General features: G+C 49.8%; 65 protein-coding genes (1 of these 65 cut by a window edge). 19 read left to right on the top strand and 46 right to left on the bottom strand.

Annotated elements, in window-relative coordinates:
* The 7 genes in view from ACW8F6_RS07325 to ACW8F6_RS07295 are tightly spaced (at most 38 nt apart) and all read left to right on the top strand, a layout consistent with a single transcriptional unit that may run on beyond the window.
* Nucleotides 1–179, top strand: partial view of a polysaccharide deacetylase family protein gene (locus ACW8F6_RS07325; RefSeq protein ID WP_491575197.1) — the 3' portion only. It extends 805 nt beyond the left edge of the window; only the last 179 of its 984 coding nucleotides appear in the window; its start codon lies off the left edge, out of view; the stop codon is at nt 177–179.
* Entirely contained in the window at nt 176–1267 is a 1092-nt protein-coding gene (locus ACW8F6_RS07320) for a glycosyltransferase family 4 protein (RefSeq protein WP_491575196.1), read from the top strand. Before ACW8F6_RS07325 ends, ACW8F6_RS07320 begins: the two co-directional genes overlap by 4 nt.
* Complete coding sequence (locus ACW8F6_RS07315) at nt 1264–2238, top strand: glycosyltransferase (RefSeq protein WP_491575195.1); 975 nt, start codon at nt 1264–1266, stop codon at nt 2236–2238. The genes ACW8F6_RS07320 and ACW8F6_RS07315 overlap by 4 nt, the downstream gene beginning before the upstream one ends.
* A gap of 2 nt (nt 2239–2240) precedes the next feature.
* Nucleotides 2241–3119, top strand: a complete 879-nt coding sequence (locus ACW8F6_RS07310; protein WP_491575194.1) for a glycosyltransferase — start codon at nt 2241–2243, stop codon at nt 3117–3119.
* Complete coding sequence (locus ACW8F6_RS07305) at nt 3119–4462, top strand: glycosyltransferase (RefSeq protein ID WP_491575193.1); 1344 nt, start codon at nt 3119–3121, stop codon at nt 4460–4462. Before ACW8F6_RS07310 ends, ACW8F6_RS07305 begins: the two co-directional genes overlap by 1 nt.
* Nucleotides 4463–4500: 38 nt before the next feature.
* Nucleotides 4501–5493, top strand: a complete 993-nt coding sequence (locus ACW8F6_RS07300; protein ID WP_491575192.1) for a glycosyltransferase — start codon at nt 4501–4503, stop codon at nt 5491–5493.
* Nucleotides 5453–6157 carry a phytanoyl-CoA dioxygenase family protein gene (locus ACW8F6_RS07295; protein WP_491575191.1) on the top strand — a complete coding sequence of 235 codons (705 nt, stop codon included), beginning with the start codon at nt 5453–5455 and terminating at the stop codon, nt 6155–6157. The genes ACW8F6_RS07300 and ACW8F6_RS07295 overlap by 41 nt, the downstream gene beginning before the upstream one ends.
* Here the strand turns inward: ACW8F6_RS07295 and ACW8F6_RS07290 are convergent.
* Nucleotides 6109–7443 (bottom strand): O-antigen ligase family protein, encoded by a 1335-nt coding sequence (locus tag ACW8F6_RS07290; RefSeq protein WP_491575190.1) that lies wholly within the window; start codon nt 7441–7443, stop codon nt 6109–6111. The genes ACW8F6_RS07295 and ACW8F6_RS07290 overlap by 49 nt on opposite strands.
* Before the next feature lie 73 nt (nt 7444–7516).
* Here ACW8F6_RS07290 and ACW8F6_RS07285 point away from each other — a divergent pair, with 73 nt between their 5' ends.
* The gene (locus ACW8F6_RS07285) at nt 7517–8464 is read left to right on the top strand and encodes a hypothetical protein (protein ID WP_491575189.1); all 948 of its coding nucleotides are present in this window, start codon (nt 7517–7519) and stop codon (nt 8462–8464) included.
* 54 nt (nt 8465–8518) lie between these two features.
* Here ACW8F6_RS07285 and ACW8F6_RS07280 read toward each other — a convergent pair whose 3' ends face one another.
* The 11 genes from ACW8F6_RS07280 to ACW8F6_RS07230 all read right to left on the bottom strand — a co-directional run bounded on the left by ACW8F6_RS07280 (nt 8519) and on the right by ACW8F6_RS07230 (nt 22355).
* Entirely contained in the window at nt 8519–9409 is an 891-nt protein-coding gene (locus tag ACW8F6_RS07280) for a glycosyltransferase family 2 protein (protein ID WP_491575188.1), read from the bottom strand.
* Nucleotides 9402–10925, bottom strand: coding sequence for a lipopolysaccharide biosynthesis protein (locus ACW8F6_RS07275; protein ID WP_491575187.1), 1524 nt, complete (start codon nt 10923–10925; stop codon nt 9402–9404). The genes ACW8F6_RS07280 and ACW8F6_RS07275 overlap by 8 nt, the downstream gene beginning before the upstream one ends.
* Before the next feature lie 7 nt (nt 10926–10932).
* Complete coding sequence (locus ACW8F6_RS07270; RefSeq protein ID WP_491575186.1) at nt 10933–11841, bottom strand: glycosyltransferase family 2 protein; 909 nt, start codon at nt 11839–11841, stop codon at nt 10933–10935.
* Complete coding sequence (locus ACW8F6_RS07265; protein ID WP_491575185.1) at nt 11838–12860, bottom strand: GNAT family N-acetyltransferase; 1023 nt, start codon at nt 12858–12860, stop codon at nt 11838–11840. Before ACW8F6_RS07265 ends, ACW8F6_RS07270 begins: the two co-directional genes overlap by 4 nt.
* Nucleotides 12857–13330, bottom strand: coding sequence for an acyltransferase family protein (locus ACW8F6_RS07260; RefSeq protein WP_491575184.1), 474 nt, complete (start codon nt 13328–13330; stop codon nt 12857–12859). Before ACW8F6_RS07260 ends, ACW8F6_RS07265 begins: the two co-directional genes overlap by 4 nt.
* Before the next feature lie 34 nt (nt 13331–13364).
* The gene (locus ACW8F6_RS07255; protein WP_491575183.1) at nt 13365–16010 is read right to left on the bottom strand and encodes a tetratricopeptide repeat protein; all 2646 of its coding nucleotides are present in this window, start codon (nt 16008–16010) and stop codon (nt 13365–13367) included.
* A gap of 27 nt (nt 16011–16037) precedes the next feature.
* Nucleotides 16038–17345, bottom strand: coding sequence for a porin family protein (locus tag ACW8F6_RS07250; protein WP_491575182.1), 1308 nt, complete (start codon nt 17343–17345; stop codon nt 16038–16040).
* Nucleotides 17346–17436: 91 nt separating this feature from the next.
* Nucleotides 17437–18726, bottom strand: a complete 1290-nt coding sequence (locus ACW8F6_RS07245) for a hypothetical protein (RefSeq protein ID WP_491575181.1) — start codon at nt 18724–18726, stop codon at nt 17437–17439.
* 1 nt (nt 18727) lies between these two features.
* Nucleotides 18728–20236, bottom strand: a complete 1509-nt coding sequence (locus ACW8F6_RS07240) for an XrtA system polysaccharide chain length determinant (protein WP_491575180.1) — start codon at nt 20234–20236, stop codon at nt 18728–18730.
* Between the two features lie 37 nt (nt 20237–20273).
* The gene (locus ACW8F6_RS07235) at nt 20274–20861 is read right to left on the bottom strand and encodes an XrtA/PEP-CTERM system exopolysaccharide export protein (protein ID WP_491575215.1); all 588 of its coding nucleotides are present in this window, start codon (nt 20859–20861) and stop codon (nt 20274–20276) included.
* A gap of 72 nt (nt 20862–20933) precedes the next feature.
* The gene (locus ACW8F6_RS07230) at nt 20934–22355 is read right to left on the bottom strand and encodes a TIGR03013 family XrtA/PEP-CTERM system glycosyltransferase (RefSeq protein ID WP_491575179.1); all 1422 of its coding nucleotides are present in this window, start codon (nt 22353–22355) and stop codon (nt 20934–20936) included.
* Nucleotides 22356–22594: 239 nt separating this feature from the next.
* On the opposite strand from ACW8F6_RS07230, the gene tviB reads away from it, so the two are divergent.
* Genes tviB through ACW8F6_RS07215 form a run of 3 tightly spaced genes read left to right on the top strand, consistent with a single transcriptional unit; the run spans nt 22595 to nt 25834 of the window.
* A complete protein-coding gene (gene tviB / locus ACW8F6_RS07225) occupies nt 22595–23869 on the top strand; it encodes a Vi polysaccharide biosynthesis UDP-N-acetylglucosamine C-6 dehydrogenase TviB (protein ID WP_491575178.1) in 1275 nt (424 codons plus the stop codon).
* Nucleotides 23870–23902: 33 nt separating this feature from the next.
* Nucleotides 23903–24910 (top strand): NAD-dependent epimerase, encoded by a 1008-nt coding sequence (locus ACW8F6_RS07220; RefSeq protein ID WP_491575177.1) that lies wholly within the window; start codon nt 23903–23905, stop codon nt 24908–24910.
* 15 nt (nt 24911–24925) lie between these two features.
* Nucleotides 24926–25834 carry an XrtA system polysaccharide deacetylase gene (locus tag ACW8F6_RS07215; protein ID WP_491575176.1) on the top strand — a complete coding sequence of 303 codons (909 nt, stop codon included), beginning with the start codon at nt 24926–24928 and terminating at the stop codon, nt 25832–25834.
* On the opposite strand, the gene ACW8F6_RS07210 is transcribed toward ACW8F6_RS07215, so the two are convergent.
* From ACW8F6_RS07210 to ACW8F6_RS07200, 3 genes are all read right to left on the bottom strand, one after another.
* A complete protein-coding gene (locus tag ACW8F6_RS07210) occupies nt 25831–27237 on the bottom strand; it encodes a mannose-1-phosphate guanylyltransferase/mannose-6-phosphate isomerase (RefSeq protein ID WP_491575175.1) in 1407 nt (468 codons plus the stop codon). The two genes, ACW8F6_RS07215 and ACW8F6_RS07210, sit on opposite strands and share 4 nt — an antisense overlap.
* A gap of 77 nt (nt 27238–27314) precedes the next feature.
* Complete coding sequence (gene ssb, locus ACW8F6_RS07205) at nt 27315–27842, bottom strand: single-stranded DNA-binding protein (RefSeq protein ID WP_491575174.1); 528 nt, start codon at nt 27840–27842, stop codon at nt 27315–27317.
* A gap of 121 nt (nt 27843–27963) precedes the next feature.
* Nucleotides 27964–29298, bottom strand: a complete 1335-nt coding sequence (locus ACW8F6_RS07200) for an MFS transporter (protein ID WP_491575173.1) — start codon at nt 29296–29298, stop codon at nt 27964–27966.
* Between the two features lie 279 nt (nt 29299–29577).
* Between ACW8F6_RS07200 and ACW8F6_RS07195 the strand changes: the two genes are divergently transcribed.
* The 8 genes from ACW8F6_RS07195 to uvrA all read left to right on the top strand — a co-directional run bounded on the left by ACW8F6_RS07195 (nt 29578) and on the right by uvrA (nt 37787).
* Nucleotides 29578–30129, top strand: a complete 552-nt coding sequence (locus ACW8F6_RS07195) for a hypothetical protein (RefSeq protein WP_491575172.1) — start codon at nt 29578–29580, stop codon at nt 30127–30129.
* 384 nt (nt 30130–30513) lie between these two features.
* A complete protein-coding gene (locus tag ACW8F6_RS07190; protein ID WP_491575171.1) occupies nt 30514–31170 on the top strand; it encodes a LuxR C-terminal-related transcriptional regulator in 657 nt (218 codons plus the stop codon).
* A gap of 4 nt (nt 31171–31174) precedes the next feature.
* Nucleotides 31175–31585, top strand: a complete 411-nt coding sequence (locus tag ACW8F6_RS07185; RefSeq protein WP_491575170.1) for a CsgE family curli-type amyloid fiber assembly protein — start codon at nt 31175–31177, stop codon at nt 31583–31585.
* Nucleotides 31586–31594: 9 nt separating this feature from the next.
* The gene (locus tag ACW8F6_RS07180) at nt 31595–32008 is read left to right on the top strand and encodes a curli assembly protein CsgF (protein WP_491575169.1); all 414 of its coding nucleotides are present in this window, start codon (nt 31595–31597) and stop codon (nt 32006–32008) included.
* 14 nt (nt 32009–32022) lie between these two features.
* Entirely contained in the window at nt 32023–32889 is an 867-nt protein-coding gene (locus ACW8F6_RS07175) for a CsgG/HfaB family protein (protein WP_491575168.1), read from the top strand.
* Between the two features lie 193 nt (nt 32890–33082).
* Nucleotides 33083–33661: a hypothetical protein gene (locus ACW8F6_RS07170; RefSeq protein WP_491575167.1), complete on the top strand. Its 579-nt coding sequence runs from the start codon at nt 33083–33085 to the stop codon at nt 33659–33661.
* 30 nt (nt 33662–33691) lie between these two features.
* Nucleotides 33692–34777, top strand: coding sequence for a hypothetical protein (locus tag ACW8F6_RS07165; RefSeq protein ID WP_491575166.1), 1086 nt, complete (start codon nt 33692–33694; stop codon nt 34775–34777).
* 112 nt (nt 34778–34889) lie between these two features.
* Nucleotides 34890–37787 carry an excinuclease ABC subunit UvrA gene (gene uvrA, locus ACW8F6_RS07160; protein WP_491575165.1) on the top strand — a complete coding sequence of 966 codons (2898 nt, stop codon included), beginning with the start codon at nt 34890–34892 and terminating at the stop codon, nt 37785–37787.
* A 16-nt stretch (nt 37788–37803) separates the two neighbouring features.
* Here uvrA and ACW8F6_RS07155 read toward each other — a convergent pair whose 3' ends face one another.
* The 31 genes from ACW8F6_RS07155 to ACW8F6_RS07005 all read right to left on the bottom strand — a co-directional run.
* Entirely contained in the window at nt 37804–39414 is a 1611-nt protein-coding gene (locus ACW8F6_RS07155) for a tetratricopeptide repeat-containing sulfotransferase family protein (protein ID WP_491575164.1), read from the bottom strand.
* A gap of 132 nt (nt 39415–39546) precedes the next feature.
* Nucleotides 39547–41790 carry a TonB-dependent receptor gene (locus ACW8F6_RS07150; RefSeq protein WP_491575163.1) on the bottom strand — a complete coding sequence of 748 codons (2244 nt, stop codon included), beginning with the start codon at nt 41788–41790 and terminating at the stop codon, nt 39547–39549.
* 253 nt (nt 41791–42043) lie between these two features.
* Nucleotides 42044–42427: a 50S ribosomal protein L17 gene (rplQ, locus tag ACW8F6_RS07145; RefSeq protein WP_491575162.1), complete on the bottom strand. Its 384-nt coding sequence runs from the start codon at nt 42425–42427 to the stop codon at nt 42044–42046.
* 78 nt (nt 42428–42505) lie between these two features.
* Nucleotides 42506–43498: a DNA-directed RNA polymerase subunit alpha gene (locus ACW8F6_RS07140; protein ID WP_491575161.1), complete on the bottom strand. Its 993-nt coding sequence runs from the start codon at nt 43496–43498 to the stop codon at nt 42506–42508.
* A 22-nt stretch (nt 43499–43520) separates the two neighbouring features.
* The gene (rpsD, locus tag ACW8F6_RS07135; RefSeq protein WP_491575160.1) at nt 43521–44141 is read right to left on the bottom strand and encodes a 30S ribosomal protein S4; all 621 of its coding nucleotides are present in this window, start codon (nt 44139–44141) and stop codon (nt 43521–43523) included.
* Between the two features lie 12 nt (nt 44142–44153).
* Nucleotides 44154–44546 carry a 30S ribosomal protein S11 gene (gene rpsK, locus ACW8F6_RS07130; RefSeq protein ID WP_183911551.1) on the bottom strand — a complete coding sequence of 131 codons (393 nt, stop codon included), beginning with the start codon at nt 44544–44546 and terminating at the stop codon, nt 44154–44156.
* Between the two features lie 39 nt (nt 44547–44585).
* Nucleotides 44586–44942, bottom strand: a complete 357-nt coding sequence (gene rpsM / locus ACW8F6_RS07125; RefSeq protein ID WP_183911550.1) for a 30S ribosomal protein S13 — start codon at nt 44940–44942, stop codon at nt 44586–44588.
* A 212-nt stretch (nt 44943–45154) separates the two neighbouring features.
* Nucleotides 45155–45271, bottom strand: coding sequence for a 50S ribosomal protein L36 (gene rpmJ / locus ACW8F6_RS07120; RefSeq protein ID WP_015047163.1), 117 nt, complete (start codon nt 45269–45271; stop codon nt 45155–45157).
* 29 nt (nt 45272–45300) lie between these two features.
* On the bottom strand, nt 45301–46617 hold the full coding sequence (gene secY / locus ACW8F6_RS07115) for a preprotein translocase subunit SecY (RefSeq protein WP_491575159.1): 1317 nt from the start codon (nt 46615–46617) through the stop codon (nt 45301–45303).
* Nucleotides 46618–46629: 12 nt separating this feature from the next.
* A complete protein-coding gene (gene rplO, locus ACW8F6_RS07110) occupies nt 46630–47064 on the bottom strand; it encodes a 50S ribosomal protein L15 (RefSeq protein ID WP_491575158.1) in 435 nt (144 codons plus the stop codon).
* Between the two features lie 2 nt (nt 47065–47066).
* Nucleotides 47067–47252 (bottom strand): 50S ribosomal protein L30, encoded by a 186-nt coding sequence (gene rpmD / locus ACW8F6_RS07105; protein ID WP_183911547.1) that lies wholly within the window; start codon nt 47250–47252, stop codon nt 47067–47069.
* Nucleotides 47253–47286: 34 nt separating this feature from the next.
* Complete coding sequence (gene rpsE / locus ACW8F6_RS07100) at nt 47287–47796, bottom strand: 30S ribosomal protein S5 (RefSeq protein WP_491575157.1); 510 nt, start codon at nt 47794–47796, stop codon at nt 47287–47289.
* 10 nt (nt 47797–47806) lie between these two features.
* Nucleotides 47807–48157 carry a 50S ribosomal protein L18 gene (gene rplR / locus ACW8F6_RS07095; protein ID WP_183911545.1) on the bottom strand — a complete coding sequence of 117 codons (351 nt, stop codon included), beginning with the start codon at nt 48155–48157 and terminating at the stop codon, nt 47807–47809.
* Between the two features lie 9 nt (nt 48158–48166).
* Nucleotides 48167–48700, bottom strand: coding sequence for a 50S ribosomal protein L6 (gene rplF, locus ACW8F6_RS07090; protein ID WP_491575156.1), 534 nt, complete (start codon nt 48698–48700; stop codon nt 48167–48169).
* A gap of 12 nt (nt 48701–48712) precedes the next feature.
* A complete protein-coding gene (rpsH, locus tag ACW8F6_RS07085) occupies nt 48713–49105 on the bottom strand; it encodes a 30S ribosomal protein S8 (RefSeq protein ID WP_491575155.1) in 393 nt (130 codons plus the stop codon).
* Between the two features lie 30 nt (nt 49106–49135).
* Nucleotides 49136–49441, bottom strand: a complete 306-nt coding sequence (gene rpsN, locus ACW8F6_RS07080; protein ID WP_491575154.1) for a 30S ribosomal protein S14 — start codon at nt 49439–49441, stop codon at nt 49136–49138.
* 10 nt (nt 49442–49451) lie between these two features.
* Nucleotides 49452–49991: a 50S ribosomal protein L5 gene (gene rplE, locus ACW8F6_RS07075; protein WP_491575153.1), complete on the bottom strand. Its 540-nt coding sequence runs from the start codon at nt 49989–49991 to the stop codon at nt 49452–49454.
* 18 nt (nt 49992–50009) lie between these two features.
* On the bottom strand, nt 50010–50327 hold the full coding sequence (gene rplX / locus ACW8F6_RS07070) for a 50S ribosomal protein L24 (RefSeq protein ID WP_491575152.1): 318 nt from the start codon (nt 50325–50327) through the stop codon (nt 50010–50012).
* A gap of 35 nt (nt 50328–50362) precedes the next feature.
* A complete protein-coding gene (rplN, locus tag ACW8F6_RS07065; protein ID WP_290260741.1) occupies nt 50363–50731 on the bottom strand; it encodes a 50S ribosomal protein L14 in 369 nt (122 codons plus the stop codon).
* 37 nt (nt 50732–50768) lie between these two features.
* Nucleotides 50769–51035 carry a 30S ribosomal protein S17 gene (rpsQ, locus tag ACW8F6_RS07060; RefSeq protein ID WP_183911538.1) on the bottom strand — a complete coding sequence of 89 codons (267 nt, stop codon included), beginning with the start codon at nt 51033–51035 and terminating at the stop codon, nt 50769–50771.
* A gap of 2 nt (nt 51036–51037) precedes the next feature.
* Nucleotides 51038–51229, bottom strand: coding sequence for a 50S ribosomal protein L29 (gene rpmC, locus ACW8F6_RS07055; protein WP_183911537.1), 192 nt, complete (start codon nt 51227–51229; stop codon nt 51038–51040).
* Nucleotides 51229–51642, bottom strand: coding sequence for a 50S ribosomal protein L16 (gene rplP / locus ACW8F6_RS07050; RefSeq protein ID WP_491575151.1), 414 nt, complete (start codon nt 51640–51642; stop codon nt 51229–51231). Before rplP ends, rpmC begins: the two co-directional genes overlap by 1 nt.
* A gap of 12 nt (nt 51643–51654) precedes the next feature.
* Nucleotides 51655–52332, bottom strand: a complete 678-nt coding sequence (gene rpsC / locus ACW8F6_RS07045; protein ID WP_253357298.1) for a 30S ribosomal protein S3 — start codon at nt 52330–52332, stop codon at nt 51655–51657.
* A gap of 13 nt (nt 52333–52345) precedes the next feature.
* On the bottom strand, nt 52346–52678 hold the full coding sequence (gene rplV, locus ACW8F6_RS07040; RefSeq protein WP_491575150.1) for a 50S ribosomal protein L22: 333 nt from the start codon (nt 52676–52678) through the stop codon (nt 52346–52348).
* Nucleotides 52679–52693: 15 nt separating this feature from the next.
* Complete coding sequence (gene rpsS / locus ACW8F6_RS07035; RefSeq protein WP_183911533.1) at nt 52694–52972, bottom strand: 30S ribosomal protein S19; 279 nt, start codon at nt 52970–52972, stop codon at nt 52694–52696.
* A 30-nt stretch (nt 52973–53002) separates the two neighbouring features.
* Nucleotides 53003–53830, bottom strand: coding sequence for a 50S ribosomal protein L2 (gene rplB, locus ACW8F6_RS07030; protein WP_491575149.1), 828 nt, complete (start codon nt 53828–53830; stop codon nt 53003–53005).
* A 13-nt stretch (nt 53831–53843) separates the two neighbouring features.
* On the bottom strand, nt 53844–54137 hold the full coding sequence (rplW, locus tag ACW8F6_RS07025; RefSeq protein WP_183911531.1) for a 50S ribosomal protein L23: 294 nt from the start codon (nt 54135–54137) through the stop codon (nt 53844–53846).
* The gene (rplD, locus tag ACW8F6_RS07020; protein ID WP_491575148.1) at nt 54134–54748 is read right to left on the bottom strand and encodes a 50S ribosomal protein L4; all 615 of its coding nucleotides are present in this window, start codon (nt 54746–54748) and stop codon (nt 54134–54136) included. The genes rplW and rplD overlap by 4 nt, the downstream gene beginning before the upstream one ends.
* A 20-nt stretch (nt 54749–54768) precedes the next feature.
* The gene (gene rplC, locus ACW8F6_RS07015; RefSeq protein WP_491575147.1) at nt 54769–55413 is read right to left on the bottom strand and encodes a 50S ribosomal protein L3; all 645 of its coding nucleotides are present in this window, start codon (nt 55411–55413) and stop codon (nt 54769–54771) included.
* 103 nt (nt 55414–55516) lie between these two features.
* Nucleotides 55517–55828 carry a 30S ribosomal protein S10 gene (gene rpsJ / locus ACW8F6_RS07010; RefSeq protein WP_183911528.1) on the bottom strand — a complete coding sequence of 104 codons (312 nt, stop codon included), beginning with the start codon at nt 55826–55828 and terminating at the stop codon, nt 55517–55519.
* Between the two features lie 224 nt (nt 55829–56052).
* Nucleotides 56053–56251: EF-Tu C-terminal domain-related protein (locus tag ACW8F6_RS07005; RefSeq protein ID WP_491575146.1), on the bottom strand; the 199-nt coding region annotated here is incomplete at its 5' end.

Genomic DNA, 56251 nt, shown 5'->3' with positions numbered 1-56251 from the left:
CTATTAGCGCTGCGCAAGAAATAGGTTACACATATGGATTATCTGCATACCCTTCAAAACTAACTAAAGCATCTCTAATGTCCCTTGGTCGGTGGTCGCCACCATCAAACATCAACAATTTCAAAAACATGGTTAATGGGATAAGAATAAATGATAATCCAGATGGTCGGCACGTATGAAGGTTATTCATATATTTCAAAGCCAGGGAATCTATGGAAAAGAAAAAATGATCGCCGAACTATGCAAAGCATCTATAGACAAAGGGATAGAAGTCAGCGTAATTAGCTTAAGGAACAAGCCTATAGAGGAAAAAGAAATAGATGGCGAGCTAACAGCCAGGGGAGTTAAAGTTTACGGAATGCCCGTATCGCCAGCGCCAAAAATTCATGAATTTAATGATATTTTAAGCACGATCCGGCTTGAATCACCAGATCTACTACACTGCCACGACTACAAATCCAATATTATCTGTACAATTATTGGAATGCGGTATAACGTTCCAAAAATCACCACCGTCCATGGAAACACAAGTCATAGATTACTTTCAAAAATAACATTGTATCAGCTGATAGATCGCGTCTTCATCAAGCTTTTTGACAAAATCGTATATCTTTATCCATCGCAGCCACCGAAATATGTAAGACCTCCCCAAGAAAAGATATCCTACATTCCAAACGGTTTGTCCGAATCGAAGCGACGAAACTTATGGGACGTAAAAAACAGGCAGAAGTTAATCATCGGATCATTAGGGCGACTATCAAATGAAAAAAACTATCCGCTTTTGATTCAGGCGATCAAGCACATAAAAAGCCTGGGTATAGACGTCAGCTGTATCATTCATGGGGAGGGTCAAAAAGAGAACGAATTAAGGAGGCTAATATCAGAACTAAACCTTGAAGATACAGTAAAAATACGCCCTTACACTAGCGACATCGATACTTTTCTTTGTGACATTGATCTATTTGTTAATTGCTCCACATCTGAAGGAATGCCAATTACGATACTCGAAGCCTTCAGAAATGGTACGCCTGTTATAGCGTCAGATATTGCGGCCAACAGAAACCTATTGAGCAGATTTCATAAGGACTACACTTTTGTTCTATTTAACCTAAATCACATAGATCTAGGGCGCGCCATATGTGAATATCTAAACTCCAAAAGGAAATTGGAGCTATCTGCAGCCTTAAAGTCCTATTTTAACAATAACTTCTGCGCAAGAATAATGTCAGATCGTTATATTTCTATTTACACGGAGCTTACGCGATGAGTTCATCGCCAGAAAAACCCATTTGGTTAACCTGGGAAATACAAACGAGAAACAAAAGTAATGCGAGGATTTTTGATGCGAAACTATTTGAATTAATTTCGAATAGATGGCTACTTATACGCTACCTAACTTTGTCCGTCAAAACATTTATCGTCTTACTAAAGGAGCGTCCAAGTACGTTGTTTGTACAGAACCCGTCATTGATCCTAACCCTAGCAGCTGTAGTCTATAGACCTTTGTTCAGGTATACGCTTGTTGTAGATGCCCATAACTCAGGAATATTTCCTCCTGACTCACCATTATCTTTCCTTCAAAAAGTTGCGGATTGGTGCAATTCTCATGCTGACTTGGTAATCGTTACTAACGAATACTTAGCAAATTATGTAGCCTCTATTTCTGGCACCCCGGCTATACTGCCCGATCCAATTCCCACCATTGAAGCAACAACGAACCCACCACCCTATTCAAATTACATTCTCTTTATTTGTACTTGGGCGAGCGACGAGCCGTACCATGAGATAATTGAAGCTGCAGGTAGACTAAACAATGGAGTTAGCCTCGTCATTACAGGAAACTACCAGAAAGCTCTAAAGCAAGATCAAATAAATTCATTACCAAAAAACGTATTGCTTGCCGGCTTCGTTAGCGAGCTCGATTTCTCACGCCTTTTGAAGAATGCAATTGCAGCCATTGACCTTACAACTAGAGATAACTGTCTTGTGTGTGGAGCATATGAATCCGCTGCCGCAGGTACACCTTGTATAATTACTGATTCAATAGCTGGCAGAGAAATCTTCACCGAAGGCTATATATTTACCAAAAATGATAGAGACTCTATATACCAAGCCATCGAGCAAGCGATATCTCAGTCACAAACCTTAAGGTCCGATATCCACAATTTCAAGGAGTCTCACCAAAAAAGAGTAGTTGCCTTAGTTGAAGAAATATTGCTCCAGATAAGGAAGCGCTAAAAATGACAACGTCAATCGTAATGGCGGCATACAATGCCGATCAGTTTATTGCCAAAGCAATAGAAAGCATTGTTAGGCAGACGGAAGATGATTGGGAGCTATTGGTTGTTAATGATGGATCAACAGATCAAACAGCAGAGGTAGTAGAAAAATTCCTTAGCGATAAACGTATAACTCTGATCAGTCAACCAAATAAAGGTCAGTCTTACGCTAAAAATACAGGTATAAATTCCTCCTCCGGAGAGTTTATTGCATTCTGTGATGCAGATGATTATTGGCATCCAGAAAAATTAAAGACGCAACTTAAAATAATGGAAGGGTGTTCTGATATTGGAGTGGTTTATTCAAATGTTCAGAATATAGATGAAGATGGAAAACTTATTGAATCAAATCCTATAAAGAACGCCCCGGTTGGCGACGTAAGCAAAAGCCTGCTTTTCGATAATTTCGTACCATTTGGAAGCGCGCTAATCAGACGCACAGCGCTCCCAAAAAGCAGTCCATTTAGCTCAAAAGTGAAGATGGGTATTGACTGGGACTTGTGGCTTAGGATATCCACAAAATGGAAGTTCGATTTTTCTGAGGAGCCACTATATTTTTACCGTCAATGGTCTGGTCAAATGTCTAGAAACTATCACGGGCGATATCATTGCGCACTAATAATATTGAATGATTTCTCTAAAGATTTCAGTCAAAAAATTGATAAAGCCTCACTTCGGCGGGCTAGGGCTGATATTCATGCAAATTATGCATATCACATATCCCTCTACGAAGGATTAAACTTTTCACTATTCAAACAAGTATATTTCGCAATCGTTAATGGATTTGACACACCACGAGTAATAAAAAGAGTGGCCAGAGCGTTATTGAGGCGTTTTTGATGATTGATGAAGACTTGAAGCTAGAAATTAAAACCTATCTAGCAAGCAAAGTAGTTTTCTCCGTTCCCATAGGAATCACTCTGCTACTACTTAGCTATATAAGCTACAAGTTGCACCGTTACTATACCTTTTCAAGACTCCTTGGAAAGTATGAGAAGTTGCTAGAAGTAGCAGAATTAGCTGGTGTACATGATATGTACAAAAGATTGACCGCAATTCGAAAGGATCTGTTATCCAAGAAACACAATCCAATATATGAGCATTTCATCAATAGCAGATCAGCAAGAAAGTTAGAGCTGAACTACCAAGAGCACTCGAAGGAAAGCGTTGCTCGGCTTAGATATGAGAATGAAGACAATCCAGAGCGAGAAGGAAACCTTCTAATCCTCTCTCCAGTGACTGTGCGCGATGGCGTCAAAACTAAGGGCGTAATCTACATTCAATATAATCAATCGATTTTAGAAGCAGCCGCCGTATACGACTTGCCGAAGCTGTTAGAAGATTATGCAATCGTTATAGAGCCAAGCAGCTGGGGATATTCAGACATAGGCATTGAGCTTTTTCTACACAAAGAGCATAAAATCTTTGTAATGGCTCAAGACCGTATTGACTATGGATATGTTAGCAATTTAGATTGTAGACTTATTGCGTTACCGATTGGCGCCGGGGATTGGATCGATGTAACTTCGGTTAACAATAAGAAGAAAAATGAAAAGTGTTTTGACATATGCATGGTCGCAAGCTGGAGAAAATTAAAGAATCACGAACTAATGTTTAAACAGCTTAGCAAACTTGAAACCCCTCTTAGAATCTGTCTTATCGGTTATCGGTGGGGAAATCGAACTGCAAACGATATTCGTAAAGAACAAAAGCGACACTTCCCTACCTCTATACTTTCCATTATGGAAGGCGTGCCGCATGGCTTCGTTTTTGAAGCACTAAAAAAAAGTCGTATAGCGCTGATGCTCTCTGAGCGAGAAGGAGCTAATCGAAGCATCTATGAAGCGATTGCATGTAAGGTTCCAGTTCTTGTGCTTAGCACAAACAGGGGCGTTAACAAATCTCTGGCCGATTCTGGCCTAATTAAACTTTGCGATCCAGACAAACTTCACATTGCCGTTAAAGCGCTACTAGCCAGTAAAAGTGAAACGCATTTCAGCACTGAGAGTTTTGGCCATACGCATTGCTGGAAGGTACTAAAAATCAGCATCCAAGAGCACTATGGTATTTTTTTGCAAGACAACCCAATAATTCGATCTTCACCAAATTTAAATTACATAGATGAACGAACTAAGAAAGCATTTAATACTCATTATGATGAATTGCAGCAGTATCTGAGATAATTTAAGATTTCAGGCAGGTTAAGAAGGGTACTGGAAAGATGAGTAAAGGACTACCTAGCATCAGCATAGTAATCCCATGTAGAAATGAATCTGCACACATAGGGAGAGTACTGCAACAGATTTGTTCGCAAAACTACCCTAAAAGCTTAATAGAAGTGTTAGTTATAGACGGCCAATCGAGTGATAGCACCACAAAAATAGCAAAAACGCTCTTACGCCACACAGGTATTTCGTACAAAATTTTGCGAAATGAAAAGCTATTATCTAGCAGCGCTCGAAATATTGGCATTGCAAACTCCAACAGAGATTATATTCTATTTATCGACGCACATACTCATATCCCAACCCCCCTATTGTTGCACAACATTGGTCAATCCATAGTCAATCATTCAGCATTGGTAATAGGAAGAGCTCAACCACTAGAAGCTCCAGGAATATCGACCATGCAAAGAACTATTGCCTATGCAAGATCATCCATCTTTGGGCATGATGCGAGCTCATTAATTTATACTCCACAAGAAGGCTGGAAAGACCCGACAAGTTTTGGCTGTATGTACCACCGAAATATTTTTTCTCTCGCTGGGATGTTTGACGAAAGTTTTGACGCGGCAGAAGATTTTGAATTTAACTATAGAGTAAACAAGCTAGGCCTCAAGGCACTAACGAGTAGCGCGTTTAAGATATATTACTACCCAAGGACTTCACTTTACGAGCTGTTCGAGCAGATGCGTCGATACGGCGAGGGAAGGACAAAATTTTATCGAAAACATGAAACACTAAAGTATGCATATTGTCATGCTATACCATGCGCACTGATGCTAGCACTTTATGCAATCATATTTGCCTCTAAAGTAAGTTTAGTTGTATTAACAGCCACCTACATTATTTCTTCAATATACTATTTCAACACATTAAAACGTAAGACTAATCGATTGACATATGCGCTATCCTGCCCATTAATATTACCGATAATATATGGAGGTTCAATATATGGATCATTACAGGAACTTTCAAGATATAAATTACGATGAGCAAATAGCTGAACTCCAAAGAACTGGTCATACAAAAATAGGAGCATGTTCGGACTTGGTAGATTTCGCTAAAATCATCAATGAATATAGAAGAGAACCCTATATAGCATCCGCACTACTAGACATAAAAATTTCCCGAAAATATATTAGCTCATATTTTGTAGATATGGCATTAGAGTTAGGTGAAAAATTCTTTGAAAAAAAATGCTATATTACTTACACGCAACTAATAGTAAAAAATGAAGGATGCGAAGCAATTCTACCTCACCAAGACCAGGCCTATCTTGGCTTCAATTCAGGTGTAAATACGCTAATCCTTTGGACTCCATCGTCAATGACTACCAGTAAAAACGGCGGTTTATATTACTGTGAAAAATCAACCGATATAGAAGAACATGTAAGTTACAACCTACATGGAAACAGATACCTTAAGACACTAGTCGATTGCAGAAATACTGTCGAAGCAAAAGATATAGACATAGGAGAAGTTAGTGTTCACACAAATTATACAGTTCACGGAACTTACAAAAACCAATCAACCCAGTATAGAATGGCGGTAGCTATACATGTGTCAACCATGCCAAACTATATTAAACATCTACGCACACTTATCCATCAGGCTTTTTCTGGTGTTTTAAAGTTCAGATTAATTTTATCTAAGTGACACACTAATGACGCTCTGTAAGCGGCTATAGTAAAGCCAGCAGCGAACCACCAATACACTTCATACAGATCCATTCCAAACATACCCAAAGCTAACCGACAGATAACAAATAAATTTATGGCCAAACAAAAGTCAGCCATCAAAAAGTCACCTCGCTCTTTAAAATTTTTAATACTAACTCTATTTAGACGCAACAATCTCGTTACAAAAACGAGAAACACAACAAATCCTACTACCCCCAAATTGGTCAGAACCTCCAAATATAGGTTGTGAGTATCCTGTGTTCTTCCAAACATATCCTCTCTTACCTTTGGGAAAGCCTGAACGCCGATACCGAACGGGTATTCTTTCGCCACTTCTAATGCATCATAGAGTATCTCGATTCTCTTGTTTGCAGAACTTCCTCTCTCTTCTTCAGACTTAAAAATTGTCTGAAATCTACCAATATAGCTTTCTGGCAACAACAATGAAGCGCTAAAAAAAAGCGTAACAACAATGGCTAGAGTCTTAAGCCGAAACAATCCAAATCTGGAGAGCATTACCAAAAAGAGGAGCAGTGTCGCCACATAGCCCGTCCTAGAGCCTGTATAAAGCACTATCAATAACAGCCCTAAGATTCCAAAGCCAAATAGAATTTTTACGAAAGTAGTTTGATATTTAAAAAGCAATAGCAAAAACGGTAATGCACCAACTGCTGCACCAGATAGACTATTTGGATGTCTATACATTCCCGTCACACCATGAAGACGCATTACACCTTGGTTCTCCCAGACCATACCACCGGTTATTATTCCAAAGTATCCTTCCTGAACAATCTTAGCCATAGCCAATATAAAGGCATAAAGCGCTAAAAGAACTTGGCTCCTTCCGCTAGGAATACTTACCAAGAAAAGGCATAACATAGAAAATTTTAATACCCTATCCCAGAACACTTCGATAGAGTGTGACCTATCGAAGCTGACAAACGTATAGAACAATAGAAAGAAGTAGAAGGCGAAAATGCTATAGATTAAGGAACGGTCATCTAAAGCAACTTTATCTTTTTTCGTATTAAAGAGCTTGGCAAAGGATATGATTATCAATACTACCCCCAGGATAAACTCGATTCGAATTTGACCAAGGAATGAAACTCTATCCCCAACTTGTAGATACCAAATAACTATATAGAAGAACAAAAGAGAATTACTAACATCAATAGATCTAACCAAGTCACCAATACGGACTAAATTTAGTCTGCCAGTTCCTTTGTCTTCCTCTGATTTGAACTCTTTCTCAAAACTATGCATAAACGCTTCTACAATGATTGGAATACCGATTGAAAATACTTACACTGAGATCACAATCTACCGGTAACAGCAAATGAATTATATTTTCACTTCTCGATTAGTTAGGTCTGCCAGCTATATTTACTTAGCTTTAGCTACCGGAATAACTTATGGAATAGAGGAAGAGCGAACCGTCTTTTATACCATAGATTTCGATTCAAATAACAATTCAGCTTATTACAGCGCCAATTCAGATCATACAGCTATAATAGACGGCATTGGACGAAATGGCTCTAAGGCTTTACGCGGGAATCTTAACAAAACTGTCCTAGACCCGCTTACTGGCAAGCAAGGACACGGACTACTCTCTAGATTTGAGTTATTTTTGTTTGATGATCTAAATGACACAAATGATCCCATAAGAAGCTCTAAAAGGTTGTATGTTTCCTACTATTTTCGCCTAGATAGGTGCAAATGGGCCGGAGATTCCATGCCCTACGACGAAAATGATCCATTTAAGGTCGACATGAAATTTGCTTACCTTAGAAAAGGTGTTGACCCTTGGTACTCTTATTACTTGGCAGGCAAGGTAGGCAAGAATAATAGCATCAATCTTGCTGCTAATAATTCAACCTGGATGGATGAAACCGTCAGCGAGCCAGGCCTTTGGGGGAAAACCACGCAATACTTTGATGTTGTAGACGAAAGTAAAGTTAGAACTCCTATTGGCAGCGACGGTCTATGGCATAAATTCGAGTATATTATGGATTACACCGATGGATTTCCAGCTATCCATATCTCAATTGACGGTATTGCTGTCAGAAACCCCACCTATCCTAACGGCAAGCTACGCCTAAATAGGGAGTTTCGATTAGAGTCAATACAGCTGCCTTATACGGGTTATCACAACCTTTCTGCCTCTACGAATGATTCGAGCACACCAGGGGATTATTGTAATGGCTGGCAGATTGATGACATTACGGTGGCCAATCTAAGTGAAAAGCAAGTGAAGGCTTGGGACAATAGAGCACCGACCCCATAAGCCGCCCTATTCCACTATTTCGAAAATATATCATGACGCCTGATTCGAGCTAGTTTAGTACAAACTAGCTCTCGCCTTCATAAGCGATTTCAATCCAAAATATATAGCGTTAATATTTTTTCGCCTGATACCTTCTCGCATCAGCAACAAAAAGTAACCGAATGCTTTTTTCTTTAGCCGCTTCGATCTGATTAAATCTGGGTCTAGGCGACTAAGAGTGCTCCGAGATCGTACGTAATTTAATAGCATTCTGGTTGAATTAGATGACATATTGTTCGAATGCATCCTTCTCATCATCAAGACATGCCAATCAAGCACTATTTTCGACCTTAGAATACATCGATAAACTAATTCAAAATCTTCACAAGCCTGCAACCCCTCGTTAAATCCACCAACCTCTTTAACAAAACCTGTCCTAAAAAGAGGCGAACTAGCAATGGAGAAATTTTGGTCTATCAATATAGATAGAGCCTCACCAGATTCTAGCAAGCAAGATTCACTTTCACATTTCCATCTATTCAAATGTGTACATGTTGAAAAATGGTCGTCTGCCACTCTATCGAAGTAGAAATTCTGGTAATTCGAGACCACCATGCGACAGGAGTCACGCTCAATCAACAACGATACTTGCCTTGATATTTTTTCAGGAAGATATATATCATCCCCATCTAGAAAGCATATAAATTCACCCTTAGCTGCATCTAGTCCAGTGTTTCTTGGCGACGAACACCCACCACTATTTTTTTGGCTAATAAGTACAACTTCAGGATACGTTCGAACAATATCGCATGTATTATCGATTGACCCATCGTCCACTACAATAATTTCAATGGCAGGGTAAGTCTGAGCTAGGCAACTTTCAATCGCCTCGCCAATCAATGACTCTTGATTGTAAGTAATTATTACAACAGTAACCAGTGGTTGATTAATCAGCACGTTATCCATGTCGCCCAATCTTCCTAAAATATTTAGTTAATATATTTCGCTCACGACTATCAATTTCCAACACCAAGAAAAAGATAAAAACTATCGAAATAACAAACGACGAGGAAACTATGTAAAACACATCGTAATAATTCGTAACACTATCTATTACTGACTTAATTAGAAAAACTGGAATAAGTAAAATTAGGGGGCGGTATATAGAACTCACCAATTTAATACTTTCCGAAAGCTCCAAAGTTTTAAGCACCACAAATGGATAGGCAATCAATCTAGAAACCAACAAGGGCAAAGACATTGATATGGCAATAGAGAATATGTTTGCATCCATGTAAAAACAGCTATAAGCCAATCCTGCCAGCATCAACATCAGCTCAAAAAATGTAAACATAGCTAAGATTCTGTGCTTTCCATATGCGTATAAACAATTGTTAAACGGATCTGTTAACAACATTGCAAGCCGCCCTGATAGCAATATCATTAGTATGATGTAACCGGACCCTTCGTCATACTCATCTCCCATCCAAGCGCTAAGCAATAGACTACCGAAGAACAAATAAAATGTTATCGTGGCCACACAGAAATACGAATTAATCCTTCCGACTATCTTAAGGTCTTGCTCAATTGATCTATTATCTTTATTACTTACATGTCCGGCAAAAATTGGCAGTGTAATACCTAGCATCTTATATAGTAATAGAAGAGAGTAATCGACTAGCCTTACGGGTATATAATAAACTGACACTGCACTATATGAAACGAATCCACCAATGAAGAATAGATCCATTCGCGACCTAAGCATACTTCCAACATCAATGAATAACGCCCAGATACTAAACTTATATAAGTCAACTAACTGGGACCGACTGATGTAACTGACGGACAGTTTCATTTCTTTAAAAACATACTTAGACATTAAGACAAAGACGATCGTATCTAAAAAGCTGAGAGCTGCGGTCATGGCTGCTATTGCAACTATTTTATAACCAGAATTTATGAGGTAGATTAGGATTATTGCATTCGAAACTTTAAATACTATTCTATATGACGACTGAATATCGTATCGATAGTGTGCAGAGAATATCCCAGCAAAGGCTTTCGATGGAAAATCAAGCGCCATACCAAATCCAATAAGCAGAAGAACCAATTTAAAATCTGCTTCTGTCACACCGTCTATTAGGTCAGGCGTATAAAACTCGACTAGAAGTAAAATAAAAATTATTATAATAAAGCTGATACACGAATATACCAAAAGCGCACTATTTATAACGATATTGGCACTCTTGTGCTCAGATTTTGATATAGCCATTGTAATATTTCGTGTTACCGCTGAAGCAAAACCGAGATCAAATAGATACATCATAGCCGTAAAACTGCTGATCAATACCCACAACCCATACATATCTTGCCCCAACCCATTCAGCATGATAGGCAAGGTGATAAAACCACAAACAATAGCAACTACCGTTTCAATCCCTCGAAGGGCCGAACCCTTTATCAATAAATTCAATCTACTCAATTTATATTCAATCCGTTAGTATTCTAAATAAAATTCGCAATCCATTTCTTGAAAATAAAAGGTTAGAATTAAAAGTGGACTGCAAAAATATTAAAAGAGCCAAAAATCGATTTTTGTTATTTAAGGCCGCATTGATAAAAGGTTCATAGCGAATTGCTTTGTAGCGTCTCGCGTTCATTGCGCCAAAGAAACTTTTAGCAGCATACTTATTTACAACCTCACACTGGTAGTAAAGCGCTGTTCTATAGGAATTCTTTCGAGTGGAACTATTAGGGTACTTCCGATAGAAGTACATGGGTTCCTCTATCGTTTTAAATTCAAGCACACCACTGAGGCGCAACCAATTCTCCCAGTCGTGAGCAGTAACAAAGTTTGGATCCCAAAGCCCGAATTGTTGTATTGCCTTTGTCGGAGCTAATAATGTGTTGAAGCATGACATCTGATTGAGCTCGAGACTAAGCAGTGCGTCTCTATATTGGGATTGAGAGGTTTGTTCTGGGGGGTAGCTTATCGACAGAAATTCACGCTCTCCATTACCATCAACTACAAAGCGCTGCACTGCGCCGATCACGGCGGAATTTTTACCCGGAGATATTTCGTCTAGCTGCCGCTCTAGCTTATGGCTAGGCCACAGATCATCGGAGTCTATAAAAGCAATGTAGGGAGCACGGGCCATTTTTATTCCAACATTCCGAGCTGTTGGGCTACCGCTATTTACTATTTTTGTGTATAAAATACGTTGGTCGGATAAGCGGTTGGATATTATTTCAGCTGTACTATCTGTGGAACCATCATCCACGATAATTAATTCCACATTGGCGACCGTTTGGTTCAGCACGGAATCAATCGCCTCTTCAATATAAGCTGCAGTATTGTATGCAGACATGATCACGCTGACCTGTGGCTGTATACTCATGTGCCCTTCACCGATTTCAGCCAGAGTGATCCTTTTCTAGCGAGCCCCAGCAACCCACGTTCTAGCCTATAGGTGGTTAACGGAATAGCCTCAGTGGCGATCTTGGCTTTGTAGTTATCAGAGCGTCCAGTACCGGCTAAGAAGTCATAGCCTATACCCTGCATTAGAGCGTCCTCTATGGCATACCCTAAGTGCAATGAGCCCAATTGAACATTTGTAGCAAAACGCTCTAGAAAGCCAGATTGCAGGTTATAACGATTACCTGCGTAAATAATATCCAGCAAGACAGAGCAGACATTCCCATCAACCTCCAGTACAGAGAGTACAGGCTTCACCCCCTCTGCCGCTCCTTCTGTCAAAAAGCAATGGATAAAATCTGCCGTGGTCTGACTATAGCAGTCCTTTTGCCACCTATTCCGATGCATACTGTTTAGCAGGCCGACAAATCTATCCCACTCGCTTAGGGGTAAACTTTTCAGTTCTATTTTTCCTGCTTGTAATAGTCGCCGGCGGTTCCCAAAATAGCGCACGCGCGTAGAGCGGCTAAGTTGACTTGTGTAGGTTTCAATTGGCATAGGCGCGATACGGTAACTCAGATCATATTTGGCCTGAGTTAAGGTTGCGCTCATTTCTAGCGCGATTTTTTGAAGCTCTACTTGCAGCGCCATGCTGGGAGCCATATCGGGCAGAAATAGTTGAGACCAACCACAGCCTAGTTCTTTCAGTCGACTTAGCAGATCGCGAATCACAGTAACATCCTTGATGCTGTTGTATTCTGATCTTGGCGATGCTAATAGAGCGTTACTACAACCCAATGGTGCTAACTGGGTAAATCGGACTCCGCGTATTTTTACTTGCGAGAGATAAAAGTGTTCTTCTAAGCGGCTAGCCTCAGCTGGCTTAACAACCTGAATGCTTGCATTCTTACCAAAAATATAATTCCAGGCGTTCAGCCATGCCCGGGACCTAAATGGGGATTTAGGTGGGTTCTCTAACCGAATTATTGGCTGAATGCTCATTGAACAATACCGTATAACGACAGCGACCAATACAACACTGACAGGCTTTGCTCTAAAGCGAAAATATCCTGAAGATAAACGAAGAGTAACAGCACGCCACTCACGTTTGGCAGCTGTGCTGGCTGATCAAAGAGATAGGAGTTCGCCAAAGTGGTAGACATTGCGATAATGATCGCCGCCCAGTAGGTAGGATCTAGGCGCAGGCTGCGGCGCAGAATGAACATACCCGCGTAGCGCCTATCAATTCCCTCTTTGATATTTCGAGATATCACCAATCCACTGATGACAAAAAATACAGGGACACCTAGATAGCCATAGGAAAAAGCCACCATAACCCAGTGCGGTAAAAGTACCGCTAAAGGTTCCCTTAAGGCTCCGCTTAGATGAAATAGTACGACGGCCAGCGCGGCTATACCGCGCATTCCGTCTATAGCCCCAAGGCGCGGCTTATTGACTGTTTGCTGTCCCATGCAACACTACCCGCGCCCACCGGGCGTCCCTAACTTACAGCTTTGCCTTGGCCGCTGTCAGGTGCTCTTTGATTTCAGCATTGTTTGGCGCCAAGGTTACCGCTTGTTCTAAAATGGCATGCCCCTCTGCAACTTGACCATTTTCAACGAGCATCCATGCATAGGTATCCATAATTGCTGCGCTATTGGGTGCCAAATCAAATGCTTTTTTAGCCGTGGGCAGTGCTCTTTCATCGCCACGGTCATGGTAAATCCACGCCAAATTATTTAACGCGGCAGGTATATTCGGTGAAAGTGCCAACGCCTTGTTATACAAGGTTTCCGCAGCATCGAGATCACCCTGACTCTGGACAAGCATGGCCTTGAACAACACCGGCTTACTCGATTCTGGCAGTGCTTTTATCCACTCCTCTAAAAATTCAGCAGAGCCACCTTTAGTTCGCGCTAATAAATTGAACATTGCCTCGCCAGTGAGGTCTGTGGGGTTTACACCCCAAGAAGCCTGGAAAGCGCCAAGTGCTTGCTGTGGATTATCCGCTTGCTCGTAAATCTTGCCCTGCAAATAGTGCCGTGCAACAGAATCGTTATTATTGGCACTATATTGATCCAGGATTTTTTGAGCGCCGGCGTTATTGCCGCCATCCAGTTCAATCTTGATCAAATTTGCAATGAAGGTGATATTATCCGGCACCCATTCTGCAGCCTTTAGCAGTGCCGCCTTGGCCGCCTTCACATCGCCCTTCTGATAATGTTGAAAGCCCAACTGCTGACTGGCCTCTGCGGCGAGTGCGCGCACGCCCGGCGCCGAAGGTTTCTTGCTAAGCGCTAACTGCGCTAGCTTTAACGATTTATCGAAGTCCTTTTGCTCAAATGCCAAACGCGACATAGCGTAGTCTGGCTGCCAAAAGGATTTATCAATATTTAAATCGGCTAGGCGACCTTCTGCCTGGGCAATCTGCCCCCTACGCTGTAGCGTAATTAGCCACTGACCATACGCCTTCAGTGCCGCTGGGTTGGTTCTAATGGTGTCTTCCCAAGCCTGCGTAGCCTCGACCAGCTGGCCGCTTGCTTCATAGCTTTGGGCCAGCCCCGCGTAGGCAATGCCTTTTACTTCTGCGTCGCCCAAAGAAACCGCACGCTCAAACGCTTTGCGAGCGGCACCAAAGCGCTGTGAACCCAACTCATACCAGCCGACAAAGAAAGCCCCCTTAGCGCTTTGGGGATTTTTTGCCACATAGGCGTCAATATTTCGCTTCAGCTCTTCGCGCTTATCAGATGCTGCCAAGGTACGGTAGTAAGCCTGCTGAATGAGAATGTCATCTGGCGCTTCATCGTGGGCCTTTTTAAGCTGCGCTATCGCTTGCTCTTTCTTGTCTTTCTGTAGGTAGCTTCGCGCGAGCGCAATACGCAATCGGGGCTGATCTGGATTGAGCGCCAAGCTGCGCTCTAAAACCATCATGGCTTCATTGGTATCTTGGTTAAGTTCAACCAGCGCCAAGCCATAGGTGGAGAGTATGCCTGCATTATTAGGCTGCTGCGCGACAGCAGCCTTTAGCATAGCCATGGCTTCCGCGGATTTTTGGGTGTTTAGTTTTGCTAGGGTTGCCGCTTGAATGACTGTAGGTGTTGCCGTCTCCGTGTCGATAAACTCATCGAACAGTTGCGACGCCAGTTCGTGCTCTCCCTGCTGTTGTGCCACAAGGCCAAGCAACGTGGCTGAATTTTTATCTTGAGGAAATTCTTCGCGCAACTCTTTTAATAGCTTCGATGCGCCATCTAAATCGCCTTTTACATACAACTCCATGGCCTCGGTAAACTTTTGCTGCGCCGCGTAACTACCTGGGCTCGCATCAGACAAGATCTTTTGGTAAGTAAATGCCTCTGCAGATCGGCCCAACTGAACCAATGTATCGATCAATCGACGCAACACAAACGTCTTATCTGCCAGCATGACATCAGTTGATTGCAGACTGCTAAGCGCCTTGGTGTAATAACTTTCCGCCTTATCTAGATTGTTATGGTAAAGCGAAATATCCCCCATAAGTGTTAAGGCATCAAAATAAGTGGCGTTTTGCGTTAGCAAATTCCCCAACTTTTCTTCAGCCAATTCAGGTTTATTTTCGGACAAATCTTTCGCTGCAGAAAGGTAAAGTTGAGCCACTTGCGATTCAGGGTTAGGGTTTTTATTAAGGTCAGCCAACAAACCGTCAAAATCATCATAGGCTTTCAGGTAAAGATAGGCCTCGCCCAATAAGCGGCTGCGCTGTACTAGCCCCTCTTGCGATTGCGTAGCCACGGGAATAGCCTCTAGCAATTGAGACGCCGACTTGAATTTCTTGTTAGCCAAGTATGACTCAGCCAATTGAATATCTAACTCATGAGATTGCTCAACCCCTTGCTCGCGCGCCGTTTCAAGCAATTTCTGGGTCATTGAGAAGGCGCCAATTTGATTGTAGATACGCGCGAGAACCAGATAACCGTCGGGAGTACCAGGTGCCAATTGAATCACGTTGCGCGCCTCTAGCATTGCGGCGCGATACTGGCCCTGCTTTTCATATACCTGCGCGGACTTTAGATGCCTGGCCGATTTTTCTGCGTTTTCTGCTGAGTCGTTACTACAGCCGGCAATAAACGCGACGATTACAACCAAGATCCACTGGAGTTTTATTAGCGTTTTCATGGGCACCCTGCCAAACCTTTGGAAAGTTTAAAAAGAATATGAAACGGAAATACCGATAGCATTTTCGTCGTACGCACCGCCGTCATTTTCATACTGCCGGCTTTCAAAATCGTAAAATATGCCGGCAGTCAGATGACTAGCGAATCGGTAGTCATACTGGACACCTGCAACATCTCTGTAAAAATTAGGCCTACTTGGCGCATCAAATTCCTGCCACCGTCGACTGACACTGGCAGCAAAACTTGCACGCTCCGTAAATCTGTAGCCCATGCGCAGGCCTGCTGATGTTTCCTGGTTATCTTCATCGCGCCGTCGATAATTATCGCTTTTCGACTGCACAAAAATCCCAAGCGTACATCGGCTACACACACTGCTGGTTTGCCAATCCAATCCCAAGCTCTGGCGTTCAATTTGATCAATGCCGACGCCGTCGCTGCCAGGCAGTGGATCAAATCCCAGTTGGTTGCCACTCCCGTAAGAGGAATCGGTAATTTCCTGTGCAAAATTGAAGGACACTTGGTGTGGCCCATTGGCATAACTCAATACGCCTCTATAGGTCGGCGCTTGATAGTCTTTGTCGCCATCGGAAAACGTGGCCTTGTTGACACCGGCCATCAGACTATATTGAAGCGATCGCAATTGCGCACTGTAGGTTAAGTTCACGTACACTAATTCAAAATCGTCTTGATTGCCGTTAGGATACTCCACCTGCGTAGTACCCGCACTGGTACGCAGGCTATCTGACTGCGAAAAGCGGTGATGCCAGTAAATATTTCCGCCCTTCCGCTCACTATCGCGCAAGGTGTTGTACCGGTAACCTATGGTTTCGTAGCTGCCCTGCAGGCCGATAGAATCAACGGTGGTTAGTGCGGTTTTCAATGTCGGCACAATGCGCCAAATTTTTCGCTCGTCAAGATTCTCATTAATTTCAACACTTTCTGGTGAGTCATACTGCGAACGGCGACTGTGCGAGATCAATACGTCCAGTAGATCCTGGGTTCGCCCCAACTGTAGGCTGGCAGCACCCTCTAAGGTGTTTTTGGCGTCTTGTGAATCTTCGTTGTAGTGGTTGAGCAACGCAGTGTAATCCGCCTCAAAGCTAGCCCACTGGCCCTGCCACTCGCCAAATAGATTAGCGTTCAATTCATCCTGGCGCTCTTCAATGGGATTAGTTTCAGACTTTCTGGCGTTATCGGTTATTTGGGTTTTGGCACTCAGGCTACCGCCGTAGCGAGCACCGCCACCGGCACCAGGCTCTGCTGGCTGCGCCAAACTCACACAGGGCGCGATCGCTATGCCACAAAGTAGCATCATCATGTGCGTAGGTTTTTGCATAGCGCCCACCTGTTTATTATTCATTTCCTAGCTCTGACAACCCTGCCTAACTGCGGTTTTGCAAAGCGTCCTATTCTGAGCTGAAACTGCATTAGTGATTAAATACCAAGCCTGCAAAGCGGCTTTTGCCAACCGCGTCCACACCAGACAGTACCTCGTCTTGCGTTGCGCGACCAAAAGGCACTAGCAGTAATGCCTGATCACAATGCTGCGCGAGAATACGTGCCTCTGTAGACGACTCCACCGATGGAGCATCCAATATGATAAAACGATCGGGGTAGCGGGCCTTGATTTCTGAAATAAAGGTTTGCATGCGCTCGGAGTTGAATAACTCTGCAGCCGACTCGTTGCTACCTGCCGTAGGGATAACCCGCACACGCTCTACGCCCGACGGGTAGATTATTTGCTCTAACTGAATTTCGTCGTCGGTGAGATATTGGGATAGGCCAAAATTAATCACGCCATTTACATAGCGCTCGGCCGATGAGTCATAGGGGTTACAGTCCACGTACAATGCGGTTTTTTGCGGGTCTAACGCAAATGTCGCAGCAAGGTTAAACGCAAAAAAGCTACCGCCGCCGGCCTCTTTAAGTGACGAAACCATCACTACCATATTGTCTGCATTGTTCTTCTGCAGCAGCCGAATACGCACCTCGCGAAAGGCATTGAGCACTTCGCGCTGGCGCATGCCTACGTAAACCACTTTACGCTCGTGCAGCTCTTCCTGGCTCCACAGGGGCGATGGCGACATGTCTTTAATTTTTGCCTTGCCGCTTCGTTTTTCCTGGGGGGCAGCTTTGGCAACCTTAATACTGGCTTCTTCTAACATTTCGCCTGCCTCTAGCTTGTTGACCGGCTGTGTCGATGCCGACACTGGCGGGTTATCATTCATTTGCGCATTTATTTCTGGTGCAACTGCCTGCACGGCCTGGGCCGCGCAACTGACAGCGTCTTCAGTTTGCTTAGCGTGTTTGACGGCGTTGGCGCGGCCAAGCATACGGGTAAATACATCAGCCTCTTGCTGCTTCCCTTGCTTAGTCAGCGCGTCGATTAACTGGCTCAAAGCTACTGCCCGCTCAAGGCTAATTACGCTGGCCACCGGTAGCGACTTTACTGCCGCGCGGGCATACATTTCCGCCTTGGCAAACTGAGACTTCCCCATCGCTATTGCGCTTTGCAGCATTAGCGAACGAAAGTGCGTGGGGTGTTCCTTTAACAAGGTGTCCAGCAGCGACTTTGCCAACGCGGAATTACCCTGCTGCAAGGCGCGATCTGCCGCTTGGTATTGGCGCTCTACGGGATCATCAGTGCCACCTCCACCCGACTTAGTGCCAGCGACGGCACGCAAGCGCGGCGGCTTTGATTGATCGGTGAGTTCCACGTTAAAACGCCATCCTGTACCAATAGATCGCAAGCCCTGCGTAGGCGCCCATGGCCAGCACAGCCAGGAAACCAAGCAGCAAAATGTCTTTGCGCAACAGGCGATTGGCAATGGGGGAGTCGTAGTGCGGAATCACACCCACCAGCTCAATTTCTGGCGGCAACATTTGCTGCATAGCCCGCGCAGAGCGAAAATGAGGATCTACCATAATCAGCAAGATAATCAGCCCCAACGGGGCTAATAAACCTAACACCGGGCCCGCAATAGCAAAGTGAATGTAACTGATCCCGGAAGGGGAAAGTGGAAAGGTGGCCGGATCTTGAATCCGGTAGGTGACACCCTGCCCCTCTTGATCAAGCGTCATAGACAGGCGCGCAGATTCTTTGCGCTGGAGCATCTCTTCGTAGACATCGCGGGTTACGTTGTAGTCGCGCGTCAACTCTGACAGTTGTGCCTGGTTTGCAGCCACCCGTTGGGCGCGCTCCATTTCTTGCGTCTGCAGCTTTTCCAATGACTGCATTCTGCGTACTTGTGCGCGCAAATCAACTTCTGCCAAAGATAGCTGCTTGCGCAATTCTTCATAAAGTGGATTTTCAACATCCTTACCGTAGATTTCACCACTTTGTTTGGTTTGCTGAATCAGATTATCCAGCTCCCTAATTTGGCCGCGCAGCGAAATTACATCCGGATAGCTTTCCTGGTAACTCAGTAACAAGTGCTCCAACTGTGTATTCAGCGCCTGTCGCCGCTGCGCCAACTCATCCACCTGACCCTTGGTTTGCAAATACTGCCCTTCGTCGGACAGTTGTTTTTTGATGGTATTGATGCGCGACTGGGACTCTTCAATACTGATAGCCAGTGTTTCGATATCTATCCGCAGCTGCCCCATACGCGCTGCCACTGAGGCTTCCGTACCGTCTAGGTTTTGCGATTTAAATTCTTTTAATCGCTCTTCGGCCAGCTCTAGCTGCCGCTTGTAGGATTGCACCTGTGCATCGATGAAGTTAAATGCGCCTAAGCTTTCTTCGCGCTTTTTCTTTTCAGTATTTTCGATAAAGGCGGAAGTAATGGCATATAGGGTTTCAAACGAGTCATCGGGATCGGGCGCAGAGTAGCTAACGGTAAAATAGTTGTTTCGATCCGGCTTAACGTTGAGTCCAGAGCGAATACGCTTAATGATGCGATCTTTTTCGTCTGCTGCCATCGCATCATTAATCAAGCCCATTTCCTTCGCAGCTGCTTCCATGATGACGCGAGCGTAGATTATTTCCCGGGCTTGCTGCGAGTGATCCACATCGGTAACCGCCGCCCGCCCCTTTAACAATGGCTCAATAATATTAGTTACGTCGGAATACAGCACCACACTGGTGGTGTACTTACTTGGCCACAGCACGCCGACACCCAGCGCCAAAAAGCTCACCGTTAAAAAAACCGCCACCACAGCCAGGCGATGGCGAATAAACTCTGCCTTAAGCGCAGCCAATAATTCTTTTAAATAAACCTTATCCATCGTGGCGCTCGTTACTTGCGTAGGGCAATTTCATTAATTAAAAAGCTCGTTCGGGGACGGTGACAATATCGGACGGCTGCAGTGGGTAGTTTGTGCTCACATCCCCTTTGTTCAGCAAATCGTCTAACCGAATCGGGTAAATTTTCATCTCACCGCCTATTTTTCGGTACAACTTAGCATTGTTGGATGACGCAAAATCATTGGCCCCACCGGCGATCAGCACCAAATCCAGCACAGTCATACCCTCGCGAAACGGGATAGATTGCGGCGCCTGGACCGCACCCGTAATACGCACGCGGCGCTGGAAATCAGAGCTACTGGGATTTGCCACAATCACCGTCACCTGCGGATTGCGAACATAACTACTCAAACCGGACACAATGTTTTCCGACAATTCCAAGGGCGTCATACCGGCCGCAAGAATATCGCCCACCAGAGGCATCGAAATCTTGCCATCGGGCCGCACTGGAACAGCCAAAGAAAGCTCTGGGTTGCGCCATACGTTGACTTGCAATGCATCGCCCACGCCAATGCGGTATTCCTGCACCGCTCCGGCATCTGCTACCGGTGGTGGCGCCACCTGCGAGTTACCCGCACACGCCACTAACAACACACCACAACACATTAACTGAACGAGCTGAACGATTTGTTTCACGCATTTCTCCTAGCGGTGATTAAGCAGGGCGCATCACCTCAATCAGTGTACACCCTTGCCCAATAAGACGATTTCTACGGTTTGCACCAAAATCAGCATATCCATGAAAAAACTCTTGTTTTTGGCATAGTACAAGTCGTAGGTAAGCTTGTTTTTTGCATCTTCTACCGAGGCGCCATAGGGATATTTTAGCTGGGCCCATCCCATTAGGCCGGGTTTCACCCGGTGACGGGTGTTGTAAAAGGGGATTTCCTTGGCCAGCTGCTCCACAAACTGCGGACGCTCTGGGCGCGGCCCCACAAAGCTCATTTGCCCCACGATCACGTTATACAGCTGTGGTAACTCGTCTAACCGCGTATTGCGAATGAAGGCGCCCACGCGGGTCACCCGTGCATCATTCTTCTGCGCCCACACGGCCTTGCCACCCACTTCGGCGTCTTGTCGCATGCTTCTAAACTTATAAATTCTGAAAGTCCGGCCGTTTAACCCTACCCGCTCTTGGGAGTAAAGCACGCCGCCGGGACTCTCCAATTTGACCGCCAGCGCCGTGAGCAGCATGAATGGCCAAAGCACAGCCAAAAACAGCAGCGACAACACGAGATCGAAGGTGCGCTTGACGAACAGATTACGGCGGGAATTTTTAAAACCATCGGAGAATAGCAACCAGGAGGGGCGCAACATATCCACATCAATGCGGTTGAGCTCGCGCTCGCAAAAACTTAAGACATCGGTAGAGCTGACCCCGGCAATCTTACAATCTAAGAATTCGTTCACCGGTAAGCCTGCACCCGCTTGCTGCCGGCGGCTTTCGTCGGGCGCTATGACTATTTCAGATATCTGTTCGCGCTTAACAAAGGCCACCCAGTTGTCTGGGCTAGGCTTGAGCAGCTTACTGTCCACCACGGGGGTTTCACTGCCGGCGGCCACGCATCCCACAACTTGCACGCCAAGTTTGGTTTTCGCTTCTTGTAGTTCCGACAACAAGGCTTGCGCGCGCTGACCGGCGCCATAGACCAACACGCGTCGGCGCATATTGGCCGTATCCACCAGGGCAATAAACAAGCCACGCACTGCAAACACCACCAGCGTGGCCACTAGCACACCCCAGAACACCAGGCCCCTGTCGATAAAATTGCCGCCGGCTAGTAGGTTCACCACATACAAGCTGATACTGCCCAGCAGGAAAAAGCTGACGAGCGTGCGCAGCATCATGCTGGCGTAGCCCTCGCGCACAAGCGCGATGTACACGCCCATAGATAAGGTGCAACAACTTAAAATTGCCGCAAAAAGTAGCAGCGGAGCGAGATCGAATAGGTCTAACGACCAACGCGGAGCGACATCCAGAAGCAGCAATTGCAGATGCTGGGCTACCCAGGCTACGCCAATGAGCAGGCAAGCCTCTATCACGCCCAGTACGACAAAGTGCTGGTGGATATAGTGTTTATTGAGGCGTATATACGACACCCTAAATCCCTTTCCCTAAATACATCCTGTGCAGGCCTCTCTGTGCCTTTGATTGGATAGCTGACAAGGCATTATTCCGTGCCAAATTAGCCCACCATTATATCGTTTTCCCCGATAATTACCCGAGTCTTTAGTATGAATATTATTTAACCAGCATTAGACTTTAGCCATACACCGAAGCCCGCAAATTATGGTAACTTACGCGCCCTACTACGACGCCACCACAAGGACCGCGGCCTATGCTCCCCAGCTCTCCCCAACTTTGCATTATTGGCTTAGGTTATGTTGGCCTGCCCTTGGCAGCCGAGTTTGGTAAACAACTACCAACACTGGGGTTTGATATTCACCAGCGGCGTATCGAGTCACTGCGCGAAGGCAAAGATCACACACAAGAGCTCAGCCAAGCCGAACTGGCACAGGCCACGCAACTTCGCTTCACCTATAACGAAAACGATATAAAAGATGCCGACGTTTATATCGTTACTGTTCCAACGCCCATCACATCGGCCAAACAACCCGACTTAACCCCGCTGCAAAAAGCCTCTGAACTGCTCGGCAGGGTCATCAAGAAGCAAGCCGTGGTCATTTTTGAGTCGACGGTGTACCCGGGCTGCACCGAGGAATACTGCATCCCCATTATTGAGCGCGTATCTGGCCTACGTTTTAACGAAGACTTCTACGCCGGCTACAGCCCGGAGCGCATCAACCCCGGCGACAAAGCCCATCGCGTGCACAACATCGTGAAAGTAACGTCCGGCTCGACGCCCGAGGTGGCCGATTTTGTCGACGCGCTCTATGGCCGGATTGTAACCGTGGGCACGCACAAGGCCAGCAGCATCAAAGTGGCCGAGGCCGCCAAGGTGATCGAGAACACCCAGCGCGATATCAACATCGCGCTGATTAACGAGCTGGCATTGATTTTTAAGCGGCTGGAGATCGACACCCTGGAGGTGCTTGAAGCGGCCGGCACCAAATGGAATTTCTTGCCCTTCAGGCCCGGACTCGTCGGCGGCCACTGCATCAGCGTAGATCCCTATTACCTCACCTTTAAAGCCCAGCAGGTAGGCTATAACCCAGAGGTGATTCTGGCAGGCCGCCGCATTAACGATGGTATGGGAGCATTTGTGGCCGAATCGGTCATCAAGCTCATGACCCGCAAACGGGTGCACGTCGTTGGGAGCCGCGTATTGATCATGGGGCTGACCTTTAAGGAAAACTGCCCCGATTTACGCAATACCCGCGTGGTGGACATCATTGATGAATTGAAAACCTATCACGCGCAGATTGACGTGTACGACCCCTGGGCCGACGCTGCGGAAGCCCAGCACGAGTACGGCCTGCAGCTCATTGAGCAGCCCAGCGACGGCACCTACGACGCCATCATCCTGTGCGTTGGCCACGAGCAGTTTCGCGCCATGGGCGCCAGCGCCATTCGCGCGCTCGGCAAATCAGACTCGGTGCTGTACGACGTCAAACACATCCTAGCCAAAGCCGACGTAGACGCGCGGCTGTAAAATACAACACACGGAATTTGCGAGAGTGCCCTCATGAAAGTTTTAGTCACCGGTGCCGCCGGCTTTATTGGATCGACACTGAGCCACCGGCTGCTTGAGCGCGGCGACGAAGTGGTCGGCATCGACAACCTGAACGACTACTACGACGTCACCTTAAAGCAGGCCCGCCTAAGCCGGCTCACGGCGCGCGAGGGCTTTCAGTTTGAACAGCTTAGTATTGAGGACAAAGCCAGTCTGGATCAGGCCTTTAAACGACATAAACCCGACCGCGTCGTGAATTTGGCGGCCCAGGCCGGCGTACGCTATTCGCTGGAAAACCCACAGGCTTACCTGGACGCCAACATCACCGGTTTTCTGAATATCCTAGAGGCCTGCCGTCACATAGGCACCGATCATCTGGTCTACGCCTCCAGCAGCTCCGTGTACGGCGCCAACACCGCCATGCCGTTTTCCGTACACAACAATGTGGACCACCCCGTCAGCCTCTATGCTGCCAGTAAAAAAACCAATGAGCTGATGGCCCACACCTACAGTCATCTATTTAATATTCCCACTACTGGTCTGCGCTTTTTCACGGTCTACGGCCCCTGGGGCCGACCCGATATGGCGCTGTTTATTTTTACCCGCAAAATTTTGGCGGGCGAACCCATCGACGTGTTCAACTACGGCAATCACCGCCGCGACTTCACTTATATTGATGACATTGTCGAAGGCGTTGTGCGCACGCTGGATCACACGGCGCCCACCAACAGCAACTGGAACGGCGACACCCCCGACCCCGCCACCTCAAAGGCACCCTACCGACTGTATAACATCGGCAGTAATAACCCGGTGGAATTGCTGCGCTATATTGAAGTGCTCGAAAATTGCCTTGGCAAAAAAGCCACGAAAAATCTACTGCCCCTGCAGCCGGGCGACGTTCCCGACACCTACGCCGATGTGGACGCGCTAATGCAAGATGTGAACTACAAGCCCAGCACCCCCATTGAGGTGGGCATAGAAAATTTCGTGAAATGGTATCGCGACTACTACAAGGTTTAATCCAGGGATAAAGGCATGAATAGGCCGGATGCGCCACACATTACCCACGCCATGACAGTGGATGTGGAAGATTATTTTCACGTGGCGGCGTTTAATGACGTTATCGATCCCGCCGACTGGGATAACTGGCCCTGTCGGGTAGAGCGCAACACCGACGCGTTACTGGCGCTATTTGAGTCGCACCAAATCAAAATTACCTTTTTTATTTTGGGCTGGGTGGCCGAGCGCTATCCGGCGCTGGTGCAGCGCATTCACGCCGCCGGCCACGAAGTCGCATCGCACGGTTACAGCCATCAATTGATCTACCGACAAACACCCGAGGTGTTTCGCGAGGAAACGCTGCGCTCTAAACAGTTACTGGAAGATCTGACCGGCACCCCCGTGCAGGGCTACCGCGCGGCAAGCTACTCTATCACCCAGCAGTCATTGTGGGCGCTCGATATTCTGGCGGAGCTCGGTTTTACCTGGGACTCCAGTATTTTCCCAACGCGGCACGACAACTACGGTATCCCCGGCAGCCCCGAAGAACCCTACACCATTATTACCCGCTCGGGCGCCACCTTAACGGAGTTTCCGCTCACCACAGCCAAGGTGCTTGGCCAGGCAGTTCCCGCCGCCGGCGGCGGCTATTTTCGCCAATACCCCTATGCGCTCTCGCGCTGGCTGTTCAACCGCGCCAGCCGCAATCAAACCAAACCGCAGATTTTTTATCTACACCCCTGGGAGATAGACCCCGACCAGCCCCGCGTGCCGGGCGCCCGCTGGTTTTCGCGCTTTCGCCACTACACAAATTTAACGCGCTGCCAGAGTCGGCTCGAGCGATTGCTGGGCGACTTCCCTTTCAGCACGCTGAGCGACAGCTTGCAAGATACGCGCATTACGCAGGTACTGGACCTGCGCGAGGCCACCAAGCTGGCCGTTTAGCTGCGTCCGTAGCGGTCGTCGAACCGCACTATGTCGTCTTCGCCCAGGTAGCCCCCGGTTTGGATTTCAATGAGCTCCAGCGGAATTTTGCCCGGGTTTTCCAGGGAGTGAATGTCGCCTATGGGAATGTAGGTGGATTCATTTTCACTGATTAACTGCTCGCGATCGCCCACCCGCACCTTGGCGGTGCCGGAAACCACCACCCAGTGTTCGGCGCGGTGGTAGTGCATTTGGGTCGACAATTTGTGCCCAGGATTTACCGTAATACGCTTCACTTGGTAGCGCCCATTGATCACCAGCCCGTGGTATTTACCCCACGGTCGGTGCACTTCCCGGTGCAGGTCTGCCTCGGGTCGCCCCTCGGCAACCAGGCGATCGACTATCTTCTTGACCTCTTGCGCGCGATCGCTGCGCGCCACCATGACGGCGTCGTCGGTTTCGACAATGATCAAATCGTCCACACCCACGGCAGTCACTAGCCGCGACTGGGCGTGGACCAAGGTGTTGCGGCAGTCGAGCACCATGGCGTCGCCCTTCAGCACATTATTGTGCGCGTCGGGCTGGCTCAGTGCCCACAGAGCAGACCAGCTGCCCACGTCGTTCCAAATCGCGGGAAAACGAACCACCTGGGCACGTTGCGTGCGCTCCATTACGGCGTAGTCGATCGATATAGATTTCAACTGGCCGAAGGGCGCTTCCGCTAGGCGGGTAAAATTTAAATCGGTGTCGGCTTCGTCCACTGCGGCCTGGGTCAGCCGGTGAATGTCTGGCTCAAACTGCGCCAGCTCCTGCAAATAGGTGTCGGCGCGGAACATGAACATACCGCTATTCCACAGGTAATTGCCGTCGGCCACGTAGGCCTGCGCCGTCGCCAGATCGGGTTTCTCCACAAATTCGGCCACTGCCGCCTGCTCGCCCGGACCCGCCGCACGAATATACCCATAGCCGGTCTCTGGCTCGCTGGGCTCAATCCCAAAGGTCACCAAGGCGCCGCCCGCGGCCAGCGCTGCGCCCTGAGCCACTTTCTCTTCAAATTGCCGGGTGTCACTGATGGCGTGATCAGAGGGCAGCACCAGCATCACCGCCTCGGGCTGGGTTTTCGCCAGCAGCCAGGCCGCCGCCGCAATGGCTGGCGCGGTATTTTTACCCATGGGCTCGAGCAAAATACTGTGCGGCGTGACGCCGATAGCGCGCGCTTGTTCCGCAATCAAAAAGCGGTGTTCTTCGTTACACAGCAAGACCGGCGCCGACTGGCTCAAGCCGCAGCGCTTTAAGGTGGCCTGCAACAGGCTATCGCCCTCGCCTTGCAAGTCGATGCATTGTTTGGGATAGCGCGAGCGAGACAGCGGCCAAAGTCGGCTGCCAACGCCACCGGCCAAAATGACGGGAGTAATCTGTGTCATGGAACATCCTTTTAAAATGGGCTGTGGCGCGCACTTGCGGCGCCCCAGAGGTGCCGCAAGACAATCAGCGAATGGGCTTAGAACGGAATATCGTCGTCAAAGCTGTCGAATCCACCGGCAGGCTGTTGCTGCTGTTGGGGCGCCTGCTGTTGAGGTGCCTGCTGCTGGGCTGGCTGCTGATAACCACCCTGTTGCTGCTGCATGGGCTGACGCTGCGGCTGAGGCGTTTGGTCGTATCCGCCTTGATTGTAGTTGCCGCCGCCATCGCCGCGACCGTCGAGCATTTGCATTTCACTGGCGACGATTTCCGTGGTGTAGCGGTCTTGTCCGTCTTGGCCCTGCCACTTGCGAGTGCGCAGCGAACCTTCAACGTAAACTTTGCTGCCTTTTTTCAGATATTCGCCGGCAATCTCAGCAAGCCGATTAAAAAAAACAACCCTGTGCCACTCGGTACGCTCTTGCGGCTGCCCGGTGTTTTTATCCTTCCAGGTCTCCGACGTTGCCACACTCACGTTGGTGACCGCACCGCCGCTGGGCATGTACTTGGTCTCCGGGTCCTGCCCCAGGTTACCTACCAAAATTACCTTATTTATGCCTCTGGCCATGCTTGCTATCCCCTTCCAATCTTTTGCGGTAATGGGCCATCTAACCACCGGCCCTGAATTGTGTCGAGTTTATCTTGCCCCCTATGCTACTAGAGCAGCCGGGGCCTGTTAACCGGGGCTGCTAGGCTGGGCGCCACTCGTAGCGCGCCAGGGCCCCGGTATCAAATATTCGTCCATCAACCTGCAACAGCACCGTATAACCGGCATCCACCCAGGTAAGCTGCTTGACGCCCGGCAACTGTACCAACTGCTGCAGGGCCTCGCGATCGTCGCCCTCGCGCAGGCGCACCGTCAAACGCAGCGGCTTGGCAGGTGGCACCTGAAAGGCGGCAACTACCAGCCAAAGTCCCAGCAAAGCGGCACACAGCCAGTACACACTGGCTTGACCAGACCACTCAAACAGGGCACCGCCAACAGCCCCGCCCATAAACGCACCGGCAAACTGCAGCGTCGAGTAAACGCCTGTAGCCGTGCCCTTATGCTCGGGCGCCGCCACTTTACTGACCCACGAAGGCAGAGTTGCCTCCAGCAGGTTAAAGGCCACAAAAAAGCCAAAGAGCCCGGCAATGGCCTGCCATGGCGCGCCCAAGACGGCGGCAAACACTCCTTGCACCACCACCAAAAGGCCTATGGCACCCATAAATACCGACTTTGATCGCCCGGACTTCTCGCCCCAAATCATAAAAGGCAACATCGCCAAAAACGACAGCACCATCACCGGTAGATACACCCAACCATGCAACTCCCGCCCAATTCCCTCGGCCTCCAGGTGACGCGGAAAGACAATGAAAGTCGCCATCAATACAAAATGCAGTACAAAAATGCCGACGTTTAGACGCCAGAGTTCTGCATTGCGCAGCACACTCGGCCAGGCGGGCGATGGCCGAACCACCAGCTCTGGCGCCGCGGGCACCTTGCGCCAAAGTAACCACATGCCCGCTACCGCAAAGCCGGCGGTGGCCCAAAACACCCCCGCTAAACCAAAGCTGTGGGTAATCAAAGGGCCCAGTATCAAGGCCAGCGAAAAGGACGCGCCAATAGAAGCCCCAATCAAGGCCATGGCCTTAGTGCGGTTTTCCTCCGCAGTTAAATCGGCCACCAATGCCATCACCACACTGGCAATCGCACCACAGCCCTGCAAAAAACGCCCAGCAATCAGGCCATAGACGCTGTCGGCCAATGCGGCCACCACGCTGCCGACGCCAAACAATACTAAACCTATTAAAATCAGTGGCTTGCGGCCAAATTTGTCCGACAAAAAACCAAAGGGAATCTGCAATAACGCCTGGCTGAAGCCGTAAACGCCCAGCGCCAGCCCCAGTAGCGCGGGCGTGGCGTGCGTGTAGGACTGGCCATAGAGTGTCAGCACCGGCAACACCATAAACAGACCCAGCATGCGAAATACGTACAAGCCGGCAAGCGGCAGTACAGCATGGCGTTCAAATGCAGGAGTCACAGTGGCGGGAACCTTGTTTGATCTGGGGGAATGCGAGCCGGCCATTCTAGCAAATGCCTGCCCCTCGCTGCACGCTCGACGGCGGTTAATTACGGCAACCCAGTTTTAGCGCTAATTCATCTATTTTTTGGATTATCTATAACTATCGCTTCTTTAGTGCTAATTGCTTAGAAGTTAAGGGCTCGCTATAGTGGAATGATTAGAATTTAATCAATTCTAGGCGGCGTCAGCCCTGCAAAGGCCGGCATATCCACAATAAAATCACATCAGGATGTAGCGATGAAAAACCTTAATACCGCCGTGCTCAGTCTAGCCCTAGCCTGCTCGACAGCCTTGGCCGACACCTCCAAGCAAGACCCTGCAGCGGCCATAGCCGCCCTCAACAGCAGCTTGAGCGCAGCCGATGACGCCATTCTGGCAGTGAGCTCGCAGGAAGCCGTGAATCTGTTAACCGCCTCCATTGCCGAAGCTGATTTAACCATTGCACTGGCAGAGGCCGATTTTGCCATTCGCGATGTCAGCCGCCAGGAAGCATTTAACCAATTGGCCGCCGCCGTTGCTAACGCCGAACTCACCATTGCTGGCGTTGAGGCCCAAGTGGCCATCAACGCCATTTCCGATGACCAGCTACTCAACGAGCTGGAAGCGACGCTGGCCAACGCCGAAGCAAGCCACGCCGACAACATGATTCGCGCGGTTGTCTCTGAGCGCCCCATGCTGGCCGCAGCCGTTCAAGACCGCGCGCTGTCTGCAGGTATCGATGAAGTGATGGTGGCCAACGCCCTGACCGCCGGCTTTTCTGAAGCCGCTGCCACCGCTGCCGGCAAGTAATAGCCCGCCAGCAAAGAAATAGCCCCTTAATTGGGGCTTTTTTATAGGCGCTCGCCATGACTGCGACGTCTGTACCAACTCAGGCCCCGCAACACTTATCCCAAATAAGTGCTAGGTTTTGTACCAGTTAGCAATATCTATCCAACTAATTTCGGATATTCGCAAAGCTGTCCTGCCTCGCTGATAAGGAGAGGCTGACGATCTCTTGAAACGCATTAAAAACCTAGGTTTTACTTGCCAAATAATCTAACGATCCCATACTAAGGTGGTATTTTTAGAAGTCTAAGTTCCACCGTCTTGCAGTACTATAGTTGAAACTTTACTCTTAAAGTTCAGCGTCAAGACGCCATGGAAGCAATAATCAATAATACGGACTCAAGAACTATGAACGCGCACAGTGTATCCCCCAAATCCAGCGCCGAAACCATGGTGCTGCTGAGCGAATCCAGCATGCAGTCCAAGATGCTGGCCAACTTAATGGCTGATAAATTAGGCCTGGAATGTAAGCTGGCCGACCAGCCACAGCAAATCAGCCCTATGCTCAACAGCGAGCAATCGCTGTTGCTGATCGACGCCCAACACTTTGATATGAGCACCTTGCGGAGCCTCATGCAAAATTTACAGGGCAAACACAACCGTCTGGTAATCGCCCTGTTTAATGTTATCCAGCGCTCAGAGCAGGAGTTGCTGGCTGAATGGCCACAGGTAAAAGGCCTGTTTTACATTAACGCCGACCACAATCAGCTGCTTAAAGGGCTAGGCGCTCTGATATCCGGTCATTTATGGCTACCGCGCGAGGTCACCCACCAGCTCATTGAGCAAAACCGCCGCCCCCCAATGGACGCCGGCTCGCGCCAAATGCTGACCCGCCGCGAATTACAAATAATGGAACTGCTCGCCGGTGGTGCTACCAATTTGCAAATTGCCGAGGCGCTATTTGTCAGCGAGCACACGATCAAGAGTCATCTGTACAACGTCTTTAAAAAAATTGACGTTAAAAATCGCCTACAAGCCTGCAATTGGGCCAGAAACAATATATAGCGCCATGCTAAAGCCCCTGCTATTTACCGCCCCAGTGTGCGTAGCTTTACTGTTTGCCACGCACAGCTGGGGACAGGAAATCGAAGATGAAATCACGGGCTTTACGCACGACAGCACGATAACCCGTGTGGGCCACGATTTTGTGCGCCACCTTGGCGATTATCGCAACGCCACCTTTACGGACAATAACGACTATAACCTCACGGTTTACGAGCGCCCGTCGGCGCGCTGGGGCAGTTTAATCTGGGTAACGCTGGATAATCGCGAGGTGTACCGCCGATTTCTTCCCCCCGGCAAAGTAGATGTTAGTGACGAAGCTATTAGCGCTGCGCAATATATTCACACCCAAGCCCAACAACACAAATTACAAATGCTGTTTATGGACACATTTGATCTCGCTCAGGACGAATATTGAGACACGACAATGATAAAAAACATGCCGCTATTGGCCCCACTTCTGTTTTGCTGCGCACTTAGCACAGCTTCACAGGCCTCTGAACTGATCTACACCCCCATCAACCCCAACTTTGGCGGCAATGCGTTAAACGGAAGCTACCTGCTTGGCAATGCCGGCGCCCAGGACACTTATAAAAACCCTGACCTTGGCGAGGGCTACCAGGCGCCCAGCGACATTGAGCGCTTCACCAATTCGCTGCAATCGCGCTTGCTTAACCAGTTACTCACCGATGTGGGCAATGGCAATAGCGGCAGCTTGCAGACCGACGCGTTTATCGTGGATTTAGTAGATGATAGCGGTGTACTCACCGTGGTAATCACCGACAAAAACACCAACGAAGTGACGGAAATTGTGGTTTCCGGATTGAATCCTCAGAACTAAATTCAGGAAGAACTATGCGCGCGTTTAACTTCAAGCAGCTGATGCTGCCTTGCGTGGTATTGCTGCTTGCCGGCTGCCAGACCGTGAAAGATACCGGCGACAATTTATTTGGCCCAGGCATTAACAAGTCCACACTGACCCCCAGAGCCAGCACCTACCAAGACTTAATCAGCCTGCCGCAACCCAGAGGTAAGATTGTGGCGACGGTTTACAATATTCGCGACCAGACTGGTCAATACAAGCCCATCCCTGCCAGCTCCTTTTCCACTGCCGTCACCCAGGGTGCCACCGCCATGCTGGTCAGCGCCATGAACGATTCGGGTTGGTTTATTCCGCTGGAGCGGGAAGGCCTGCAGAATTTATTAACCGAGCGGAAAATTATTCGCGCCGCGTTAAAAAAACCCAATGCGCCGCAAAACAACGACGAAGAGTTACCCTCTCTGCTAGCAGCCAATGTGCTGATTGAAGGCAGCATTGTCGCCTACGAATCCAATATCAAAACTGGCGGTGCCGGAGCGCGCTATTTTGGCATCGGGGCATCAGAACAATACCGCTCAGACCAGGTTACAGTAAATTTACGCGCCATCGACATCCGGTCTGGCCGGATCTTACACAGCGTAATGACCAGCAAGTCAATTCTTTCACAGGAAATCACCGGCGGCGTTTTTCGTTTTGTGGAATACAAACGATTATTGGAGGTGGAAGCGGGCATGACCACCAACGAACCGGCACAAATGTGCGTTTTATCTGCACTTGAATCTGCACTGATTCATTTGATTGCCGACGGCATCGCCAAAAACAGCTGGTCTTTGGCCAACCCCCAGGAAATAAATAACGCGACGCTTCAGCAATATTTAGCGCAAAAACCGGAAATACAATAACAACCCTTGCACACAAAAATCGCCTAGTGCGCCTCATTAGTACTAATTTATTAGATAGCACAAGTGAATCTTAAGTCATTAACTAATTTTCAATGTGTCTACACCAAATAAATTCACACTTAAGCGCGATAGAGACAATGTGAAACAAGCCACAGAATGAGTTCGACATTCATACACGTGGTTGCCAGTTTACATGGACGACTTACAAAAAAGACGATGGAAAAACGTCGCCAGCGCACTGCTTTTGTGTGCAAGCCTACCGCTTTTCACCACCGCTATCGCCGACTCGCCGCTGCCTGCGCACTACCAAGATATAGACGCAGGTAACGCTGACCTATTTGGCGACGAACTGGCCACCATTGGATTTTACGGTGCCAACAATGCGGCGCTGCACGTTCAACAGGGCAGCGGAAATCAGGCCAGTAGCTTCCAAACAGGCTTCGGCAACAGCGCCATCAATGTGCAAATTGGCAATGACCATTCGCTTACCCTAGAGCAACTGGGCGACCAGCATGTGAGTTGGACACACCAGGCGGGGGACCAGCAGGCCGCCAGCATTGTCCAATCGGGCTCCGGTAATCACAGCGTGGTTATTCAAATGGGCGCAGGCAATCACGCCGACGTGGCCCAGCACGGTAACGAAAATCGCAGCTTGGTAAAGCAAGTGGGCCATCAAAACTCCGCCACCGTTTATCAACAAGGTTCGCAATTAACCAGCATGGTTGTGCAGTACGGCAATCATCAATCCACGTCAATTCGACAGCTTCAGTAACACCCGCACTCAATCAATAAGGAAGATGCTATGAAAAAACATATAACACCGCTCGCACTTGCAATCGCGCTGACCAGCGCCGGCGCCCTGGCTGACGGCAACATTGCAACCGCCGATCAGATGGGTGACAACAATACTGCCACTATCGATCAAATGGCCGTATTCGACAGCACAGCCACCGTTTTGCAAGACGGCAATGACAATGGCGCCGCCATTATTCAAGGCGACAGCTTGGCCTCTATGACTGCCACAGTGGAAACTTTTGGTAACGGCAATCGCGGTGCCATCACCCAGAACGATAGCTGGTTTGCCGATGCGTCAATCGTACAAGATGGCGACGGCAACCAAGGCCAAATCTCTCAGGTGCAGGTCTCCGACGGTTCATCCGCCTCGATTTCTCAGCAGCTAGCCTCTGACAACATGGCCTACATCGACCAAGAAAGCGCAGCCCTGAGCACTGCGACCATTGATCAGTTCAATGTGCTGTCTAACACCGCTGAAATTCAGCAACAATCTACCTTTGCCAGCAACGCGTCTATCACCCAGACCAACACCTTGCTGGATCAGGCATACATCTTCCAAACCGGTGACTTCCACCAGGCAGACATTGTGCAGGACGACTCCTGGGTCGCCGAAGCAAATATCAGCCAAGAAGGTGGTATGCACACCGCCAGCATTAGTCAGACTGCGATTTCTGACGGCGCCCTGGCCGACATCAGCCAGGTAGGCTTTAGCAACACCGCCACTATCAGCCAAGACCAGTCTGTGTCCAGCGAAGCCATCGTTGCTCAGGACGGCGAGATGCTCGAAGCCACCATCATGCAAGGCTCAGGCGACTTAAACATGGCGCTGATTGCACAAACAGGCCTGTCTAACGTTGCCACTATCGACCAGCCAGGTGCTGAAAACATGGCGGACGTGGATCAGTCTGGCGAGCACAACCTGGCTACCATCGAACAAATGGGAAGCCTGTCAAGCGCCAGCATCCTGCAAACCGGCTACGGCCAGGTGGACAACGTCAACATGGCGACTATCCACCAGTCTGGCGCCAACGACATGGCAATCATCAGCCAGTCTGGCGGCGCGGGTAACTATTCTGCCATCGTACAAAACTAAGTTGCGGTTCGTTTAGCGCAGGAAGGGGCCTTAGGGCCCCTTTTTTTTATCCCTGACAGCCCTGGAGCGAATCTCTATAATGGTCGGTTTTCACCCTCTAGAGAGCCGTTTAGTGGATAGCATTCAAGTCCGTGGCGCCCGCACCCACAACCTTAAAAACATCGATCTGGACATTCCCCGCGATAAATTGGTGGTGGTCACGGGGCTATCGGGCTCCGGCAAGTCATCCTTAGCCTTCGATACGCTCTACGCAGAAGGCCAGCGGCGCTATGTCGAATCGCTCTCGACCTACGCTAGGCAATTTCTGTCCATGATGGAAAAGCCCGACGTGGACCACGTAGAGGGCCTGAGCCCAGCTATCTCCATCGAGCAAAAGTCCACCTCGCACAATCCGCGTTCGACCGTGGGCACTATCACCGAAATTTACGACTACTTGCGCCTGCTGTACGCGCGCGTGGGTGAACCGCGCTGCCCTATTCACGGCGAGCCGCTGGCGGCGCAAACCGTGAGCGAAATGGTGGATCAGGTACTGGCGCTACCTGAGGGCAGTAAAATCATGCTGCTGGCGCCCTTGGTGCGCGACCGCAAGGGTGAGCACTTACACATTATTGAGCAACTCAAACGCGATGGTTTTATCCGAGCCAGAATTGACGGTTTGGTGGTGGATTTAGACGATAGCCCAAAGCTCGACAAGAAGAAAAAACACAGTATCGATGTGGTGGTCGATCGCTTTAAAGTAAAAAGCGACTTGCAATTGCGCTTGGCTGAATCCTTTGAAACCGCCTTGAATTTAGCCGATGGCCAAGCCGTCATCAGCTACATGGACGGCGACGGTGACGACCGCATTTTCAGCGCCAAGCACGCCTGCCCCATTTGCGACTACAGTCTGGCAGAGCTGGAGCCGCGGTTGTTTTCGTTTAACAATCCCGCCGGCGCTTGCCCCAGCTGTGATGGACTGGGCGTGCGTCAGTATTTCGACGAAGAGAAAGTGGTGCACGACCACGAGCTTACGCTGGCTGAAGGCGCTATTCGCGGTTGGGACAGACGCAATGTGTATTACTTCCACATGCTAAACTCCATCGCCGATCACTATGGCTTCTCTATCGACACGCCCTGGAAAAAGCTGCGCAAAAAAGACAGGGAGGTGGTGCTACAGGGCTCGGGTGATACAGAAATTGCCTTCCGTTACGTGAATGACCGCGGCGACATTTACCAACGCACCCATCGCTTCGAAGGGGTATTGCCCAACATGGAGCGTCGCTATCGCGATACTGACTCTCAAATGGTGCGCGAAGATCTTGCGAAATTTTTATCGCACCAACACTGCCCTGAGTGCGACGGCACGCGTCTACGTCGCGATGCACGCAATGTATTTGTGGACAACAAAACCCTGCCTGAAATTACTACACTACCGGTTGGCGATGCATTCAACTATTTCGAACAGCTCTCCTTTAAGGGCCGCAAACAGGAAATTGCAAGCAAGATCCTCAAAGAATTACGCGATAGATTTCGCTTTCTAGTCGATGTGGGGTTGAATTATTTAACGCTGAACCGCAGCGCCGATACCCTTTCTGGCGGTGAAGCGCAGCGCATTCGCCTGGCCAGCCAAATTGGCGCGGGCCTAGTTGGCGTAATGTATATACTTGACGAGCCCTCCATCGGCCTGCACCAGCGCGACAATGAACGCCTGCTACGCACGCTCACCCATCTACGCGACTTGGGCAATACCGTCATTGTGGTGGAGCACGATGAGGATGCAATTCGCAGCGCCGATTACCTGATAGATATCGGTCCCGGCGCCGGTGTGCACGGCGGCGAGGTGGTTGCCGCCGGCACCTACAAACAGGTGCTAAAGGCCAAAAACTCACTGACCGCCGACTATCTGTCGGGCCGCAAATGTATCGCTGTGCCTGAGAAACGCACGCCCATCGATAAAAAAACACAACTGGTATTAAGCGGCGCCACAGGTAACAATTTACAAGATGTGACGCTAACGCTGCCCGTGGGCCTAATGACTTGTGTCACCGGCGTTTCTGGCTCTGGCAAATCTACGCTCATCAATGCCACGCTCTATCCACTGGCGGCGACCGCACTGAACAAAGCCACAACACTGAAAGCCGCGCCTTACAAAGAAGTCAAAGGCTTAGAACACTTCGACAAATGCGTGGATATTGACCAAAGCCCCATCGGCCGAACACCGCGCTCTAACCCCGCCACTTACACGGGTATCTTTACACCCATTCGCGATATTTTTGCTGGCACGCAGGAGGCGCGGTCGCGCGGCTATAAACCTGGGCGTTTTAGCTTTAATGTCAAAGGTGGGCGCTGCGAAGCCTGCCAGGGCGATGGCGTCACCAAGGTGGAAATGCACTTTCTGCCCGATGTTTTTGTGCCCTGCGATGTCTGCAAAGGCAAGCGCTACAATCGCGAAACCCTGGAGATCAAATTCAAGGGAAAAAATATTCACGAAGTGCTGGATCTCACCGTAGAGGATGCACGCGAGTTCTTTGATGCTGTGCCAGCCATTGCCAAGAAGTTGCAAACGTTAATGGATGTTGGCCTGTCTTATATTCGATTGGGCCAGGCCGCCACTACGCTCTCGGGCGGGGAAGCCCAGCGGGTTAAGTTATCGCGGGAGCTGTCTAAGCGCGATACTGGCAAAACGCTTTACATATTGGACGAACCCACTACCGGCCTACATTTTTACGATATTCAACAATTACTTAACGTACTGCATCGCCTGCGCGATCACGGCAATACAGTGGTGGTCATTGAGCACAACCTGGATGTGATTAAAACCGCCGACTGGCTGGTGGATTTGGGGCCGGAGGGCGGCAGTGGCGGAGGACAAATTATCGCAGAAGGCACGCCGGAAGACGTGGCAAACATAAAGCACTCTCACACCGGCCGCTTCCTGAAGCCGATGCTTGCAGCGGCAAAGAAAAACGCCCGGGCTAGCACACCCAAGGCCGGCGCGGCGAAAAAAAGCCGCGTCGCTCAAAAAGCCTAGCACGCGCGCAACGAGCTTAGACTATACCGGCGTTCAAAAGTGCCTGGCGCACTGGGGCCATCAGTTGCTCAAAGTGGCGCCAACGGCCCACGGAGCGCGCGTGGGGCTTTTCTCGTACCTGTGCTGCGCTGGCTGTGGCCACCGTGTGCTTCTGGCGGTAAAAGTGCAGGCAGGCCTCGGCCTCCGGCAACCCAAGACGTTGCAACAAGGCTGGAATTTCCTGAGCCGGTTGCGACACCAACGCCTCATAGGTCACCTCCACCAAGCGCTCTCCCAATACGTCACGCCAATGCGCCATCAGGCGGTGATAACCCAGATAAAAATGTACCAGGTCTTGAACGTCATAGGAAAATGGGTAGGCACCGGCAAACAGTTGCTTGTAAATCGCAAAGCACGCGTCCATAGGGTCGCGCTTCATATGCACAATTTTTGCGTTCGGAAACGCCTTGGCGATGTGCCCAAGGTAATACATATTCAGCGGCAACTTGTCTGTGCGATAACGTCCAGTCTGGCCTAGGTATGCCGACTCCCGCCAGTAAAATGCCGACAATGCCTCCGGTGCGAGTGCCGCAGCACGCGACATAACCGCTGCGCTCACCATCTCCGGCCCTGTGACACCCGAGAGGTTTTTCACACCCAAGCCCAAAAAGGGCAGCTCACCGGCGCCCGATACTTCAGGGTGGGAAGTCAGAATGGTGTCACACAGTGTGGTTCCAGTGCGCGGTAGGCCAACGATAAACAACGGCTCGCACGCCCTGGGTACAACACCTGCGCCGTAATCTGCGGCCAGCCATTGCTTATCATAGTGCTCGATCACCGCCTCGATCAGTGCCGCTTCAGCGGACGGTTGGTAACGCGGGACCACCTTGCGAGCCTCTCGTGCAGCCCACTGATAGTGATCACCGGCTTTGCCCCACTCACATGCATCCTCCCACAACTTACCCAACCCATAATGGGCATAGGCAAGCGCCGCGGGCGTCCGCCATGTATCAAGTTTTGCATCTATTTGTCGGGCAATATCGCGTGGATCGGCATGCTTGAGGCGCGCCAGTTGCCACCAGGCTCGCGCATCATCGGGAGCGATAGCCAAGGCCGCCTCCAGGCAAGTGCGCGCCTCCTCCATATCGCCATTAAACAGCGCGCAGGAAGATAGGTTGTTGAGATATTCCACCCTATTGCCCTCGAGGGCGACCGCCTGCTGAAAAAATGGCAAAGCCTCTCTGTGGCAACCCACGTGGGTCAGCACCGAGCCCGCCAAATCCAACAAAAAGGCGTTGCCCTGTAAATCCGATGTAGCGATGCGAACTAACTGCGCCGCACGCCGGTGCTCGCCGGTGCGCACCAAACAGCGCGCCAAATGTATGGCTGCGTCGCAACGGCTGTCATCCAACTGCAAAACTCGCTCAAAGGCCTTGGCTGCCAGAGAATAGCGCTCGGCGTTACCGGCCAACACACCGGCAAGGAAGTGCCCCTCGGAGTGCCGGGGCCAGCGCTGCAATAAACCTTGTGTCAGCCGATTGAGCTCCGGCCAATGTTTCGCACGCAAAGCGTCGCGAGCAGCGGCGATAAGCAGCCGTTGTTCATTATCTTGATTGTTAGGTGTCTCCGGTGCATGACTGTTGTTCACACAGGCTCTCAACCTCTTATGCATTGATTGGACGGAATGACTGGCACTTCTGAAATCAACCCTAAGCGAGCAATGCGTTCACGTCAAAAAAAATGGCGGCACCGGGCCGCCACTGTCTTATTGCGTGAGCACCTAGAAGGTATAGCCCGCTTCTAAACCGAAAATACGCGGTTTACCCACATAGCGGAAAGCGCCTCGCACACCGTAGCGCGCTTCACCGCGCGCGCCATTTTCGTAGTATTCATTGGTCACGTTATCCACGAACAACTTTACATGCCATTGGTCGCGCACGTAATCCGCGCTTACGTTCAACAAGCCATAGCTGTCCAATTCAACATAGTCACCGTTATTGGCGATGGTAGCGTTGAGCTGGGTTTTAACCTCATCTTTCCAGTAGTAATTGCCACGTAAAATCAGTTCGGCAGACGCCATAGGGATGGTGTAATCAGCCGCAAGATTGAATTGCAATTTAGGCACACCTGGGAAGGAGTCACCTTTTTGGCCATCAATCTCCGGAGCATCTTCCGTCAACTGGGTATCGTAATAGGTTACCCAGCCATCAAACTTTAGCCGCTCAGATGCATAGGCCTGTACCGTCAACTCCAAGCCATTGATCTGCCCTTGATTACCATTTTTAGTAATGTTCAACGCGTTTACCTGGGATTTGGTGGGAACCTGGAGGTCGTCCCAGTCGATGCGAAATAGCGCACCATTGAAGGTCACACGATCGTCAACCCAGGTGGAGCGCAGCCCTAACTCCCAGTTAGTGGCCTTATCGGGGGTGTAGGTTTTCTCGCTGGGCAACAGCCCCGGGCCGATATTCACACCGCCCCGGCGGAAGCCCTCAGCCCAAGTGCCATACACCATTACATCGTTGCTGAGCTCGTAGGAAACATTCAGTTTGCCCACGGTATCTTTCACTGTGCCTTTGCCGGCATCACATTCCGGCTCTACCGGCAAACCTCCGGTATAAAACCAATAGATCGGTATCAAGGTACAGTCTTGTTTAATATCCAGCGTCTGCTCAAAGCGGCGAGCGCCGACGGTGGCCTGGAACTCATCGGTAATGTGCCAGGTCAATTCGCCGAAAATCGCCTTCTCAGTGAAGGTGTCGTCATTGAGCGCTTGATACTCAATCTCGCCCCAGCCCGTATCAATTCCAGCCCAATCCTGATAGCCAGGCGTGTACTCAGTTGAGGCGCCTGTTGAATCTTCATTCTCGTAATAGAAACCTGCAATCCAATCGATCACGCCCTCACCGGTAGAGAGAAAGCGCGTTTCATGAACCATTGTATCTACCTCATCGATCTCTTCGGTAAATGAAGAGAACTCGGGAAAATTGGCGTAGCCAGGATAGATATCGACAATCAGCAAGTCCGTCTGGTCTCGCTGTCCCCGCCCCTCGAAATTAGCCAGTGATGTGGTGGAGAAAATTTCTACGTAGTCCGTTTGCCAACCAAACTCCACATTGGTGAGCTGGTCCTGGGCATCGTAGGGTTCTACGTAGCGCATGGCAGACGCGTACTTGTTGCCGGTGTAGAGTTCATTGGCCGCCTGGCGACCACCGGCCTGTTGGTCCTGAAGGTAGTAATTGGCCTGCAGGTAAAACTCGTCCGACGGCTCCCAGCGCAGGGACGCTCGCGCACTGATGGTCTGCTCATCGTTGGCATCCTTCACCGAGTGGCTAGTATTGCTCTGACCGGGTTCAGAAAGCACCTCTGTGTAGTCGATAAAACCCGCGTCATCCAAGTAGCCAAGCGCAAAGCGCGCCGCCAGTGTATCGGACAGTGGCAAGTTTAATATCGCATTGGTTTCATAGCTCAGGCCACCACTTTCCGCCGACTGGGACAGCTTGCCGTATACCTCACCGGAGACCGCATCGGTATTCGGCTTGTTCAGGATATAGCGCACAGTGCCGCCCATAGCACCGCGTCCGTAGAGTGTGCCTTGAGGGCCACGCAGGACTTCCACACGTTCGATGTCGATGAGCTTGAAATCAATGAGCAAGGGCGTGTCGTTCACATAGCGCGAGATTACATCCTTGCCACCCTGGTTTTCGGCGGCCTGCAGACCACCGATGTTCATACCTCGCAAGGTAACCAGACTGCTGCCTCGCGCCCCCGCGTCCACCATTTGCATACCGGGTACAAACTGCGCCATTTTGCTGAGACTGGTTGCGCCCATATCGCGCATGGCAGCGCCACTGACGGCGGTAATGTTGTAGGGAATATCCTGCACACCGGCCGCGCGCCGAGTAGCGGTAACGACCACCTCCTCGATATCAAACGTGGCTACGTTATCCTGCGCAAGTGCGCTATATGGGAAACACAGTGTGCTACAGGCAATTGCCTGGGAAAGGCAGTGCTTTGGTCTCATGGCTTTCTCCCGCAAATTTGGGCATACGCCTACCCAATGCCGCCAAGCTTGCGCAGCGGCTTTAGGGGCAGATAGGCTGTAGCACGCCAATGTGGCCAAAGGCAAAAGTAACTGGCGCCACTGTGCGAGCACCGCCTCATTACAGCCTAGCAGCCGCCCAGACCGGGAAAATTCAAAGACAGAATTAAAAGCGAAGTGTTTAGATATAAAAAAACCGGGACAAGCCCGGTTTTTATAAAGGCGAAGTTGCTAATTACTCAGCGGCTTCTTCAACCTTTGCATTGCGGTCTACCAGTTCAACATAAGCCATAGGAGCCTTGTCACCGGTACGCAGGCCGCACTTCAAAATACGAATGTAACCGCCGGGGCGGGCTTCGAAGCGTGGACCTAACTCATTAAACAGCTTGCCTACCGCTTTGTCGTTGTTCAGACGGCTGAACGCGAGACGACGATTAGCTACGCTGTCTGTTTTTGCCAGTGTGATCAAAGGCTCTACGACGCGACGCAGTTCCTTTGCCTTTGGCAAGGTGGTTTTGATCAGTTCATGCTCAACCAAAGAGATAGCCATGTTCTTAAACATAGCCTTGCGGTGTGAGCTGTTACGATTCAGTTGACGGCCACTTTTACGATGACGCATGACGCTAAATCCTATACGTTCTGATTGCTATCTCAGCAAATCGTGTTAAGCGCGCGGCGAACCGCGCACAGAATCTACCTACTTGTCGTCTGTACGCAAGCTAGCCGGGGGCCAGTTTTCCAGACGCATACCCAAAGACAAGCCGCGTGATGCCAGGATGTCTTTGATTTCGGTGAGTGATTTTTTACCCAGGTTCGGAGTCTTCAACAGCTCTACTTCAGTGCGCTGAATCAAATCGCCGATGTAGTAAATGTTTTCTGCTTTCAGGCAGTTGGCGGAGCGTACGGTCAGCTCGAGGTCGTCAACTGGGCGCAACAGCACCGGATCGATTTCCTCTTCCTTACGTACTGGCTCAGCTTCTTTTTCGCCTTCCAGATCAACAAATACTGCCAACTGCTGCTGCAGGATAGTGGCTGCACGACGAATGGCTTCCTCTGGCTCAATAGTGCCATTAGTTTCCAGATCGAGTACCAACTTATCCAAATCAGTGCGCTGCTCAACACGGGCACTTTCAACTGAGTAAGCTAAACGCTTCACTGGGCTGAAAGACGCATCCAGCTGTAGACGGCCAATCGCGCGAGTTTCTTCCTCGTCGCTATGGCGTTGATCAGCTGGCTCGTAGCCGCGACCGCGCGATACGGTCAACTTCATGTTAAGCGCTTTATCACCGGTGATATTGGCTATCACATGGTCGGGATTCTTAATCTCAACTTCGTGATCAACCTGGATATCCGCGGCGGTGACAACGCCCGCACCTTTCTTCGACAAGGTCAGCTCTACCTGATCCTTACCGTGCATGACGACTGCTACACCCTTCAGGTTCAGCAGGATTTCGATAACGTCTTCCTGCACGCCTTCAATAGCGCTGTACTCGTGTTGTACACCGTCGATTTTTACTTCGGTGATCGCACAGCCGGGCATGGAAGACAGCAAGATGCGACGCAACGCATTGCCCAATGTATGACCGAAGCCACGCTCCAGAGGCTCTAGAACCACCTTTGAGCGGGTTGAGCTCAATTCGGTAACGTCGATATGACGCGGTGTATAAAACTCGTTTACTGCACTCTGCATAGCCGTTCCTGTTAGCGGTTAATTACTTGGAGTAAAGTTCAACGATCAGGTTTTCGTTGATATCGGCTGGCAAATCAGCGCGATCGGGAACACGCTTAAACGTGCCTTCCTTCTTATCGCTGCTTACATCAACCCATTCAACGTCTGCACGCTGAGCTGCCAAGGTCAAAGCCTGCTGAATACGCAGTTGTGCTTTGGCTTTCTCGCGAACAGATACCACATCGCCTTCAGCTACCTGGTAAGACGGGATATTAACGGTTTTGCCGTTAACCAAAATCGCCTTATGAGAAACCAGCTGGCGGCTTTCGGAACGGGTAGAACCGAAGCCCATACGGTAAACAACGTTATCTAAACGCGTTTCCAGCAGCTTCAACAGGTTTTCACCGGTTGCGCCCTTACGGCGGGCAGCTTCTTTGTAGTAACCGCGGAATTGCTTTTCCAGAATGCCGTAAATACGACGAACTTTTTGCTTTTCACGCAGCTGCACACCGTAGTCCGACAAACGGCCACGACGCTGGCCATGCATGCCAGGTGCAGTTTCTGCTTTACATTTTGAATCTAGCGGGCGTGCACCACTCTTGAGGAACAGATCTGTTCCCTCGCGACGCGCCAGCTTACACTTTGGTCCGATATAACGTGCCATTGTTCAGTCCCCTTAAACGCGACGCTTCTTGGAAGGACGGCAGCCGTTGTGTGGAATCGGCGTGACGTCTACGATGTTGGTGATCTTGTAGCCAACATTATTCAGCGCGCGAACAGCAGATTCGCGGCCTGGGCCTGGGCCCTTTACTTCCACGTCAAGGTTCTTCAAGCCATATTCTTGCGCAGCCTGACCAGCACGCTCTGCAGCAACCTGTGCAGCAAAAGGCGTACTTTTACGTGAACCACGGAAACCTGAACCACCGGCAGTTGCCCATGAAAGGGTGTTACCCTGACGGTCAGTAATGGTCACAATCGTGTTGTTAAAAGAAGCATGGATGTGGGCAACACCATCAACCACGGTCTTTTTGACTTTCTTGCGAACAGTCTTATTACTTGGCTTGGCCATAGCAATCTCTTCCTAAACCTTTGGTTACCGAAAAGCCAATTACTTCTTGATTGGCTTGCGCGGACCCTTACGGGTACGGGCGTTAGTCTTGGTGCGCTGACCATGTACGGGCAGGTTGCGACGGTGACGTAGACCGCGGAAACAACCCAGATCCATCAATCGCTTGATGTTCATGTTGATTTCACGACGCAGATCGCCTTCTACAGTACGCTTGGTGACTTCACCACGCAGCACATCCAATTGTTCTTCGGACAACTCGCCAACCTTGGTCGTTTCAGCAATACCAGTTTCAGCCAAAATCTGCTGAGCGGTGGTACGACCAATGCCGAACACGTAGGTCAAGGAGATAACCGCATGTTTGTTATCTGGTATATTGACACCAGCAATACGGGCCATTCAATTTACTCCATAAAGCACAAAATTGTAGCGTTGACGGCAATACGCGCCACCCACCACACGAAAAGGCGCGGCAGGATAGCGAATATACCAGCGAAATGCAATAGCCCGGGGATTGCTCCCCGGGCGACAGTCAACGCCCCCTGTCCCAAAACAGCCCGAAAGCTATATGTTCTGGGTTGTCAGGGCTCATGTAGAGCCCCGACGAATAATTAGCCTTGACGCTGCTTGTGGCGTGGCTCAACGCTGCAGATTACCCGCAGAACACCGTTGCGCTTAACCATTTTACAGTTACGGCAAACTTTCTTAACTGAAGCACGAACTTTCATTTTCTACCTCGCTTAAATCAGTGCTGGCCCTAGCGACCAACACTCTTCAAGTTGGATTTCTTCATCAGTGAATCGTACTGATGAGACATTAAATGGGCCTGCACCTGAGACATAAAGTCCATGACCACCACAACCACGATCAGCAACGACGTTCCGCCCAAGTAAAATGGTACATTGGTCGCTACGATCAGGAACTGGGGCAATAAGCACACAGCCGCCATATATAAAGCACCTACCACGGTCAAACGCGTCAGAACGGTATCGATATACTTGGCTGACTGCTCACCGGGTCGAATTCCGGGGATATAGGCACCGGACTTTTTCAGGTTATCGGCAACCTCTTTCGGGTTAAACATCAACGCCGTATAGAAGAAGCAGAAAAAGATAATCATCGCCGCGAACAGTACAAAGTTCAGTGGCTGGCCTGGGCCAATCGCCAACGCAAGCTCTTGTAGGAACTCGGCACCTGCGCCTTCGCCCTGCCCAAACCAGCTGGAAATAGACGCGGGGAACAGCAATAAACTACTGGCAAAAATGGGGGGGATCACACCCGCCATGTTAACCTTCAAAGGCAGATGGCTCGTTTGCGCTGCAAATGCCTGCCGCCCCTGTTGACGCTTGGCGTAGTTGACGGTGATGCGACGCTGACCGCGCTCAACCCGAACCACAAACCACACAATCAACACAGCCAGGAAGGTGATTGCCAACAGCATCAGGATATGAAGATCACCCTGGCGGGAGCTTTCAAAAGCCTGACCAATGGCGCTAGGCAAACCCGCGACAATACCGGCAAAAATCAGCATGGAGATGCCGTTGCCAATACCGCGCTCAGTTACCTGCTCACCCAGCCACATCATAAAGACAGCACCGGTCACCAGCGAAACTACCGCAATAAAGTAGAAGCTGAAGCCAGGCTCACCGCCGTACGCTTGACCAGAGAAGCCCACTGCCATGGCGATGCCCTGGAAGGTGGCCAACATTACCGTAAAGTAACGAGTGTACTGGCTAATCTTGCGGCGACCTGCGTCTCCCTCCTTCTTTAACTGTTCCAAAGAAGGCGTAACGGCCGTCATTAACTGCATAATAATCGATGCAGAAATGTACGGCATGATGCCCAGTGCCAGGATACTCATGCGCTCTAGCGCACCACCGGAGAACATGTTAAACAATCCCAGGATAGTGCCCTGGTTTTGATTAAACAGACTCGCCAGACGGTCTGGATCCAAGCCCGGTACAGGGATGTGCGTCCCTATCCGGTAAACCACAATAGCCAGAAACAGAAAACGAAGGCGAGCCCAGAGCTCGCCTAATCCTTTCTGATTTCCTAATGGCAGATTACTCGCCATTGGGACCTCGTTTTATTCTTCTACTTTACCGCCAGCGGCTTCAATTGCAGCCTTGGCACCCTTGGTAACAGCCAAACCTTTAACGGTTACAGCCTTAGTCAGCTCGCCAGACAGCATGATCTTGGCACGCTTGATGTTGGTGCCGATGATATCAGCACGCTTCAGCGCTTCCAAATCTACCAGCTCGCCCTCTACCTTGTTTAGCTCAGCCAAACGTACTTCCGCGGTAACGCGACCGATGCGTGAGGTAAAACCAAACTTTGGCAGACGCTTCTGCAAAGGCATCTGACCGCCTTCGAAGCCTGGACGAACACTACCGCCTGAACGGGATTTCAAACCCTTGTGACCGCGACCTGCAGTCTTGCCTAATCCGCTACCAATACCGCGACCTACGCGCTTCTTGGAGTGAACGCGACCGGGATTGGGGCTTAGAGTATTCAAACGCATGCTTACTCTCCCTCTACCTGGACCATATAGGTCACTTTGTTAATCATTCCACGTACCGCAGGCGTGTCTTCCACCTCGACGGTGTGACCGATGCGACGCAGCCCCAAGCCTTTCAAACAGGCCTGGTGGTTCTTCAGGCGGCCGATTGAGCTCTTAACCTGAGTCACTTTGACAGTTTTCTTAGCCATGGTCGTTCCGAATTCTCAGTTCTAGTCCCAGGCCTTAGCCCAAAATGTCTTCAACACTTTTGCCACGCTTGGCAGCAACGGATTCCGGAGAAACCATGGCCTTCAGCGCGTCAAACGTCGCGCGCACTACGTTTACCGGGTTGGTAGAGCCGTAGCACTTAGACAGAATGTTTTGGACGCCAGCAATTTCCAACACGGCGCGCATTGCACCACCGGCAATCACACCGGTACCTTGTGAGGCGGGCTGCATGTAAACCTTAGAGCCACCGTGACGACCTTTGGTTGGGTACTGGATAGTATCACCATTCAGCTCAACCTGGATCATATTTCTACGCGCTGCTTCCATCGCCTTTTGAATAGCGATTGGCACTTCGCGAGCTTTACCACGGCCGAAGCCCACTTTGCCGTTACCATCGCCCACTACGGTCAATGCTGTGAACGCAAAAATGCGGCCACCTTTAACGGTCTTAGCTACACGGTTAACCTGAACCAGCTTTTCTTGCAAGCCTTCAGAGTTACCTTTGTCTTTCTGATCGTAAGCCATGATTCAACCTTTAGAATTCCAGGCCGGCTTCACGCGCGGCGTCGGCCAATGCTTTAATTCGACCGTGGTATTTGAAACCACTGCGATCGAACGCTACTTGGGTCACGCCAGCGGCTTTCGCACGCTCAGCGATCAGACTGCCAACAGCCTTGGCGGCTTCTACGTTGCCTGTCTTACCTTCACGCAAGCTCTTATCCAGAGTTGATGCGCAAGCCAGCACTTTGGCGCCTTCGCCAGAAATAATCTGGGCGTAGATGTGGCGGGGAGTGCGATGAATCGTCAAGCGAGTCACCTTCAGCTCGGCGATTTTCGCACGAGCGCGGCGTGCACGACGCTGACGAGCAATTTTCTTGTCGCTCATAACCTAGCCCTACTTCTTCTTAGCTTCTTTACGCAGTACGTTTTCGTCGCTGTAGCGAACACCCTTGCCCTTGTAAGGCTCTGGTGGACGGAAAGCGCGAATCTCAGAGGCAACCTGACCAAGCAATTGCTTGTCGGCGCTCTTCAGTACTACTTCGGTCTGACTAGGGGTCTCAGCCTTTACACCTTCCGGTAAGGTGTAATCAATAGGGTGAGAAAAGCCCAACGTCAGGTTTACAGTGTTTCCAGATGCTTTCGCACGGTAACCAACACCGATCAAGGTCAGCTTCTTCTCGAAACCTTCAGAAACACCCTTAACCATGTTGTTTACCAATGCACGGGTAGTACCCGCTTGCGCATTGGACTGCTTGGCGCTATCGCGCGGTGCAAAAGTCAGAACGTTACCGTCCTGCTTTACTTCCACATCTTTGTGGACCGCGAGTGCCAATGTACCTTGCTTGCCTTTTACAGTGATGTCTTGGCCTTTCAGGCTAACATCAACGCCAGCAGGTATTTCAACCGGACTTTTTGCAACTCGTGACATGACGACTTCCCGTTAGAATACAGTGCAGAGCACTTCACCGCCTACGCCAGCAGCACGTGCCGCGCGGTCGGTCATAACACCTTTACTGGTAGATACAATCGCTACACCCAAGCCACCACGGACTGAGGGCAGTTCATCTTTACCAGCATAATTACGTAAGCCTGGACGGCTTACACGGTCAAGCTCAGCGATAACTGGCTTGCCCTCGTAATATTTCAGATCAACAGTCAGCTCTGGCTTTGCGCCTTCACTTACTGAGAAACCTGTAATATAGCCTTCTTCTTGCAGCACGCGCGCAACGCTCGCCTTCAAGTTGGAAGACGGCATGGTTACACTTGGCTTGCCAACCATTTGCGCGTTACGTACGCGGGTCAGCATATCTGCCAAAGGATCTTGCATACTCATTGGATTCTGCTCCTGAAAACAGCCGTCTAATTACCAGCTAGATTTAACCAGACCAGGCACGTCACCGCGCATGGCTGCTTCACGCAATTTGTTCCGGCACAAACCGAACTTGCGGTATACAGCGTGCGGACGACCGGTCAGACGACAGCGACGCTGCTGACGGCTGGGGCTGGCATCACGTGGCATAGCCTGCAATTTCTGCTGCGCTGCCCAGATTTCCTCGTCAGAGGAAGCTGCGCTACCGATAATAGCTTTCAACTCGGCACGCTTGGCAGCGAATTTGGCTACTGCTTTTGCACGCTTAACTTCACGCGCAATCATAGATTTCTTGGCCATAGTCCTACCCTTATCCTTTGAACGGGAAGTTGAACGCTTTTAACAGCGCGCGACCTTCCTCATCAGTACGAGCGGTAGTCGTGATACAGATATCAAGACCACGGATTTTATCGATTTTATCGTAATCGATCTCCGGGAAGATGATCTGCTCGGTAACGCCCATAGAAAAGTTACCACGACCGTCGAACTGCTTAGGGCTAATGCCGCGGAAGTCACGGATACGTGGAATCGCGATGGAAACCAAGCGGTCGAGGAATTCGTACATACGATCCTGACGCAAAGTTACCTTACAGCCGATGGGCCAACCATCACGAATTTTAAAACCTGCAATGGATTTACGGCTCTTGGTAATTACTACCTTCTGACCCGCGATCTGTTCCAGGTTGGCAACAGCGTGCTCAAGCACTTTTTTGTCGCCAACAGCTTCACCCACACCCATGTTAAGAGTGATTTTGGTGATGCGTGGAATTTCCATCACATTCGCCAGTCCCAGCTCTTGCTTGAGCTTGGGCGCGATTTCTTTTTTGTAAAGATCTTTCAGCCTAGCCATTTCTGCTACCTGGTCTGCTTATGCGTCTACGGCTTCGCCGCTGGATTTAAAGACGCGAATCTTCTTCCCGTCTTCGAGAATTTTGAAGCCAACACGATCAGCTTTCTGAGTTGCAGCATTGAAGATTGCAACATTAGAAACTTGAATCGGTGCTTCTTTTTCAATGATCCCACCAGGAACCTGCGCTTGCGGGTTAGGTTTCTGGTGCTTTTTGATCATGTTAATGCCTGAAACAACCAAGCGATTGTCGGCTAGCACGCGCACAACTTTGCCGCGCTTGCCCTTATCGCGTCCAGCGATAACAACTACTTCGTCATCACGTTTGATCTTACGCATTTGCCTGTCCTCGATTCTCTGACTCTGGCCTGTACTTACAGTACTTCAGGTGCCAGAGAAATGATTTTCATAAACTTATCACCGCGAAGCTCACGTGTTACTGGCCCAAAAATACGAGTGCCAATAGGAGCGTCTTGGTTGTTGAGCAGTACAGCTGCGTTGTCATCAAATTTGATCAGTGAACCGTCTGGGCGGCGAACACCTTTGCGAGTGCGCACTACGACAGCCTTCATCACTTGACCCTTTTTGACCTTACCGCGAGGAATAGCTTCCTTCACAGTCACCTTGATGATGTCACCAACAGATGCATAACGACGATGTGAACCGCCCAGCACCTTGATACACATAACGCGGCGAGCACCACTGTTGTCAGCCACTTCTAAGTAGGATTCAGTTTGAATCATGGTCCGTCTCCGAAACTCTTAATCGAGCGTTACTGAATTAAATTTCAGCAGCGCGCTCTTCAATTTTAACTAAAGCCCAAGACTTAGTTTTAGAGAGAGGACGAGATTCAGCGATGGTAACCAGGTCACCAATCTTGCACTCGTTTTTCTCATCATGAGCCTTCAACTTAGACGACTTACTTACATACTTGCCGTAAATCGGGTGCTTTTCGCGACGCTCAATCAGCACAACAATGGACTTGTCCATCTTGTCGCTAACAACTTTACCAGTCAGCGTACGCGCAGTTTTATTTGCCTGATCCATTGTTAATTACCTGCCTTTTCGGTCAGCACTGTCTTGATACGTGCGATGTCGCGACGAGCTTTCTTCAACAGATGAGTCTGACTCAGCTGGCCAGTGGCCGCTTGCATACGGAGCTTGAACTGAGCCTGAAGCTCATCCAACAGCGCCGCATTCAGCTCTTGAACTGATTTTTCGCGGAGTTCTGAAGTTTTCATTACATCACCGTACGCTTAACGAAAGTTGTAGTCAGCGGCAGTTTTGCTGCAGCCAGAGCGAAAGCTTCGCGAGCCAACTGCTCGGTCACACCTTCCATCTCATACAACACCTTGCCAGGTTGAATCTGGGCTACCCAGTACTCAACGTTACCCTTACCTTTACCCTGACGCACTTCCAAAGGCTTTTCGGTAATTGGCTTGTCTGGAAAAACACGGATCCAGATTTTACCGCCACGCTTAATGTGACGAGTCATCGCACGACGAGCCGCTTCAATCTGACGAGCAGTGATGCGACCACGGCCGATGGCTTTCAAACCAAATTCGCCAAAGCTAACTTTGGAGCCACGCTGGGCCAAGCCGCGGTTGCGGCCTTTCATTTGCTTACGAAACTTTGTACGCTTCGGTTGCAGCATCTTGCGTACCCCTTACTTAGAAGACTTCTTCTTAGGCGCTGGAGTTTCTACAGGTGCTTCACCACCCAGAACTTCGCCCTTGAAGATCCATACTTTCACGCCAATGATGCCGTAAGTGGTTGAAGCCTCGGCAGTGGCGTAGTCAATGTCAGCACGCAGGGTGTGCAACGGCACACGACCTTCGCGATACCACTCGGAACGAGCAATTTCTGCACCGCCCAAACGACCGCCAACCTGAACCTTGATACCTTCTGCACCCTGGCGCATGGCGTTTTGCACAACGCGCTTCATCGCGCGGCGGAACATCACACGACGCTCCAACTGTTGTGCAACACTTTGTGCTACCAGAGCCGCATCCAGATCAGGCTTGCGGATTTCTTCGATGTTGATGTGCACAGGCACGCCCATTTTGGCGGTGATTGCACTGCGCAGCTTTTCAACGTCTTCGCCTTTTTTACCGATCACAATGCCTGGACGGGCAGTGTGGATGGTAACGCGAGCGGTATTCGCAGGACGCTCAATATCAATGCGACTAACAGACGCATGTGCAAGCTCCTTTTGAATGTACTCACGCACTTTCAAATCGGTGTAAAGCTTATCTGCGTATTCATCACTACCGGCATACCAAACAGAAGTATGCTTCTTAACGATACCCAGACGAATACCTGTCGGATGTACTTTCTGACCCATAACGCCTGCTCTCTTACTTGTCTGCTACTTTAACGGTAATGTGGCAGGTGCGCTTACAGATTCGGTCTGCGCGACCTTTAGCACGAGGCTGAATACGCTTCATTGTTAAACCTTCGTCAACAAAGATCGTAGAAACCTTCAGCTCATCCACATCAGCACCATCGTTGTGCTCTGCGTTAGCAATCGCAGATTCCAAAACTTTCTTAATTAAGGCGGCGCCCTTTTTGGGGCTAAACGCCAGAATGTCGAGAGCTTCATCTACGGCCTTACCACGAATCTGGTCAGCAACCAGTCTGGCTTTCTGCGCCGATAAGCGAGCACCGCGTAATTTTGCTGCTACTTCCATCGTCATAACCTCAAATTAGCGCTTCTTCGCTTTCTTATCCGCGATATGACCGCGGTAAGTGCGAGTTGCGGCGAATTCGCCCAGCTTATGACCAACCATTTCTTCGTTGACCAGAACCGGAACGTGTTGACGCCCGTTGTGCACAGCAATCGTCAGACCAACCATATCTGGCATGATCATAGAGCGACGCGACCAGGTTTTAACCGGGCGACGATCATTCTTTTCGATCGCTGCTTCGACCTTCTTCAACAGGTGAAGATCGATGAAAGGACCTTTCTTCAGTGAACGTGGCACTGCAATTCCCCTATCAGCTAAGTCGCGCGATTACTTCTTGCCGCGACGACGAACAATCATGTTATCTGTGCGCTTGTTACTACGGGTCTTATAACCCTTAGTTGGCACACCCCATGGAGTAACCGGATGACGACCACCAGAGGTGCGACCTTCACCACCACCGTGTGGGTGATCTACCGGGTTCATCGCCACACCGCGAACGGTAGGACGCACACCACGCCAGCGCTTAGCACCCGCTTTACCCAGCGAACGCAAGCTGTGTTCACTGTTGGACACTTCGCCCAAGGTCGCGCGACACTCGCTCAACACTTTACGCATTTCGCCACTGCGCAGACGCAGGGTTGCGTAAGAACCGTCGCGAGCAACCAGCTGAGCAGAAGTGCCAGCTGAGCGCACCATTTGTGCACCCTTACCTGGCTTCAGCTCGATGCAGTGAATCACTGAACCGACTGGGATGTTGCGCAAAGGCAGCGTGTTACCGGGCTTAATAGGAGCCGCATCGCCACTGATGATCTGATCGCCAGCACTGATACCCTTAGGCGCAATGATGTAACGACGCTCACCGTCGGCATAACAAACCAGAGCGATATTCGCGCTGCGGTTTGGATCGTATTCCAAGCGCTCAACCTTGGCAGGAATGCCGTCTTTGGTGCGCTTAAAATCGATTACACGGTAATGCTGCTTGTGACCACCACCGATATGACGGGTAGTGATACGACCGTTGTTGTTACGACCGCCGGTCTTGGATTTCTTTTCCAACAGAGGCGCATACGGTGCACCCTTGTGTAGATCAGGATTTACAACGCTCTCTACGAAGCGACGACCGGGAGACGTTGGTTTACGTTTTACAATTGCCATCTCAACAATCCCCTTACTCTGCTACTGCAAAGTCAATGTCTTGACCCTGCTCGAGACGTACGTAAGCCTTTTTCCAATCGCTCTTTTGGCCCATACCGTGCTTAGTGCGCTTGGTTTTACCCTTCACATTAATGGTACGAACACCTTCAACTTTAACGTTGAAGAGCTTTTCGACAGCGGCTTTAATCTCAGCTTTCTCAGCGCTTGGCAGCACTTTGAAAACCACCTGATCTTGTTCACCAGCACCGGCAGCTTTTTCAGAAATCACCGGACCGAGCAACACTTTATACATGCGTTCTTGGTTCATCCCAGCATCTCCTCAAGCTTCTTCAGCGCGGGCACAGTCACTACAACCTTGTCGAAACGGATCAGGCTCACAGGGTCTACACCCTCGGCATCACGCACATCAACTTTGTGCAGGTTACGCGCTGCAAGATATAGGTTCATGTTCAGCTCTTCAGTGACAATCAATACATCTGAAAGATTGTATTGCGCCAACTGACCTACCAAAGCTTTGGTCTTAGGGGCTTCCAGCTCAAAGCTATCTACCACAACCAAGCGCTCCTGACGGGCGAGCTCAGACATGATGCACTGCATGGCAGCACGGTACATTTTCTTGTTCAGCTTCTGATCAAAACTGCGTGGCTTGGCAGCAAATGTTACGCCACCGGTACGCCATAGCGGACCACGAGTGGTACCCGCACGCGCACGACCAGTGCCTTTCTGACGCCAAGGCTTGGCGCCACCACCAGAAACCTCTGAACGAGTTTTCTGGGCCTTGGTTCCCTGACGCGCCGCTGCCATATAAGCAACAACCGCCTGGTGCACCAAGTCTTGATTAAACTCGCGAGCAAACGCTACATCAGATACGTTAACCGTACCTTTGGCGCCTGCTGGAGTAGTGATATTCAATTCCATGGTCGATCCCCCTCGGAAACTTAGCCGTTGCTGCGCGCTTTAACAGCGGGACGCACGATAACGTCGCCACCCGGAGCTCCGGGAACAGCGCCTTTAATCAACAGCAAATTACGCTCTGCATCGACCTTAACCACTTCCAGGTTCTGAACGGTTACACGCTCAGCACCCATATGGCCGGTCATCTTTTTGCCTTTGAATACGCGGCCAGGAGTCTGGCACTGGCCGATAGAGCCAGGAACGCGATGAGAAAGGGAGTTACCGTGGGTGGCATCCTGAGTGCGGAAATTCCAGCGCTTAACCGTGCCGGCAAAACCTTTACCCTTGGAGGTACCAGTGACATCAACGATTTGACCAGCTTCGAAGGCAGCTACAGTGATTTCTGCACCCACTTCAAAAGCTTCACCACCGTCATTGCGCAGCTCATACAAAGCACGACCGGCTTCAGTATTTGCTTTGGCAAAATGACCAGCAGCAGATTTAACAACACGAGAGGCGCGACGCGAACCCAAGGTCACCTGCACAGCAGAATAACCATCAGTTTCGACGCTCTTCACCTGCGTGACGCGGTTGGGATCAACCTCAACCACAGTGACAGGAATAGAAACACCGCCATCAGTAAAGATACGGGTCATGCCGCTTTTGCGACCGACAATACCTATTGTCATTTTAATAACCTCAATGGTGTACGGGGCTTTTACCCGCTATGGCCGCCCATTTCAGAGCGTTACACACACCTGCACCACCCCAGTGGGCAGGCAGCAATGTTAATTATCCGAGACTAATTTGAACTTCGACACCAGCAGCTAGGTCCAGCTTCATGAGGGCGTCTACAGTCTTTTCTGTAGGCTCAACAATATCCAACAAACGCTTATGTGTGCGGATTTCGTACTGATCGCGCGCGTCTTTGTTGACGTGCGGGGAAACCAGAACGGTGAAACGCTCGCGACGAGTAGGCAGCGGAATCGGACCACGCACTTGTGCACCTGTACGCTTTGCTGTCTCGACGATTTCCTGAGTGGACGCGTCGATCAACTTGTGATCGAAAGCCTTCAGGCGAATGCGAATGCGCTGATTCTGCATCTGAACCAAACTCCAAAATACTATAAAGAACAATCCGCCAGGGGAAATCCCTGAAAAACGGAGGCGCAATATTAAGGGCCGACCGACCCCCTGTCAAGCACTCGTTGAAAAAATAGCCAACTCAGCCACTTTCCCAATAAAATCAAGTACTTAACTAACAACATAGCCCCGCAATTGCGGGGCTATGCGGCTTTCAGCCTTACCGCACTGAAAGCATTCATCAATTACTCGATGATTTTAGCTACAACACCCGCACCCACGGTACGACCGCCTTCGCGAATCGCGAAGCGCAGACCGTCTTCCATGGCGATAGGCGCAATCAGCGTTACTTCCATCTGCACGTTGTCGCCTGGCATTACCATCTCAACACCCTCTGGCAGCTCACAGGCGCCAGTTACGTCGGTGGTACGGAAGTAGAACTGT

This window comes from Simiduia sp. (assembly GCF_058345725.1).
The sequence above is the reverse complement of the archived record's forward strand: the minus strand, read 5'-3'. Positions and strand labels throughout refer to the sequence as shown.

Excerpts from the sequence above, each read along its gene's own strand:
- ACW8F6_RS07320 (WP_491575196.1), top strand. The coding sequence starts at position 176 with ATGAAGGTTATTCATATATTTCAAAGCCAGGGAATCTATGGAAAAGAA.
- ACW8F6_RS07315 (WP_491575195.1), top strand. The coding sequence starts at position 1,264 with ATGAGTTCATCGCCAGAAAAACCCATTTGGTTAACCTGGGAAATACAA.
- ACW8F6_RS07310 (WP_491575194.1), top strand. The coding sequence starts at position 2,241 with ATGACAACGTCAATCGTAATGGCGGCATACAATGCCGATCAGTTTATT.
- ACW8F6_RS07305 (WP_491575193.1), top strand. The coding sequence starts at position 3,119 with ATGATTGATGAAGACTTGAAGCTAGAAATTAAAACCTATCTAGCAAGC.
- ACW8F6_RS07300 (WP_491575192.1), top strand. The coding sequence starts at position 4,501 with ATGAGTAAAGGACTACCTAGCATCAGCATAGTAATCCCATGTAGAAAT.
- ACW8F6_RS07295 (WP_491575191.1), top strand. The coding sequence starts at position 5,453 with ATGGATCATTACAGGAACTTTCAAGATATAAATTACGATGAGCAAATA.
- ACW8F6_RS07290 (WP_491575190.1), bottom strand. The coding sequence starts at position 7,443 with ATGCATAGTTTTGAGAAAGAGTTCAAATCAGAGGAAGACAAAGGAACT.
- ACW8F6_RS07285 (WP_491575189.1), top strand. The coding sequence starts at position 7,517 with ATGAATTATATTTTCACTTCTCGATTAGTTAGGTCTGCCAGCTATATT.
- ACW8F6_RS07280 (WP_491575188.1), bottom strand. The coding sequence starts at position 9,409 with ATGGATAACGTGCTGATTAATCAACCACTGGTTACTGTTGTAATAATT.
- ACW8F6_RS07270 (WP_491575186.1), bottom strand. The coding sequence starts at position 11,841 with ATGAGTATACAGCCACAGGTCAGCGTGATCATGTCTGCATACAATACT.
- ACW8F6_RS07265 (WP_491575185.1), bottom strand. The coding sequence starts at position 12,860 with ATGAGCATTCAGCCAATAATTCGGTTAGAGAACCCACCTAAATCCCCA.
- ACW8F6_RS07260 (WP_491575184.1), bottom strand. The coding sequence starts at position 13,330 with ATGGGACAGCAAACAGTCAATAAGCCGCGCCTTGGGGCTATAGACGGA.
- ACW8F6_RS07255 (WP_491575183.1), bottom strand. The coding sequence starts at position 16,010 with ATGAAAACGCTAATAAAACTCCAGTGGATCTTGGTTGTAATCGTCGCG.
- ACW8F6_RS07250 (WP_491575182.1), bottom strand. The coding sequence starts at position 17,345 with ATGCAAAAACCTACGCACATGATGATGCTACTTTGTGGCATAGCGATC.
- ACW8F6_RS07240 (WP_491575180.1), bottom strand. The coding sequence starts at position 20,236 with ATGGATAAGGTTTATTTAAAAGAATTATTGGCTGCGCTTAAGGCAGAG.
- ACW8F6_RS07235 (WP_491575215.1), bottom strand. The coding sequence starts at position 20,861 with ATGTGTTGTGGTGTGTTGTTAGTGGCGTGTGCGGGTAACTCGCAGGTG.
- tviB (WP_491575178.1), top strand. The coding sequence starts at position 22,595 with ATGCTCCCCAGCTCTCCCCAACTTTGCATTATTGGCTTAGGTTATGTT.
- ACW8F6_RS07220 (WP_491575177.1), top strand. The coding sequence starts at position 23,903 with ATGAAAGTTTTAGTCACCGGTGCCGCCGGCTTTATTGGATCGACACTG.
- ACW8F6_RS07215 (WP_491575176.1), top strand. The coding sequence starts at position 24,926 with ATGAATAGGCCGGATGCGCCACACATTACCCACGCCATGACAGTGGAT.
- ACW8F6_RS07210 (WP_491575175.1), bottom strand. The coding sequence starts at position 27,237 with ATGACACAGATTACTCCCGTCATTTTGGCCGGTGGCGTTGGCAGCCGA.
- ssb (WP_491575174.1), bottom strand. The coding sequence starts at position 27,842 with ATGGCCAGAGGCATAAATAAGGTAATTTTGGTAGGTAACCTGGGGCAG.
- ACW8F6_RS07195 (WP_491575172.1), top strand. The coding sequence starts at position 29,578 with ATGAAAAACCTTAATACCGCCGTGCTCAGTCTAGCCCTAGCCTGCTCG.
- ACW8F6_RS07190 (WP_491575171.1), top strand. The coding sequence starts at position 30,514 with ATGAACGCGCACAGTGTATCCCCCAAATCCAGCGCCGAAACCATGGTG.
- ACW8F6_RS07185 (WP_491575170.1), top strand. The coding sequence starts at position 31,175 with ATGCTAAAGCCCCTGCTATTTACCGCCCCAGTGTGCGTAGCTTTACTG.
- ACW8F6_RS07180 (WP_491575169.1), top strand. The coding sequence starts at position 31,595 with ATGATAAAAAACATGCCGCTATTGGCCCCACTTCTGTTTTGCTGCGCA.
- ACW8F6_RS07175 (WP_491575168.1), top strand. The coding sequence starts at position 32,023 with ATGCGCGCGTTTAACTTCAAGCAGCTGATGCTGCCTTGCGTGGTATTG.
- ACW8F6_RS07170 (WP_491575167.1), top strand. The coding sequence starts at position 33,083 with ATGGACGACTTACAAAAAAGACGATGGAAAAACGTCGCCAGCGCACTG.
- ACW8F6_RS07165 (WP_491575166.1), top strand. The coding sequence starts at position 33,692 with ATGAAAAAACATATAACACCGCTCGCACTTGCAATCGCGCTGACCAGC.
- ACW8F6_RS07150 (WP_491575163.1), bottom strand. The coding sequence starts at position 41,790 with ATGAGACCAAAGCACTGCCTTTCCCAGGCAATTGCCTGTAGCACACTG.
- rplQ (WP_491575162.1), bottom strand. The coding sequence starts at position 42,427 with ATGCGTCATCGTAAAAGTGGCCGTCAACTGAATCGTAACAGCTCACAC.
- ACW8F6_RS07140 (WP_491575161.1), bottom strand. The coding sequence starts at position 43,498 with ATGCAGAGTGCAGTAAACGAGTTTTATACACCGCGTCATATCGACGTT.
- rpsD (WP_491575160.1), bottom strand. The coding sequence starts at position 44,141 with ATGGCACGTTATATCGGACCAAAGTGTAAGCTGGCGCGTCGCGAGGGA.
- rpsK (WP_183911551.1), bottom strand. The coding sequence starts at position 44,546 with ATGGCCAAGCCAAGTAATAAGACTGTTCGCAAGAAAGTCAAAAAGACC.
- rpsM (WP_183911550.1), bottom strand. The coding sequence starts at position 44,942 with ATGGCCCGTATTGCTGGTGTCAATATACCAGATAACAAACATGCGGTT.
- rpmJ (WP_015047163.1), bottom strand. The coding sequence starts at position 45,271 with ATGAAAGTTCGTGCTTCAGTTAAGAAAGTTTGCCGTAACTGTAAAATG.
- secY (WP_491575159.1), bottom strand. The coding sequence starts at position 46,617 with ATGGCGAGTAATCTGCCATTAGGAAATCAGAAAGGATTAGGCGAGCTC.
- rplO (WP_491575158.1), bottom strand. The coding sequence starts at position 47,064 with ATGCGTTTGAATACTCTAAGCCCCAATCCCGGTCGCGTTCACTCCAAG.
- rpmD (WP_183911547.1), bottom strand. The coding sequence starts at position 47,252 with ATGGCTAAGAAAACTGTCAAAGTGACTCAGGTTAAGAGCTCAATCGGC.
- rpsE (WP_491575157.1), bottom strand. The coding sequence starts at position 47,796 with ATGGCTTACGATCAGAAAGACAAAGGTAACTCTGAAGGCTTGCAAGAA.
- rplR (WP_183911545.1), bottom strand. The coding sequence starts at position 48,157 with ATGAGCGACAAGAAAATTGCTCGTCAGCGTCGTGCACGCCGCGCTCGT.
- rplF (WP_491575156.1), bottom strand. The coding sequence starts at position 48,700 with ATGTCACGAGTTGCAAAAAGTCCGGTTGAAATACCTGCTGGCGTTGAT.
- rpsH (WP_491575155.1), bottom strand. The coding sequence starts at position 49,105 with ATGAGTATGCAAGATCCTTTGGCAGATATGCTGACCCGCGTACGTAAC.
- rpsN (WP_491575154.1), bottom strand. The coding sequence starts at position 49,441 with ATGGCCAAGAAATCTATGATTGCGCGTGAAGTTAAGCGTGCAAAAGCA.
- rplE (WP_491575153.1), bottom strand. The coding sequence starts at position 49,991 with ATGGCTAGGCTGAAAGATCTTTACAAAAAAGAAATCGCGCCCAAGCTC.
- rplX (WP_491575152.1), bottom strand. The coding sequence starts at position 50,327 with ATGCGTAAGATCAAACGTGATGACGAAGTAGTTGTTATCGCTGGACGC.
- rplN (WP_290260741.1), bottom strand. The coding sequence starts at position 50,731 with ATGATTCAAACTGAATCCTACTTAGAAGTGGCTGACAACAGTGGTGCT.
- rpsQ (WP_183911538.1), bottom strand. The coding sequence starts at position 51,035 with ATGGATCAGGCAAATAAAACTGCGCGTACGCTGACTGGTAAAGTTGTT.
- rpmC (WP_183911537.1), bottom strand. The coding sequence starts at position 51,229 with ATGAAAACTTCAGAACTCCGCGAAAAATCAGTTCAAGAGCTGAATGCG.
- rplP (WP_491575151.1), bottom strand. The coding sequence starts at position 51,642 with ATGCTGCAACCGAAGCGTACAAAGTTTCGTAAGCAAATGAAAGGCCGC.
- rpsC (WP_253357298.1), bottom strand. The coding sequence starts at position 52,332 with ATGGGTCAGAAAGTACATCCGACAGGTATTCGTCTGGGTATCGTTAAG.
- rplV (WP_491575150.1), bottom strand. The coding sequence starts at position 52,678 with ATGGAAGTAGCAGCAAAATTACGCGGTGCTCGCTTATCGGCGCAGAAA.
- rplB (WP_491575149.1), bottom strand. The coding sequence starts at position 53,830 with ATGGCAATTGTAAAACGTAAACCAACGTCTCCCGGTCGTCGCTTCGTA.
- rplW (WP_183911531.1), bottom strand. The coding sequence starts at position 54,137 with ATGAACCAAGAACGCATGTATAAAGTGTTGCTCGGTCCGGTGATTTCT.
- rplD (WP_491575148.1), bottom strand. The coding sequence starts at position 54,748 with ATGGAATTGAATATCACTACTCCAGCAGGCGCCAAAGGTACGGTTAAC.
- rplC (WP_491575147.1), bottom strand. The coding sequence starts at position 55,413 with ATGACAATAGGTATTGTCGGTCGCAAAAGCGGCATGACCCGTATCTTT.
- rpsJ (WP_183911528.1), bottom strand. The coding sequence starts at position 55,828 with ATGCAGAATCAGCGCATTCGCATTCGCCTGAAGGCTTTCGATCACAAG.